The 56,207-nt window shown below is 65.0% G+C and carries 50 protein-coding genes, 1 other RNA gene and 1 riboswitch (2 of these 52 only partly in view); of the genes, 21 read left to right on the top strand and 30 right to left on the bottom strand.

The window, feature by feature from the left end:
* The 6 genes from DT069_RS04465 to DT069_RS04440 all read right to left on the bottom strand — a co-directional run.
* On the bottom strand, positions 1-183 hold the beginning of the coding sequence (locus DT069_RS04465) for a division/cell wall cluster transcriptional repressor MraZ (protein WP_119459082.1). It extends 279 nt beyond the left edge of the window; 183 of the gene's 462 nt are visible here — the first part of the coding sequence; it begins with the start codon at positions 181-183; its stop codon lies off the left edge, out of view.
* Positions 184-548: 365 nt separating this feature from the next.
* Positions 549-981, bottom strand: an RNA gene (gene rnpB / locus DT069_RS04460) — RNase P RNA component class A.
* Between the two features lie 32 nt (positions 982-1,013).
* On the bottom strand, positions 1,014-1,739 hold the full coding sequence (locus DT069_RS04455) for an N-acetylmuramoyl-L-alanine amidase (RefSeq protein WP_119459081.1): 726 nt from the start codon (positions 1,737-1,739) through the stop codon (positions 1,014-1,016).
* Between the two features lie 4 nt (positions 1,740-1,743).
* Complete coding sequence (locus tag DT069_RS04450; RefSeq protein WP_425449996.1) at positions 1,744-2,622, bottom strand: DMT family transporter; 879 nt, start codon at positions 2,620-2,622, stop codon at positions 1,744-1,746.
* Entirely contained in the window at positions 2,619-4,472 is a 1,854-nt protein-coding gene (locus DT069_RS04445; RefSeq protein WP_119459080.1) for an ABC-F family ATP-binding cassette domain-containing protein, read from the bottom strand. Before DT069_RS04445 ends, DT069_RS04450 begins: the two co-directional genes overlap by 4 nt.
* A 22-nt stretch (positions 4,473-4,494) precedes the next feature.
* The gene (locus tag DT069_RS04440; RefSeq protein ID WP_119459079.1) at positions 4,495-5,286 is read right to left on the bottom strand and encodes a TerB family tellurite resistance protein; all 792 of its coding nucleotides are present in this window, start codon (positions 5,284-5,286) and stop codon (positions 4,495-4,497) included.
* A gap of 144 nt (positions 5,287-5,430) precedes the next feature.
* Positions 5,431-5,526: riboswitch (TPP riboswitch) on the top strand.
* Positions 5,527-5,669: 143 nt separating this feature from the next.
* Here DT069_RS04440 and thiD point away from each other — a divergent pair.
* Complete coding sequence (gene thiD, locus DT069_RS04435; protein ID WP_119459078.1) at positions 5,670-6,485, top strand: bifunctional hydroxymethylpyrimidine kinase/phosphomethylpyrimidine kinase; 816 nt, start codon at positions 5,670-5,672, stop codon at positions 6,483-6,485.
* On the opposite strand, the gene DT069_RS04430 is transcribed toward thiD, so the two are convergent.
* On the bottom strand, positions 6,480-7,274 hold the full coding sequence (locus tag DT069_RS04430) for a DUF3750 domain-containing protein (RefSeq protein WP_119459077.1): 795 nt from the start codon (positions 7,272-7,274) through the stop codon (positions 6,480-6,482). The genes thiD and DT069_RS04430 overlap by 6 nt on opposite strands.
* A gap of 281 nt (positions 7,275-7,555) precedes the next feature.
* A complete protein-coding gene (locus DT069_RS04425; RefSeq protein WP_119459076.1) occupies positions 7,556-8,347 on the bottom strand; it encodes an oxygen-binding di-iron domain-containing protein in 792 nt (263 codons plus the stop codon).
* Positions 8,348-8,535: 188 nt separating this feature from the next.
* On the opposite strand from DT069_RS04425, the gene DT069_RS04420 reads away from it, so the two are divergent.
* On the top strand, positions 8,536-9,120 hold the full coding sequence (locus DT069_RS04420; protein WP_425449995.1) for a TetR/AcrR family transcriptional regulator: 585 nt from the start codon (positions 8,536-8,538) through the stop codon (positions 9,118-9,120).
* A gap of 61 nt (positions 9,121-9,181) precedes the next feature.
* Here the strand turns inward: DT069_RS04420 and DT069_RS04415 are convergent, their stop codons facing one another.
* Together DT069_RS04415 and DT069_RS24540 are read right to left on the bottom strand one after the other, a co-directional pair.
* On the bottom strand, positions 9,182-9,853 hold the full coding sequence (locus tag DT069_RS04415; protein ID WP_119459074.1) for a hypothetical protein: 672 nt from the start codon (positions 9,851-9,853) through the stop codon (positions 9,182-9,184).
* Between the two features lie 491 nt (positions 9,854-10,344).
* Positions 10,345-10,512 carry a hypothetical protein gene (locus tag DT069_RS24540; RefSeq protein WP_162912979.1) on the bottom strand — a complete coding sequence of 56 codons (168 nt, stop codon included), beginning with the start codon at positions 10,510-10,512 and terminating at the stop codon, positions 10,345-10,347.
* Positions 10,513-10,714: 202 nt separating this feature from the next.
* Here DT069_RS24540 and DT069_RS04410 point away from each other — a divergent pair, with 202 nt between their 5' ends.
* Entirely contained in the window at positions 10,715-11,602 is an 888-nt protein-coding gene (locus DT069_RS04410) for a LysR family transcriptional regulator (protein WP_119459073.1), read from the top strand.
* 332 nt (positions 11,603-11,934) lie between these two features.
* Here the strand turns inward: DT069_RS04410 and DT069_RS04405 are convergent, their stop codons facing one another.
* On the bottom strand, positions 11,935-12,501 hold the full coding sequence (locus DT069_RS04405) for a bactofilin family protein (RefSeq protein WP_119459072.1): 567 nt from the start codon (positions 12,499-12,501) through the stop codon (positions 11,935-11,937).
* A gap of 369 nt (positions 12,502-12,870) precedes the next feature.
* Positions 12,871-13,608, bottom strand: a complete 738-nt coding sequence (locus DT069_RS04400; protein WP_162912978.1) for a sulfite exporter TauE/SafE family protein — start codon at positions 13,606-13,608, stop codon at positions 12,871-12,873.
* Positions 13,609-13,765: 157 nt separating this feature from the next.
* Between DT069_RS04400 and DT069_RS04395 the strand changes: the two genes are divergently transcribed.
* From DT069_RS04395 to mdoH, 4 genes are all read left to right on the top strand, one after another.
* The gene (locus DT069_RS04395) at positions 13,766-15,169 is read left to right on the top strand and encodes an FAD-binding oxidoreductase (RefSeq protein ID WP_119459070.1); all 1,404 of its coding nucleotides are present in this window, start codon (positions 13,766-13,768) and stop codon (positions 15,167-15,169) included.
* A gap of 243 nt (positions 15,170-15,412) precedes the next feature.
* Positions 15,413-16,975 carry an OpgD/OpgG family glucan biosynthesis protein gene (locus tag DT069_RS04390; protein ID WP_119459069.1) on the top strand — a complete coding sequence of 521 codons (1,563 nt, stop codon included), beginning with the start codon at positions 15,413-15,415 and terminating at the stop codon, positions 16,973-16,975.
* On the top strand, positions 16,963-17,436 hold the full coding sequence (locus tag DT069_RS04385; RefSeq protein ID WP_119459068.1) for a hypothetical protein: 474 nt from the start codon (positions 16,963-16,965) through the stop codon (positions 17,434-17,436). The genes DT069_RS04390 and DT069_RS04385 overlap by 13 nt, the downstream gene beginning before the upstream one ends.
* Before the next feature lie 27 nt (positions 17,437-17,463).
* Positions 17,464-19,578 (top strand): glucans biosynthesis glucosyltransferase MdoH, encoded by a 2,115-nt coding sequence (gene mdoH, locus DT069_RS04380; RefSeq protein WP_119459067.1) that lies wholly within the window; start codon positions 17,464-17,466, stop codon positions 19,576-19,578.
* 62 nt (positions 19,579-19,640) lie between these two features.
* Here mdoH and DT069_RS04375 read toward each other — a convergent pair whose 3' ends face one another.
* Positions 19,641-20,465: a CE1 family esterase gene (locus DT069_RS04375; RefSeq protein ID WP_119459066.1), complete on the bottom strand. Its 825-nt coding sequence runs from the start codon at positions 20,463-20,465 to the stop codon at positions 19,641-19,643.
* Between the two features lie 78 nt (positions 20,466-20,543).
* Positions 20,544-21,971: an FAD-binding oxidoreductase gene (locus DT069_RS04370; protein ID WP_119459065.1), complete on the bottom strand. Its 1,428-nt coding sequence runs from the start codon at positions 21,969-21,971 to the stop codon at positions 20,544-20,546.
* A 187-nt stretch (positions 21,972-22,158) separates the two neighbouring features.
* On the opposite strand from DT069_RS04370, the gene DT069_RS04365 reads away from it, so the two are divergent.
* Complete coding sequence (locus DT069_RS04365) at positions 22,159-22,854, top strand: winged helix-turn-helix transcriptional regulator (protein ID WP_119459064.1); 696 nt, start codon at positions 22,159-22,161, stop codon at positions 22,852-22,854.
* Positions 22,855-22,881: 27 nt separating this feature from the next.
* Here the strand turns inward: DT069_RS04365 and DT069_RS04360 are convergent, their stop codons facing one another.
* The 3 genes from DT069_RS04360 to DT069_RS04350 are packed head-to-tail and all read right to left on the bottom strand — an operon-like array spanning position 22,882 to position 26,130.
* The gene (locus DT069_RS04360) at positions 22,882-25,173 is read right to left on the bottom strand and encodes a xanthine dehydrogenase family protein molybdopterin-binding subunit (RefSeq protein WP_119459063.1); all 2,292 of its coding nucleotides are present in this window, start codon (positions 25,171-25,173) and stop codon (positions 22,882-22,884) included.
* A 16-nt stretch (positions 25,174-25,189) separates the two neighbouring features.
* Complete coding sequence (locus tag DT069_RS04355) at positions 25,190-25,642, bottom strand: (2Fe-2S)-binding protein (protein ID WP_119459062.1); 453 nt, start codon at positions 25,640-25,642, stop codon at positions 25,190-25,192.
* Between the two features lie 50 nt (positions 25,643-25,692).
* Positions 25,693-26,130 carry a hypothetical protein gene (locus DT069_RS04350; RefSeq protein WP_119459061.1) on the bottom strand — a complete coding sequence of 146 codons (438 nt, stop codon included), beginning with the start codon at positions 26,128-26,130 and terminating at the stop codon, positions 25,693-25,695.
* A gap of 222 nt (positions 26,131-26,352) precedes the next feature.
* Between DT069_RS04350 and DT069_RS04345 the strand changes: the two genes are divergently transcribed.
* The 3 genes from DT069_RS04345 (at position 26,353) to DT069_RS04330 (ending at position 29,092) form a co-directional block, all read left to right on the top strand.
* On the top strand, positions 26,353-26,811 hold the full coding sequence (locus tag DT069_RS04345; protein ID WP_119459060.1) for a DoxX family protein: 459 nt from the start codon (positions 26,353-26,355) through the stop codon (positions 26,809-26,811).
* Positions 26,812-26,987: 176 nt separating this feature from the next.
* On the top strand, positions 26,988-27,830 hold the full coding sequence (locus DT069_RS04340; RefSeq protein WP_162912977.1) for a PRC-barrel domain-containing protein: 843 nt from the start codon (positions 26,988-26,990) through the stop codon (positions 27,828-27,830).
* Between the two features lie 371 nt (positions 27,831-28,201).
* Complete coding sequence (locus tag DT069_RS04330) at positions 28,202-29,092, top strand: LysR substrate-binding domain-containing protein (protein WP_119459057.1); 891 nt, start codon at positions 28,202-28,204, stop codon at positions 29,090-29,092.
* A gap of 75 nt (positions 29,093-29,167) precedes the next feature.
* Here the strand turns inward: DT069_RS04330 and DT069_RS04325 are convergent, their stop codons facing one another.
* From DT069_RS04325 to DT069_RS04310, 4 genes are all read right to left on the bottom strand, one after another.
* On the bottom strand, positions 29,168-31,594 hold the full coding sequence (locus tag DT069_RS04325) for a GcvT family protein (protein ID WP_119459056.1): 2,427 nt from the start codon (positions 31,592-31,594) through the stop codon (positions 29,168-29,170).
* A gap of 190 nt (positions 31,595-31,784) precedes the next feature.
* The gene (locus DT069_RS04320) at positions 31,785-32,396 is read right to left on the bottom strand and encodes an ATP-dependent Clp protease proteolytic subunit (RefSeq protein ID WP_119459055.1); all 612 of its coding nucleotides are present in this window, start codon (positions 32,394-32,396) and stop codon (positions 31,785-31,787) included.
* A gap of 34 nt (positions 32,397-32,430) precedes the next feature.
* Complete coding sequence (locus tag DT069_RS04315) at positions 32,431-32,946, bottom strand: SRPBCC family protein (protein ID WP_119459054.1); 516 nt, start codon at positions 32,944-32,946, stop codon at positions 32,431-32,433.
* Entirely contained in the window at positions 32,943-33,257 is a 315-nt protein-coding gene (locus tag DT069_RS04310; RefSeq protein WP_119459053.1) for an ArsR/SmtB family transcription factor, read from the bottom strand. The genes DT069_RS04315 and DT069_RS04310 overlap by 4 nt, the downstream gene beginning before the upstream one ends.
* A 207-nt stretch (positions 33,258-33,464) precedes the next feature.
* Between DT069_RS04310 and DT069_RS04305 the strand changes: the two genes are divergently transcribed.
* Both DT069_RS04305 and DT069_RS04300 read left to right on the top strand, forming a co-directional pair.
* Positions 33,465-35,840, top strand: coding sequence for a Tex family protein (locus tag DT069_RS04305; protein WP_119459052.1), 2,376 nt, complete (start codon positions 33,465-33,467; stop codon positions 35,838-35,840).
* A gap of 414 nt (positions 35,841-36,254) precedes the next feature.
* Positions 36,255-36,620 carry a GFA family protein gene (locus tag DT069_RS04300; RefSeq protein ID WP_425450031.1) on the top strand — a complete coding sequence of 122 codons (366 nt, stop codon included), beginning with the start codon at positions 36,255-36,257 and terminating at the stop codon, positions 36,618-36,620.
* 85 nt (positions 36,621-36,705) lie between these two features.
* Here DT069_RS04300 and DT069_RS04295 read toward each other — a convergent pair whose 3' ends face one another.
* From DT069_RS04295 to DT069_RS04275, 5 genes are all read right to left on the bottom strand, one after another.
* Positions 36,706-38,682, bottom strand: coding sequence for an alpha-amylase family glycosyl hydrolase (locus tag DT069_RS04295; protein WP_119459050.1), 1,977 nt, complete (start codon positions 38,680-38,682; stop codon positions 36,706-36,708).
* A gap of 104 nt (positions 38,683-38,786) precedes the next feature.
* Positions 38,787-40,448: an ABC transporter substrate-binding protein gene (locus tag DT069_RS04290; protein ID WP_119459049.1), complete on the bottom strand. Its 1,662-nt coding sequence runs from the start codon at positions 40,446-40,448 to the stop codon at positions 38,787-38,789.
* Positions 40,449-40,658: 210 nt separating this feature from the next.
* Positions 40,659-41,450 (bottom strand): SDR family NAD(P)-dependent oxidoreductase, encoded by a 792-nt coding sequence (locus tag DT069_RS04285; RefSeq protein ID WP_119459048.1) that lies wholly within the window; start codon positions 41,448-41,450, stop codon positions 40,659-40,661.
* Positions 41,451-41,462: 12 nt separating this feature from the next.
* Entirely contained in the window at positions 41,463-42,269 is an 807-nt protein-coding gene (locus tag DT069_RS04280) for an aminoglycoside phosphotransferase family protein (protein ID WP_119459047.1), read from the bottom strand.
* Between the two features lie 122 nt (positions 42,270-42,391).
* Complete coding sequence (locus DT069_RS04275; RefSeq protein ID WP_119459046.1) at positions 42,392-43,156, bottom strand: SDR family oxidoreductase; 765 nt, start codon at positions 43,154-43,156, stop codon at positions 42,392-42,394.
* 183 nt (positions 43,157-43,339) lie between these two features.
* Between DT069_RS04275 and DT069_RS04270 the strand changes: the two genes are divergently transcribed.
* Positions 43,340-43,714, top strand: coding sequence for a cupin domain-containing protein (locus tag DT069_RS04270; RefSeq protein WP_162912976.1), 375 nt, complete (start codon positions 43,340-43,342; stop codon positions 43,712-43,714).
* Here DT069_RS04270 and DT069_RS04265 read toward each other — a convergent pair.
* Positions 43,693-44,646: a LysR substrate-binding domain-containing protein gene (locus DT069_RS04265; RefSeq protein WP_119459044.1), complete on the bottom strand. Its 954-nt coding sequence runs from the start codon at positions 44,644-44,646 to the stop codon at positions 43,693-43,695. The genes DT069_RS04270 and DT069_RS04265 overlap by 22 nt on opposite strands.
* 173 nt (positions 44,647-44,819) lie before the next feature.
* Here DT069_RS04265 and DT069_RS04260 point away from each other — a divergent pair, with 173 nt between their 5' ends.
* Positions 44,820-46,028 carry an aromatic ring-hydroxylating oxygenase subunit alpha gene (locus DT069_RS04260; RefSeq protein WP_119459043.1) on the top strand — a complete coding sequence of 403 codons (1,209 nt, stop codon included), beginning with the start codon at positions 44,820-44,822 and terminating at the stop codon, positions 46,026-46,028.
* 88 nt (positions 46,029-46,116) lie between these two features.
* Here DT069_RS04260 and DT069_RS04255 read toward each other — a convergent pair whose 3' ends face one another.
* The 3 genes from DT069_RS04255 to DT069_RS04245 all read right to left on the bottom strand — a co-directional run bounded on the left by DT069_RS04255 (position 46,117) and on the right by DT069_RS04245 (position 49,925).
* The gene (locus tag DT069_RS04255; RefSeq protein WP_119459042.1) at positions 46,117-47,541 is read right to left on the bottom strand and encodes a serine/threonine-protein kinase; all 1,425 of its coding nucleotides are present in this window, start codon (positions 47,539-47,541) and stop codon (positions 46,117-46,119) included.
* 32 nt (positions 47,542-47,573) lie between these two features.
* Positions 47,574-48,446 carry a Tll0287-like domain-containing protein gene (locus tag DT069_RS04250; RefSeq protein ID WP_119459041.1) on the bottom strand — a complete coding sequence of 291 codons (873 nt, stop codon included), beginning with the start codon at positions 48,444-48,446 and terminating at the stop codon, positions 47,574-47,576.
* 153 nt (positions 48,447-48,599) lie between these two features.
* Entirely contained in the window at positions 48,600-49,925 is a 1,326-nt protein-coding gene (locus DT069_RS04245; protein WP_119459040.1) for a caspase family protein, read from the bottom strand.
* 268 nt (positions 49,926-50,193) lie between these two features.
* On the opposite strand from DT069_RS04245, the gene tssA reads away from it, so the two are divergent.
* From tssA to tssE, 6 genes are all read left to right on the top strand, one after another.
* Positions 50,194-51,309 carry a type VI secretion system protein TssA gene (gene tssA / locus DT069_RS04240; protein WP_119459039.1) on the top strand — a complete coding sequence of 372 codons (1,116 nt, stop codon included), beginning with the start codon at positions 50,194-50,196 and terminating at the stop codon, positions 51,307-51,309.
* Between the two features lie 290 nt (positions 51,310-51,599).
* Entirely contained in the window at positions 51,600-52,130 is a 531-nt protein-coding gene (tssB, locus tag DT069_RS04235) for a type VI secretion system contractile sheath small subunit (protein WP_119459038.1), read from the top strand.
* Positions 52,130-53,623, top strand: a complete 1,494-nt coding sequence (gene tssC / locus DT069_RS04230) for a type VI secretion system contractile sheath large subunit (RefSeq protein WP_119459037.1) — start codon at positions 52,130-52,132, stop codon at positions 53,621-53,623. The genes tssB and tssC (DT069_RS04230) overlap by 1 nt, the downstream gene beginning before the upstream one ends.
* A gap of 8 nt (positions 53,624-53,631) precedes the next feature.
* Entirely contained in the window at positions 53,632-55,206 is a 1,575-nt protein-coding gene (gene tssC, locus DT069_RS04225) for a type VI secretion system contractile sheath large subunit (protein ID WP_119459036.1), read from the top strand.
* A 19-nt stretch (positions 55,207-55,225) separates the two neighbouring features.
* On the top strand, positions 55,226-56,029 hold the full coding sequence (locus tag DT069_RS04220; protein ID WP_119459035.1) for a type VI secretion system accessory protein TagJ: 804 nt from the start codon (positions 55,226-55,228) through the stop codon (positions 56,027-56,029).
* Between the two features lie 39 nt (positions 56,030-56,068).
* Positions 56,069-56,207, top strand: the 5' end (the start) of a protein-coding gene (gene tssE / locus DT069_RS04215; RefSeq protein WP_119459034.1) for a type VI secretion system baseplate subunit TssE. 359 nt of this gene lie beyond the right edge of the window; the window shows 139 of its 498 coding nt (coding positions 1-139); its start codon is at positions 56,069-56,071; its stop codon lies beyond the right edge, outside the window.

Genomic DNA, 56,207 nt, shown 5'->3' with positions numbered 1-56,207 from the left:
GTTCGCGCTGAGGCCCTCCATCCAGTCCATGCCGGCGCACTGGATCGCCTTGTATTTGAACGAGGGGAACGCGACGACGCCGTGGAAGGTTTGGCCGGTCAAGGCAGCGCGATAGGTCGCGGGGACGGAGACCCGGCCCTTCCGGTCCACCCTATTGATGAATGTATCGATGAACAGAGCCATCGAATTCCCGGCCGCTCCATTGCTCGGCTTCTGTCGCTTTCACCGCCCCGCAGCGGCACCCCCAGGTCGACAATTGGGTCGAGAGATTGCTCTCGCTGAGGCGATTGGGATAGCATGGGCCTAGATGGGCGTCAATGGGATTAACCAGTAATTCTCTGGAGAAAACAAACGATTAACAAATTGCTAACAGAGTTATACTCAGGCAAGCAGAGATTAACGGAGTAGTTGTCCACAGCTGAGGAAAACTCGCGCCAAAGTGCGGCGGGAGTCTGTTCGTGATGTGTTCTTTTCGGGAAATTTCCGAAGGATAACGAAACGCGGAACGGATCGGCTGTGAGATTGGCGTGGAAACAGCCTGTGGAAAAGAGGCCAGACGGCTTGTAAGCCGGGTTCTGTCCCGACCCTCCCATCGGGAGAGTCGGGGATGACCATTCATCTGGGACGCCCGTTGCCGGACGCCTCGCGCGACCTACCCGGGCGGCGGCGCGGAAACACGCCTGACCCTCAGCCCCGAAGAGCATGGGATCGGCCGCCCCTATGCGGTCTTGCTCCCGGTGGGGTTTACCGTGCCGCTCCCGTCGCCGGGCGCGCGGTGCGCTCTTACCGCACCCTTTCACCCTTACCCCGGTAGCCGATCGATGATCGGCGGGCGGGGCGGTTTGCTTTCTGTGGCACTGTCCCTGGGGTCGCCCCCGCCGGGCGTTACCCGGCACCGTGTTTCCGTGGAGCCCGGACTTTCCTCCCCCCGGCCCGGCTTTCGATCAAGTCGGACCGGAAGGCGGCCATCCGGCCGTCTGGCAGCTTGTAGGTAAGGCCCCTGCCTCCCGCCGTCAACCGACCTGTTTGCGGTCGGTGCCGGCCAGGAGAGCCGCCAGCCGACGACGGGTCCCGGCGTCCGGCGTTCCGTCGACGAGGTCCGGGCGGAAATGGCGTTGGAAGGCGCTGACGGCGCAGCGCGTCGCGTCGTCGAGAACGCCCGTCACCACCGCCTCGTAGCCGAAGCGCGCCAGAGCGATCTGCACTCCGGCGATATCGTCGCCGGTTTCGGCGATCGTATCGGCTTGGGGAAGGTCGTCCGGCCAAAGGCCAATTCCGGCCCGTGCGAGCCGCTGCCAATCGAACAGCTCGCCGGGGTCGAGCTTGCGGGCGGGCGCGACATCGGAATGGCCAAGCACATTGCGGGCCGGAATGGGATGGCGGGCGAGGATCGCGCGCGTCAGCCCTTCCAGCGCCGTCATCTGCGGTTCGGGAAATGGGCGGTAGCCGAATTCGTGGCCGGGATTGACCAGCTCGATCCCGATCGACAGCCCGTTGACGTCACGCTCGCCGCGCCAGAAGCTGACGCCGGCATGCCAAGCGCGGGCTTCCTCGGGCACGAGCCGCCAGACGCGGCCGTCCTCCTCGATCGCATAGTGGGCGCTGACCTTGGCCGCCGGATCGCACAGCCGATCAAGGGCGGCCTCCGCGCTGGTCATCCCCGTATAATGCAGGATCAGCATTTCGACGGCCCGGCCCTCCGGTCGCCGGTCGAAATTGGGAGAGAGTCGGTCCCTCATGACGCTACAGCCCGCCCTTGGTCGCCGGCTCCATGGCGCGCGGGCGGCGAATGACGATGATGCCAACGCCGCAGATCGTCGCGATCCCGCCGAGCACCAAGCTCGTCGTAAGCGGGTCGCCGAGGATGAAGACCCCCGACAGGACGCCGATGACAGGAACCACAAGCGTGAACGGCATGACGAGGCTGATCGGATAGTGGCGGACGAGAAAGTACCACGAGCCATGCCCGAAAACCGTTACCAACACCTGAAACGCGACCGCGGCCCAGGCTTGCCAGGGTGCCGTTCGCAGGGTTTCCATCTGGCCGTCCTCCAGCCAGAGCGAGAGCAGCATCATCGGCGGCGCCGAGAGGAGCGCCAGCCAGCCATACATAACCAGGACGCTGGGTTCGGGGCCGAGCTGCTTCATCTGGATACTGGCGACCGCGAAGGCCGCGGCCGCGCCGATCACCAGAAGCAGAGGAACGAGACCGCCCGCGAAGCGCGGCTCGCCAGCAATAATCGCGACGCCGGCGAAGGCGACGGCCATGCCGGTCGTCCGCCGCCAGCCGATCCTGTCCTTGAAGAGGATTGCGGCGAGTAGCGCCGCGAACGGCACCTGCAGCTGAATGGCGATGGCCGCCGTGGCGGCGTCGATCTGGCGCATGCCGATGAACAGCAGGCTGAAATGAATCACGCCCAATGTCAGCGACAAGGCCGCGACCTGGCCGAAGCGGCCGCGCGGCCATTTCAAAAAGGGCAGCAGGACGGCGGCGACGCCGATGAATCGCAGCGCCAGCAGCAGGAACGGCTCTAAATACAGAAGCCCGATCTTGACGGCGACGAAGTTGGCGCCGAAGACCAGGATCACCAACAGCATGATCGCGAAATGCGGCGGGCTCACCCTTTGCTCCGGGCGAGCGCCTGCGAACGTTCCTCGAGTTCGAGCCACCGGTTCTCGGCATTGGCCAACTCGGCATTGGCGGCATTCAGCCGCTGCGTGATCCGCTCGAAGGCCGCCGGATCGCGCGCATAGAGCCCGCTATCGGAGAGGCGCTGCTCGAGTTCGGCGATCTCGGTTTCCAGCGCCTCCAGCCGTGTCGGCAGGCCGTCGAGCTCGCGCTGCTCCTTGTAGCTGAGCCGCGTGGGGCGTTGTTCTTCCGGTTTCGTCTGCGGCGGCTTGCCGGTAGTGGTCGCCTTCTTCGCCGGCCGACTTGCGTCCTCAGTCGGCCGCTGTCGCCGATAGTCGGAGTAGCCGCCGGGATATTCGGCCGCCACGCCGTTCCCCTCGACGGCGATGATGCTGGTGACCAGCCGGTCAAGAAAGTCGCGGTCGTGGCTGACGAGAAGCAGCGTGCCGTCATAATCGTCGAGCACTTCTTGCAGCAGGTCGAGCGTCTCCATGTCGAGATCGTTTGTCGGTTCGTCGAGGATGACGAAGTTACTCGGCGCGGCGAACAGCTTGGCGAGGAGCAGACGCGCGCGCTCACCGCCGGACAGGCTGGCGACCGGCATCAGCGCCTGCCGCTCGTCGAACAGGAAGTCGCGCAGATAGGCGACGACATGGCGCTGACCGCCGCGGACCATGATGCTGTCGCCGCCGCCCGGCACCAGCGTCTGCCAAAGCGTGGCCTGGTCGTCGAGCGCGGCGCGATGCTGGTCCAGATAGAGCGACTGCAGGTTGGTCCCGAACCGCACTGTCCCCTGGTCGGGCGGCAGATCTCCGGTCAGCAGCTTCAGAAGGGTAGTCTTGCCGGCTCCATTCGGCCCGATGATGCCGATCCGGTCGCCGCGCAGGATGCGCGTCGAAAAGCCGCGCAGGATCATTTTCTCCCCACCCGGCTCCCCGTCCGGAGCCGGGAAGCTCTTGCCGAGATCCTGCGCTTCGATCACGAGCTGCCCGCCGGTTTCGGCTGCGCCCAGCGCGAGCTTCGCGCGCCCGGCGGCCTTGACCCGCTCGGCCCGCGTCCGGCGCAAGGTCTGCAGGCGGCGAAGGCGGCCCTCGTTGCGCTTGCGCCGCGCCGTGACGCCGCGCTGCAGCCAGTGGGTTTCGGCGGCGATGCGGCGGTCGAGGCGATGCGCCTCCTCCCCCTCGGCCTCGATGATTGCCGTCGACCAGGCGTCGAACGCGGCGAAGCCGTCGTTCAATTCGCGAATCTGGCCGCGATCGAGCCACAGCACGCGCTGTGACAGGTTTCGCAGCAGCGCCCGATCATGGCTGATCATCAGCAGCCCGCCGGAAAACCGTGCGAGCTCCTCCTCCAGCCATTCGATCGTCGGCAGGTCGAGATGGTTGGTCGGCTCATCGAGGAGCAGCAGGTCCGGATCGCCGACGAGAGCCTGGGCGAGGGTCGCGCGGCGGCCCTCGCCGCCCGACAGGGTGCCGAGCGGCCGCGCGCCCTCGAGGCCGAGTCGGTCGAGGACCGCCTCCACCCGATAATGCGTCTCCGCCGCCTCGCCTGTGGCGGGCAGGCCGCGGGCGACATAGGTTTCGACCGCCTGCTCTTCGCGGAACACCGGGCTCTGCGGCAGGGTGGCGATGCGGGTCCCGGGCTGGACGAAGCGCTCGCCGCCGTCGATCTCTATCTCGCCGGCCAAGGCCTTGAGCAAGGTCGACTTGCCGCTGCCGTTTCGCCCGACGAGGCAGGCGCGGTCGCCGCGCCCGATGGACAGCGTCACACCGTCAAACAGCGGCGCGCCGCCAAAGGTGATGCGGGCCGCGCGCAGCGATGCGAGGGGAGGAGCAGGGGGCATGCTGACTATCTAGGCGGAGCGGCTAACGGATGCCACGCTCTCTGCTGATGTGGTCATAGGCGGCGTTGATCGTCGCCATCTTCTCGTTCGCCAGTTCGATGAACTCCTTCGGCATGCCCTCGGCGACCAGCCGGTCGGGATGCGTCTCGCGGATCAGCCTTCGATAGGCGGTCTTGATCGCCGCATCCTCCATGTCGCGTCGGACGCCCAGGATCTCATAGGGGTCGGCCCCGTTCGGCCCGGTTTGCGAGGCGCGGATGCGCTCGAACTCCTGCTCCGAAAAGCCGAAGATCGTCGCTACCTGCCGCAGGAAGTCGAATTCGCCCGGCTTCACCCCGCCTTCCGCCTTGGCGATGTGGAACAGGCCGTCAAGAAGTTCCTCCAGAACCGGCGAGTGGGCCGGGAACATGCCGGCGATCTGTCGCGCATAAGGTTCGAACCCGTGCGGGTCACGGCGCGCGCGGTCGAACAGCCAGCCGACATTGCGCATCTCGTGCGGCGGTATCCGGAACACCTCCTTGAAGGCGTCGACCTCGGACCGGGTGACGTGCCCGTCCGACTTGGCCATCTTGGCACCGAGCACGATGACCGCGATGGTGAAGGCGATCTGCTTGGTTGCATCGCGGCCATCGTTGGCCTCCTCGTCGGCCCCGGTGCCGGAATCGTCGCGCGCCGGTTTCACTCCGCCTTCCTCGGCGGTTCCGTCGCGCATGCTGTCGACCGCATGCCCGGCCACGGCCCCGAGGAGCGCGCCGATCGGTCCGCCAATGGCGAAGCCGGCCGCTCCGCCCAGGATCTTGCCCCAAATGCTCATCGGTGCAGCGTCAGATCATCGCCGTTGGATTGTCCCCAGAAGGTCTCTCCCCCCAAGAAGCGTCACCATAGTATGCAAGGTCGGCTCGCGCCAGCGGGACGGCGCCCGCCGCATTGACAAGATGTCCGCCGCTCCTATGATCGCGCTCGTGACACGGGGTGCCCGCCGCGCGGGCTGAGATCACACCCGTTGAACCTGATCTGGGTAGTGCCAGCGAAGGGAGCCGTCATCCGATGTCGAATCTCCGCTTTCCCCTGTTCACGCGGCGGCTCCCGCATTCTTCGAGGGAGTCGCATGTTCATCAGCATTGTTGTCCGGCAGATGCTGTCCGCTGTGCGGGCAGTGAAGCCATTCGTCCATAGCATCGAGAGAGTTCGGGTCCGATGACGGCGAACGTTCTTTCGATCGCCGGCTCGGATCCCAGCGGCGGGGCGGGTATCCAGGCGGATCTCAAGACTTTTGCCGCGCTCGGCACCTACGGCATGGCGGCCATCACGGCGCTGACCGCCCAGAACACGCGGGGAGTGAGCGGCGTTCACGCGGTGCCGCCTGCCTTCGTCGCCGAGCAGGTCGACATGCTGTTCGCCGATATTAGGGTCGATGCCGTGAAGGTGGGAATGCTCGGCGGCGCGGCGGTGGTCGCGGCGGTCGCCGATCGGCTGCGCCGGCATCGGCCCGAAAGCGTCGTCGTCGATCCGGTGATGGTGGCGAAGAGCGGCGATCGGCTCCTGGACGAGGCGGCGGTCGAAACGCTGCGCGGACAGCTTCTTCCGCTGGCGACGATCGTGACCCCGAACCTCCCCGAGGCGGGCGTTCTGCTCGACCGGGCTGCGCCGGCGGACCCGGAGGCGATGCGGCGGGCGGCGATCGATCTGCATGCGATCGGCCCACGATATGTCCTGCTCAAGGGAGGGCATCTCGCGGGCATCTGCAGCGACGATCTGCTGTTCGACGGAAGCGCTTTTCTCGATCTGCCGGCGCGGCGCGTTTCGACGAAAAACACGCACGGGACCGGCTGCACGCTCTCCGCGGCGCTCGCCGCTCTGCTGCCGCAGAGTCCCGATGTTCCGCAGGCGGCCCGTGCCGCCAAGTCCTATATCACGGCCGCCATCGCCGCGAGCGATCGGCTAACGGTCGGACAGGGTTATGGCCCGATCCACCATTTTCATGCGGTTTGGCACGGTGGAGCGCGCTTATGACGCGGTGGGTGGCCAGGACAGCGGCTGGGCTACTACCGTCGTTTCGCCGATCAGGCTCAGACGTCCGACGCCGGGAAGCTTGATGGCAAGGTCGAGAGGGTCGATGCCCATTGTCAGGCCCAGGAGATTGATCTCGATTCCCTCCTCGATGCCGACCAGGATACCCAGGAGGCCAAACACCGAAAGCTGGAAGCCCGTGCCGCTAGGCGCAGCCGCCAGCGGGCTGGAGACACCCAGATAGTCCTTGCCGATCGCGGTTGGCGGCAGGTCCAGGCGCAGTTCCGGCATCTGCCGGGCGACATAGGCAACGAACGTGTTGCTGTTCGGGCCGGGCCAGGCACGATAGCTGTCGGCATAAGGATAGGTTGCAGCGGCCTGGGTGATGCGCTCGATCAACGCGTCCACGCCCTCGCCGCGAAGCTCGACGAGAATCTCCGGATCGCTGCCGAACCATTCGGAGTCCGGCGGCCGGTCGTTCGCATAGAGCGCCGGCAGGCCGCGATAGCTGCGCCAGCCATTGACTTCGTAGACGGTGTAGTTCCGGGCATCGGTCGGCTTCACGGCGATCCAGGTATGCACCGCGAAGGCCGCGCGCCAGCCGAAGGCACGAGCGGCGTAGACCTGCAGCACGGCTTCGCGCGCCACTGCCGGATCGGGCGCCAGTCCAACCGGGTTTCGGCTGGCGGTGCGCCAATCGGCACCGACCGACACGTTCCCCGTGGCGATGACGAACAGCGGTCCGAGCAAAAACAAAGTGAGGGCGAGGGGAAAGACAAATAGCCAGCGCATGATTTCTTGCCTATTAGCGAGAGATTGCGGCGGCAATAAGGCCGGCCCCAGGCTCTTGATCCTGAGCCGACCGGCAACTTATTGCGACCTTAACGCAAGAAATCGCTCTTGCTAACCGATCATTTGACGGAATTCGGTGCGGCCCAGAGCTGTCAGAGGTTCCTAGCCCCGATTCGACGAAGTGTAGGCTTCCGAGCTTCAACAGGAAACACGTCTGACAGGGTACTCCCCTCTTCCTCGCTTCTATCGAGCGTGCGCGCCTCTTCGATCCGCCGGATTGCTCATGCGGCCATCATCTGCTCGAGCGCGGCCTGATCCGGGCCTTCGAAGGCCGGTGCGGCGAGCGCGGAGGAGAGATGGCACAGCAGAGTCTCCGTCATGCCGTTGGCCGCGGGCAGGTGGCTGCTCAGGACGACGCTCGGCGCAAGGCTGCTAACCGCGTCCAGCGCGTGATCGAACTTGTCTTCGTCCGCGGTGCGGAGCCACGGCGCGTCGACGGTGGACCAGGCGACGAGACCGTCGCGCAGGTCTCCGGGCGGAATCTCCGCCGCAGTTTCGGCCGGCTCGTTCATCAAGGCGCCGAAGCAGTCCGCGCTGAAGAAGGCCCGCGTCTTCGTGTCGAACAGGCCGGTCGTCTCCGGCGCATCGAAGGCTGGCGGCGTGACCGCGACGAGTCGCCGGTCGCCGATGTCCAGGCTCTGGCCGGGATTGAGCAGATACACGCGGTCGAGCGGGAGTTGATGGAGGCCCATCTTGCCCATGCCCAGGAAGGTCGTGACCACCCGCGCCTTGGGAGCTTCGGCGAGAACCGCTTCGAGATTGCCGAAATGATCGGGATCCATATGCGTCAGCCAGATCCAGCGAAGGTCGTCTAGAGCGACGGCGGATCTCAGGCTTTGCATGAAGCCTTCCCGCAACGACGCCAGCCCGCTGTCGACCAGAACCGGCTGGGCGGCGCGGATCAGAAAGGCGTTGACCGGGAGAACCCCGTATCCCGGGACGGGAATATAGGCGGGCAGGGAGTCGGTATCCACCGCCACCGAACGCGGCTCGAACATCATCGGGCGATCCATCTTGTCCTCATTTTCGATCAAACAGACTGGCAAACAGGCCGGAACCAGGTGCAATTCGGCGACTGCTTGCGCCGAGGGTCGGCCTTTCGCGGTCGCCACTTTCGGTAAACACATACGTTCACTAAAATGCAGCCTAAGCTGCCGCCCCGCCCTTGTCAATATTTCGTTGCACAGATATGATCACTGAAATGAAGGCGAGAAAATACACGCCCACGCGTCGCGCCGAGCAGCAGGAACAGACGCGCGCGCGGATCGTGCGGGCCGCGATGGAGTTGCATGAAGAACTCGGGCCGCGGGATACGACCATCAGCGCCGTCGCGGCGAGAGCGGGCGTGCAGCGGCTCACGGTCTATCGGCATTTTCCAGACGATGGCAGCCTGTTCACGGCCTGCTCCTCGCGCTGGCTCGAACTCAATCCGCCACCCGACCCAGCGCAGTGGCAGGATCTGGCAGAGCCGGCCGCGCGCTGCCGCGCCGCCTTCGCGGCGCTTCACGGCTATTACCGGCGAACGGAGCGAATGTGGAGCCGTGCCTATCGTGATGAGGAGGAAGTCCCGGCACTCAAGGCCGTGATGAGTGGGTTCGAGGCCTATCTCGATGCGGTTAGGGATGACCTATTGGCGACTTGGCCGTCGGCGCCTGCCACGCGCCGTCTGCTGAAGGCGACTCTGGGCCATTGCCTGCGATTTTCGACATGGCGGTCGCTCGATCAGGAAGGGCTGAGCGATGCCGAAATGGCAAGCGTGATGGAACGCTGGCTCGTCGCCCTTTAGCCCTGAATCGAAGAAGGTCCCGGCCACGCCGGGACCCTCCTTGCGATGCCGGAGAATGGGATCAGCGCGACCGGCGGTGCAGGATGCCCATGCCGGCCAGCCCAACAAGCAGCAGCCCGAGGGGCGCGGGAGCCGGCACCGTGCTCGGCTGGCCGGTTTCATAGGTCACGGTCAGGCGCACATTCGCCCGATCATCGGAATAGGAATTGCCAGCATAGGTATAGATATAGGTCTGATCGATGAGGCCTTGCAGGTGCAGGTTGAACCAATCGTCACCCGCCCCGACGGACGCCGCCAAGAGGCCGGTGATGTCGAGCGCATTCGATCCAGGGGCCACGTTGAAAATCTCGTCGCCATAGCTCACGCCGGGCGCATCCCACTGATAGCCGAGCGCGCCGGTACCGGAATAGCCGGTGACCTGGACGCTTTGTTGCCCAGCTTCGTCGCCATCCAGAATATCGAACGAAAGAATGGCGGAGCTGATGGAGGCCCCCGTCAAGCCGCCGATCCCGACCTGAGCATGGGTGCGGGAAAAGTTGCTTGTTTCGAGTCCGAACAGCGCGGCGAATTCGCTCCCGCCGTCCGCATACATGCCGACATAGCCGGTGCCGCTGAAGGTCAGCGAGGTATCCTCCGTGCTATATCCGTCCCAGGTGCCGATGAACGGCAGTTCATAGACCATAACCGCCGCATGGGCGGCGGAGCCGATAGCGAGGCTTGCATAGGCCGTCATCGCGATAGATGCCCAGAATTTTAAGCTCACAATATTCCCCCCGAAGGCCGCTGGACGAAGAAAAACTATTACCGTCGTCTATAAAGCAAAAAATATGCCAAATAAATTTCTCAAATTATATCAACATGGGTGCAGAAAGGCGCAGCCGAAATTGTAAAATTTCTCGACGCCATGAGTCGTCTGCTCATATTCCACTCGCACCTAGGCGCTTTCCACGCGCGTAGATCGTGAACAGCGGCTGGCTATAGATTGTATGGAGCGGTAAAGGCCGCGCCGGACTGCGCAGCAAAGGGCTGACAGAGCGTCAGGGGACGGCGGTCCTATCGGCCGACGAACCATACGGCGCGGCTCGAAGAATCGAGACGCAAAGTCACCTGCCCTGCGCAAGACACAACCTTGCCTTGCCCGAAGGCCCGAACATCAGGATTTGCTGGAAAGGCGCTGGGCAACGCGACCGGTGGCTGGTGCCCCCGGCTGCCCGGACGAGTAATCTAGTGCACGACGCCCCAGATAGCTCCGGCGATCGGAACGACAAAGCCGAGCGCCAGAACGCCCCAATAGATGACGCTCTGGATCACGAACCGTATTCCCGAATCCGCGCCCTCGACAATGTCATCGATATGCCGGGCCTGCCCAGAGCCAACCGTTTGATGCTGCATGACGCTCTCCAGTCGTTTGGGTACTCGATCACCGGGCCCCGCCGAAGGTCACGGAATCCGACGATTATTGCGGGCAGCTGCCGAATCGTGAGTAGCTGCTGCTACTGAATGTGAGAGACTGGAGAAGCGATAACAAACGAATATATCCCGAGTTTTCCATCGGAAACGCCGATATGACGAGGATGCGGCCGATGAGGACATCATGGAAATCTTGTTGATCCGGACGTTTTCGGAGGTGATCGCCACGGGGAGTTTCGTCGCTGCGGCCGAACGTCTCAATGTGACGCAGTCTACGGTCAGCATGCGCATCCGCGCCCTCGAGGAGCAGCTTGGCTGTCTGCTGTTCCTTCGCAGCAAGGCGGGCGCGCGGCTGACCCCGGCCGGAACGCAGTTCCAGCGCTATGCCCGGGGCATCATCCGGATCTGGGAGCAGGCGCGGCTCGAGGTGGCGCTTCCACCGGGCTATCGCGGGCAGTTGCGGCTGGGCGGCCAGTTCACCCTGTGGGACGGCCTGCTCCTGAAATGGCTGCATTGGATGCGAACCGCGGCGCCGGACATCGCCCTGCGGACCGAGGTCGGCCTTTCGCCGGGGCTGATGCGACAGCTTTTGGACGGCGTCCTCGATATCGGCGTGATGTATACGCCGGAAAGCAGCGCCGACCTCGTAGTCGAACGGCTGTTCGACGAGCGTTTCATTCTCGTCTCGACCATCGGCACGTCGACGGCGCCGTTCGAGCCCGGCTATGTCTATGTCGATTGGGGACCGGAATTTCAGGCCGCGCACGCGGCGCAATATCCGGACCTGCCGATGCCGGGCATGTCGACCAGCCTCGGCGCCTTGGCGTTGCGGTATATTCTGGAGAATGGCGGCTCGGGCTATTTCCCCGAGCGCGTCGTCCGCCCGTTTCTCCAGTCCGGCGCGCTCAAACGCGTCGCCAAAGCTCCGGTGTTCGGCCGGGCAGCTTATCTGGTCTATCCGGATGTGCAGGACAATGCGGCGCTATCGATCGCGTTGCAGGGCGTGCGCCACGTCGCTGCGTTGGAAACCGAAGACCAGTCGACGCCGCTCGATCTTCTCTCGACCGAGTAAGGCCATCGAAATTCATCTCATCCGCTAGTTGTTTTGTTGCTCTGCGTTCGATGCCAACGAATGGACCCACTCGTTGGCATCGATCCCCAGATGTTGCGATCCGACCTCTCGCACCCCGCGTTTCAATGGCCGGTCGCGACTGCGATGGTGCGTCCTGGCTCGATTCCTCGATCCACCCCTAGAGCCTGATCCGATCACATCGAACCGATGTGATCGGTGAATCAGTCTCTAGTTTTATGAGCTAGAGGACGATTCACCGATCAGGTTGGGTCAACCTGATCGGATCGTACTCTGGACGCACCTTCGTTTCAGCTCTTTGATCGGCGTCCGGGTCAGCCCTTGGCCGCCGCGGCGACGGCGGGCTTTTCCGCCTGCCACGCCGTTGTGGGCTTCTGGGTGGTGGCAATGGTCGGCTTGTCGGCCGCCGGCTTGTCCGCGGCCCGCTTGTCCGACGCGAGCCGGACGTCGCCGGCGATCTGACCGCCCGAGGCGATGACGATCTCGCCATAGCGGATCGAGCCGGAGACGCGGCCGGTCGCGTGAACCGACAGGCGCCCGCTGACCATCAGGTCCCCCTCGAACCGACCGCGGATGTCGGCGTTCTCCACCTCGGCGCTGCCGCTGAACAGGCCGGTCTCGTCGATCTCAATGACGCGGCTCTTCATCGATGCCTCGACGCGGCCCTCGACCACGAGCGTGTCGCAGGCCGTGATCTCACCCTTGAGGTGGATGTTGCGGCCGACGATCAGCTTGCTGCCTTCCGGTTCCTTGGACTCGGACTCGGTTTGCGGCTTCGATACGGACTCGGTCTGCGACTTCGATGACGCGGTCGGAATATCGATTCCTCTCTGGCCGAATTCCGGCCGCGGGCCGGTCTGGCCGACTCTGAAATCTGCCATTTTCGCTCCTTCGTTGTTCGGGTTCCTGTTCACTGCGGCAGTTGCATTCGGCACTCCGCCCGCCCTTGAGGGTTCCGGCCTCCTGTCGAGGCGGGACGCCCTGTCGGCAGCGGTTGGCTCGGTTCGATTCTCGGTTTTGCTTCGGAACAGCATAATGGATGTGACCTCTCGCTCAGCGACTGACTCGTCCTGTTGACTGACTCGTCCCGTTGCTACTCGTTGCCGCGCGGTAGATCCCCCTGCTCAAGACATGGCCGCTCGCTGGAAAGATCCTGCAGGCCGTAGCGGGTGCCGAGGGTATGTTGGTCATTATCGCGACATCGGTGATAATGTTGTGACAAGTTCTCGCGCCGATGTCCATCATTGGAGCTACACTGCAAGACTCATGACGGCGACAATCGTCAGCACGACGAGCGCGACCGTACGATAGGTGCGATCGTTGGCGCGACCGAACATCCGCGCGCCGATCCAGGCGGCAGCGAGATAGAGCGGAACGAGCAGCAGCGCCTGACGAAGAATATCGGCAGTGACTCCGCCTTTCCACCAGAGCGCGGCGATGGCGAGAATGTCGATCAGCGCGAAATAGACGATGAAGCTCGCGCGGACGCGCGGCGCCTCATCGGGACCGGACAGATAATAGAAGATGATCGGCGGCCCGCCCATGCCTGAGGCGCCGTTCAGCAGGCCGCTGCTCGCCCCTGTCGCGAGCGTGGCGAGCGGCTTGGGGCGGCCGGTGTAGCGCCAGCCGAAGGAGAGCATCGCGACGAAGGCGAGCACCGCGATGGAGATCGCCCATCGCATGATCTCGGCGTCGAGCGAGAGCAGCAGCCAGGCGCCCATCGGAACGGTCACGGCGGCCGCGATCGTCAGCGTCGCGATCCGCCGCCACTCGACGAGCGGCGCGGCGCCCGGCATCAGCGGCGCGGTAAGGATCAGCTCCATCAGCAGGCCTATCGGTACCGCGGCGGCCGGTCCATAGATCGCGCTGAAGGCCGGCGTGATGATCATCGCCGAGCCGAAACCGGCGAAGCCGCGCACGACGCCGGCCAGCGCGACGGCGCCGCCGGCGAAGACGAGGTGCCAGCCGACAAGGTCTTCGATGACCAAGAACGTTCCCCCTGGCTCGGCGCCGGACTGGGGCGAGCTGGCGAGGACTATAGCCTGAGTAGATCAGGATTCCATCATCTTGTCGGGTATCTTGCCGAGGCCCGAGCGAGGGTCTACGCTTTCCGGCCGTGTTGTTTGATCGGAAGACGTCGGTGGCATGATGACTCGGCAAGCCAACCTCCCGCCGACGCCGGTTTCGAGCAGGCTGATCGAAGCGCTCCGCGACCGGCTCGGCGATCGCCTGTCGACTGCGGCGGCGGTGCGCGAGCAGCATGGCCGCGACGAGTCCTACCATGCTCCGCACGCGCCCGATGCCGTCGCCTTCGCCCGTTCGACCGAGGAGGTGCGCAAGATCGTCGAGATCTGCGCCGCCCATGGGGCGCCGGTCATTCCGTTCGGTACTGGGACGTCGCTCGAGGGCCATGTTGCCGCGCTGAGAGGCGGCGTCTGCATCGACCTCAGCCAGATGAACGGGGTCCTGACGGTCAATGAGGGCGACCTCGATGTGACGGTGGAGGCGGGCGTCACCCGCAAGCAGCTCAATGAGCATTTGCGGCATAGCGGCCTGTTCTTCCCGATCGATCCCGGTGCCGACGCGTCGCTCGGCGGCATGGCGGCGACGCGGGCTTCGGGCACCAACGCGGTGCGCTATGGCACGATGCGCGAGAACGTGCTCGGCTTGACCGTGGTGCTGGCCGACGGACGGGTGATCCGCACCGGCGGACGCGCACGGAAATCGGCGGCGGGCTATGACCTGACGCGGCTGTTCGTCGGGTCGGAGGGGACGCTGGGCGTCATAACCGAGCTGACGCTCCGGCTCTACGGCGTTCCGGAGGCGATCTCCGCTGCGGTCGCTTCCTTTCCGACGGTGGAGGATGCGGTGAACACCGTGATCCTGACGATCCAGTCGGGCGTGCCGGTGGCGCGCATCGAGCTGCTCGACGAGATCCAGATGGAGGCGGTCAACCGCTATTCGAAGCTCGACTATCCGGTGCAGCCGACGCTGTTCTTCGAGTTCCATGGGACCGCGCGCGGCGTAGTCGAGCAGGCCGAGACGGTGAAGGGCCTCGCCGCCGAGTTCGGCGTCGGCGACTTCCGCTGGGCGACACGGCCGGAGGATCGCAGCCGCCTATGGCAGGCGCGGCACGACGCCTATTACGCCGCGCTGGCGCTCCGGCCCGGCGCGAAGGGATGGGCGACGGATGTCTGCGTGCCGATTTCCCGGCTAGCCGAGTGCATATCGGAAACCAAGGCGGATATCCGGCGGTCGAACCTGCTGGCGCCCATCGTCGGCCATGTCGGCGACGGAAACTTCCATCTCGTGTTCGTCGTGGATCCCGACGACCTTCGGGAGATGGCCGAGGCGAAGCGACTCAACGATCGCATGGTGATGCGGGCCTTGGCACTCGGCGGCACCTGCACCGGCGAACATGGCATCGGTTACGGCAAGATCGATTTCCTGACGGCGGAGCATGGCGACGCGGTCGGTGTGATGCGCCTGCTTAAGATGGCGCTCGATCCAGACAACCGCATGAATCCGGGTAAGGTCGTCCGCCTGTAACGCCTGTCGGAACTTTACCGGCGGTCGATAATAGGAAAATATGCTCTTTAACGAACATTGCTGGAACACCAAATGTTCCAGGGCGTTAGAAGCCGTGGTCATTCTTGAGGTGTGTCAGATCGTGGCGGTCATGTAGGGGTGCGCGTTTCGGAAGCCAGAGTGTCATGCTTCTGCCGCAAATTTGCTGTTCCGTGGATAACCCCCAAGATGTCCGTACCACAGGCTTAGAGCGAAAGAGCAATCTTGTATCGTAGAGACTTTCTTGCTGCCTCGCTGGCGGTCGCGCCGTGGCTCGTCGCCGGCATGTCTGCGCCCCTGTCACCGGCGCTCGCCGCCGGTCCGCGTATGGCCGAGCCGCAACCTTTCTCCGTCGGCTGGCTGCGTGAACGCGCCCGCACGCTCGGTGCCGCGGCCTATGAGGCGCCCGGCAACACGCTGCCGCCGCCGATCGCCGATCTCAGCTACGACGAGTTCCGCGATATTCGCTACAGGCCCGAGCGGGCCCTGTGGCTGGATGCCGATCTGCCTTTCACCGCGCAGTTTTACCATCTCGGCTCCTACTACAGAACGCCGGTCCGGATTCACGAGGTCGTCGACAACGTTGCCCGCGAGCTCCAGTTCTCGCAGGAGCTGTTCAATTATGGGGACAACGGGTTCGAGGAGCCGCTGCCTGCCGATCTCGGTTTCGCCGGCTTCCGGCTGCATTTCCCGATCAATCGACCGGACTACCGCGACGAGGTCGCGGTGTTTCTGGGCGCAAGCTATTTCCGCGCCGTGGGCCGGTATCAGCAATATGGACTGTCCGCCCGCGGCTTGGCGATCGACACCGGCTTGCCGAAAGGAGAGGAATTTCCGGCGTTTCGCGAATTTTGGCTCGAACGACCGACTCCAGGCGGAACCGAAATGACGGTTCATGCGTTACTCGACAGTCCAAGCGTCGCCGGTGCCTATTCCTTTGTCATACGTCCGGGAGAAACGACAGTGACCGAAGTGTCGGCGGCTCTCTTTCCCCGCCAACCGATCGAACGGCTGGGAGTGGCGCCGATGACGAGCATGTACCTGTTCGGCCCGAACGACCGTGTCGGGGTGGATGACTTCCGGCCACAGGTTCATGATTCAGACGGGCTGTCGATCTGGCGCGGGTCCGGCGAGTGGGTCTGGCGACCCCTGGTCAATCCGCAGCGCCTGCAGCTCAGTGTCTTCGGCGATCAGAACCCGCGCGGCTTCGGCCTATTGCAGCGGGAGCGGGACTTCGAAGGTTATCAAGACCTGGAGTCGCATTACGAACGGCGGCCGAGTGTCTGGGTCGAGCCGGCCAATGACTGGGGAAGGGGCGCCGTTCTTCTGATCGAGCTTCCGACCGATGAGGAGATCCACGACAACATCGTCGCCTTCTGGGTGCCGGAGGAGCAGATCCTCCCGGGCACGGAGTGGAACCTGGATTACCGGCTGCACTGGGCTCGCATCGCGCCGCAACGGACGAATCTGGCGGAAGTCGTCGCCACGCGGGTCGGGAGCGGTGCGACCCCGGGCGCCGACGACGAGGAAGGCCTCCGCAAGTTCGTGATCGAGTTTGTCGGCGGACCGCTCGCATCGCTCGATGCGAAGGCGGTGGTGGAGCCGGTCGTCACCGCTTCGAAAGGCGAGCTTCTGAAGCCGGTGGCGCATCGGAACCCCATGACCGGTGGTTGGCGCCTGTTCTTCGATTTCCGCCCGGAGGGGGAGGGTCCGGCGGAGTTGCGCAGTTTCCTCAAGCTGGGAGAGTCCGTGTTGACGGAAAGCTGGAGTTATCAATGGACGGCGTGATCGTGGAACGGCGGGTGGATTCCGACGCCGTCCAACGGTTGCGAACATATTTCCTGGGCTTTGGATTCGACGAATCGGTGGCGCTCGAACGGTTGATCGAGCGGGCTCTGGCGGCGCTCGATCCGGCCGAGCGGGCCGAGGACGTCGTGGCGCAGATTCGGCGGCGGGTCGAAGTATGGTTCATCGACAGCCTCGGCTTGGCCATGGCTGCATCGGTCGATGCGGAGGCGATCGGCCGCGTGGCTTTTCTGCTGTCCGATGCGGCACAGCGGTGGCCCCAATATTTCCTTGATGCCGAAGCACCGCCGGTCGAGATGATCGACGCCCTGCGTTTGGCCGCCCCGCTCCCAATTCCGCACCCGGCAGTGACGATGCCGGAGCAGAATTTGAGCCCGGTCTGGTCGCTGGGTCCGGTGCGCCAACTTCTGCGCAGGCCGGCGAGCAAGGCGCCGCAGGCCTGAACACCAGGAATTGCCTGAGAGTCGAGAATGGTACCCACCTCGTCTAACGGTTCCGAGGGCGGCTGGCAGGGTTCGGCCGCATCGGCCTGGACTCGTCGTTTGCTGGTTTTCGGCGCAACCGGCCTGTCCATCGTCGCGGCTACGCGCGCCATGCATGCCGTACTTAGCAGCGGCGGCCTGACCGAATTGGATGTTGTCCTGCTCGCGCTGTTCACGATCAGCTTCGCGTGGATCGCGATCTCGTTCTGGAGCGTCACCGCCGGGTTTTTCGCTCTGATGGCCGGCCGGCAGACCGCGGGGCTGGTCATGCCGGCCGGGGTCATCCCCGGAACGGAAGCCGCAGAGGAAAAGGGGCCCCCGCTCGCGACCCGCACCGCCATCCTGATGCCGGTCTACAATGAGGACCCGGCCCGGGTCACGGCGCATCTCCAGGCGATGTACGAATCGCTCGCCGAGACCGGGCATCTCGACAGCTTCGATTTCTTCATTCTGAGCGACTCGACCGACCCGGCCGTCTGGGTCGCGGAGGAGATGAATTGGCTCTCCTTCTGCCGCCGGGTCGGAGGGCAGGGGCGAATCTTCTATCGCAAGCGTCGACGCAACACCGCCCGCAAGGCTGGCAACATCGCCGATTTCTGTTGTCGCTGGGGCTGTCGCTACGACCATATGGTCGTGCTCGACGCCGATAGCATCATGGCCGGCGAGACGCTGGTCGCGATGGCCCGCCTGATGGAGGCCAATCCGCGCGCCGGAATTATCCAGGCGCCGCCGGTGACGGTCAACCGCAACACGCTGTTCGCCCGCTTCCAGCAGTTCGCCAATCGCCTCTACGGTCCGGTATCGACCGCCGGCTTCGCTTTCTGGAGCCTCGGCGACGGCAATTACTGGGGCCACAACGCGATCATTCGCACCCGGGCCTTCATCGAAAGCTGCGGCCTGCCGACGCTGTCGGGCCGCCCGCCCTTCGGCGGCCACATCCTCAGCCACGATTTCGTCGAGGCGGCTCTGATCCGTCGGGCCGGCTGGACAGTCTGGCTGGTGCCGGAGCTGGGCGGCAGCTACGAGGAATGCCCACCGACCGTGATCGACTATGCCAAGCGGGACCGGCGCTGGTGCCAGGGCAACCTGCAGCATTTGCGCGTGCTGCCGGCGCAACGGCTGCGCTTGCTCAGCCGGCTGCATCTGGTGATGGGGGTGATGTCCTATCTCGCTTCGCCACTCTGGCTGGCGATGATCGTGATCGGGCTGCTCGCCGCCTGGCAGGAGACGCTGACGGAACCGACTTACTTCGCGTCCTACGAGACCCTGTTCCCGATTTGGCCGCTCATCGACCAAGGGCTGGCCAAAAGCCTGTTCGCGATCGTCATCGGCATGCTGTTGGCGCCGAAGCTCTACAGCCTCGTCCTGCTGTTGCGTTATCGCGGCGCCGCCCGCCGCTTCGGCGGATTCGGCCGCGCGACCCTCGGCGTGGTGCTGGAGACGGTGTTCTCCGCGCTGCTGGCGCCGATCATGATGCTGTTCCACAGCGGCTTCGTCGCCAGCATCCTGGTCGGACGCGATACGGGCTGGGGGGGGCAGTGTCGGGACGACGGCGGCATCGGCTGGGGCGAGGCGCTGCGGCGCCATGGCGTCCACAGCCTGATCGGCCTCGCTCTGGCAGTGGTCTCGTACTGGATCGAGCCGGCGCTGCTTCCCTGGATGATGCCGGTCGTCATCGGGCTGGTGCTTGCGGTTCCGCTGACCATCCTTTCCGCGCGCCAGAGCCTTGGCCGGTGGACGCGGCGCCGCGGCCTGTTCCTGATCCCGGAAGAGACGGAAACGATGCCGGTGCTGCGCCGCGCCGCGGAACTGGCCGATAGCATCGAGGGCGCGACCGTCTCGTCGGACGGTGCCGTCGCGGCGGTCGTCGAGGATCCGCTCGTCAACGCCCTCCATATCGCCCTGCTGCCCGGAGACGCGACGCCGACCGCGGCCGAGGAGGCTGCCTTGGCCTCGGCTCGGCTCAAGCTCGCGCAGTCCGAAGGTGACGGTCCCGACCCCGCGCTGCTGACGGTGCCGGAGCAGATGGCGGTCCTATTCGACCCGCCGACGCTGCGCGCGCTGCAGCAAGACCGTCTGCAGGACCGGGCCAAAGCGGCATAGGCATCATGCCGATGCTTTAGGGGCGGGTGTCACATCCGCCCTATTCCGTCAGGGTGTCGCCATCATTCGAGTTCGGCGAAGAAGGTCATCGCGGCCCGCTCGGCCCCCTCCGGCCACCCATGGGGATAGTCCCGGCTTGCTTGCGTGTCATCCTGGCCGTAGAGGCACCAGATAACCGGGTTTCGATTCTCGCGCGTCCCGAACCGTTCACAGGCAAACGGTGCCGCATAACGCTCTATCGGCTCTCCGGACAGATCGTTCTGGACGAGCAGGGCCTCGAGGGCGGCCCGGCCCTCCGAGATCGGCACCAGCCGGTCCTCCGGGTTGTGAAGCAGCAAGGCCGCGGTTTGGCCCGAGCAGTTCACCTCGCTGATTCCCCCGGCCACGGTCGCGATGCCTCGCAGAAGGTTCCCGCGCGCGCAGGCCAGGCTGTTCACGAAGGAGGCACCCAGAGAATGGCCGACCGCGAAGATCTCGTCCATCGCGATGCAGTACCGGCCGGCGAACCGATCGACGACCCTGTCGAAGAGGGCAAGGTCTTCCGGCAGGCGCCACACGAACGTTCCGTCCTCCTGCCGCAAGGCCTGCGGATAGACGAAGATCGTGCCGTCCTCGTCCACGGCCTCGAGGCCATAATATCGGCGCGCTCGGGTGGCCGGGTTTGTTCGTCCGTGGAAGGCCAGGACGAGTCGATAGGCGCGCTCAGGGTCGTATCCGTCCGGAACGAAGGCAATCAGCACGCGGCTCACGCCGCCAACGTCGATGCTTTGCGGTGGCGCGTCTGGCGGCGGGCGCCCGCAGCCCGCCGACCGCCCGGGCGTTTCCGCATTGGCGGACGCGCCGGCGAGGGCAGTCAGCAGGGCGATGACGGCGGAGGTCCGGCGCATGCCAGACAAACGCCGTGCCGGGCGCGCGGTTCACTCGGCTCCGATCCGGCGCGGACGGCGCGCCGGATCGGGGGTCGTCTACGCTGCCGCTTTGCCCGGGATATTCTGGTTGAGGCGGAACAGGTTCTCCGGGTCGTATCGGCGCTTGATGTCCGCCAAGCGGTCGTAGTTTCCGCCATAGGCCGCCGCGACCCGCTCCTCGTCCTCGGTGATGAAGTTGACATAGACCCCGCCAGTGGCGTGTGGTGCGGCGGCGTTGAAGAACTCACGAGCCCACGCGATGCACCGCTGGTCCTCGGCCGGATCGTCCCACCGGGTATGGACGTTCATCACGAAATCGGCATCCCGGTGGGGATAGGCCATAGCATCCGCCGCCACCCGTTTGGTTGCCCCGCCGATCTGGCCGATGAAGATCTCGCATTGCGGGGTCGGCAATTGCCCGGCATATCGAACGGTCAGGTCGATGGCCTCGTCGTCGAGTTCCGTGAAGTTATGGGACTTCCAGTAGTTGCGCGCACCCGGCGTCAGCAGGGGATCGAACGCCGACTGCCAAGCGGTGTAAGGCATAATGTCGACATGGGTTCCGACCGGCTGGCCAAGCGCCATCAGCGGCTCGATCGCCTTCTGGCCTTCGGCAGGGTCGCCGGCATGGCAGAGGGCGAAGACCACGACCTCCTTGCCATGCACCTCCGGCGGCAGGAACGGCAGAGGCGGCGCCTTGCGCAGCACGACCCAGCAGGACAGGTCGTCCGGGCTGTTGGCGGCGAAATCGCGATAACGGCGCAGCAGGTCGCCGGCCCCCTCGAACGGATGCACGATCAGGCCTGCGAGCACATCCGGCCCGACCGCGTGCAGCCGGAATTCGAACGACGTGACGATGCCGAAATTGCCTCCGCCGCCGCGGATGGCCCAGAACAGCTCAGGGTGCTCCTGCTCGCTGGCATGCATCAGCTCGCCGGCGGCGGTCACCACATCGGCCGCAACCAGATTGTCGATGGTCATGCCGTATCTGCGCGAGAGCCAGCCGAAACCGCCGCCCAGGGTCAGCCCGGCGACTCCCGTGGTCGAATTGATACCGAGGGGCGTGGCGAGACCAAAGGCCTGGGCTTCCTTGTCGAACTCGCCGAGCGTCACGCCCGGCTCGACGCGCGCGGTGCGGTTCGTCGGGTCGACCCGCACCGATTTCATTGGCGTGAGGTCGATCATCAGTCCGCCGTCGCACACGGAACTGCCGGCAATGTTATGGCCGGCCCCACGGACCGATGTGAGCAGCCGGTGCTTGCGAGCAAAGCGCACGCATGCCAGCACATCGGCCGCACCGGCGCACTGGACGATGAGGCCGGGGCGCCGGTCGATCATGGCGTTCCAGACCTGCCGCACCTCCTCATATTCCGGGGATTGGGGCCTGACCACAGTCCCACGGAGCTGTGACCCCAACCGATCGATGGCTTCGTCGTCCATCGGTCGGCTCTGTCCGTCCAGGGTTCGCAACGTCAACTCCGTCATGGTGCTTTGTCTCCTGTAAGCGTATTTCTCCTGTCGGCTCGACAGTCGTCGTGCCTGGACTGAGCATGCGCCTCCATTGCGACTCGCCTCAAGTTCACGACCTGTACTAGGCTTGCGGCGATGCCCAAGTCGCCCGACAGGGGGGCGCTATCTGTTTACAGGGCATCCAATAATCAGGAGGCAGGGAATGGAGACGCAAAGCTACGGCCAGTTCTGTCCGGTCGCCATGGCGGCGGAAGTTCTTTGCAACCGATGGACGATGATTGTGGTGCGCGAGCTGGTCGCCGGCAGTACTCGGTTCAACGAGCTGCGCAGAGGTGTGCCGCGCATGTCGCCGGCTTTACTCTCCAAGCGGCTGAAAGAACTGGAGGAAGCCGGCGTGATCAGCCGTGTCCGGGCGGGCGAGCCCGGCGTCCACGAATATCGCCTGACCGAGGCGGGCCGCGACCTGCGCCGGGTGGTGGAGGCGGTGGGCGTCTGGGGCCAGCGCTGGGTTCAGTCGCAGCCTAGCCTGCGCAATCTCGACCCCAGCCTGCTGATGTGGGACATGCGGCGAAATCTAAACCCGGCGCCCATGCCTGATCGGCGCTGCGTGATACATTTTCTGTACCCGGAACTTCAGCCAGCCAAACGTCATTGGTGGCTGGTCGTGGAGCCGGGCGAAGAAGTCGATCTGTGCTCGGTGGATCCTGGCCTGGATGTCGATCTTTACGTCGTGACCGACCTGCGCACCATGACCGCGATCTGGATGGGCTTGGCGGACCCCGACGAAGCCGCGGCGGAGCGTATGCAGATCACCGGGCATGACGGACTCGCCCGCTCCATGCGGACATGGCTTGGCCTCAGTCCGTTCGCCGCGGAGAAGAAACGGGTCGCCGGGTGAACGCGGACGCCGCGTGCCCGCCGTGGCTCAGCTCCTGAGCTGATTGCGGATCGGCAGGTTGCGGATGCGCTTTCCCGTGGCGGCGAAGATCGCGTTCGTCAGCGCTGGCGCGAAGGGCGGAACGCCGGGCTCGCCGACGCCGCCGGGCGGGATGTCGAAATTCTGCTCCGCCAAATGGATATGGATCTCGCGCGGCGCCTCGTCGATGCGGGCGACCTCGTAATCGTCGAAGTTCCCTTGTTCGACCCGGCCGTCCTTGAAGGAAATCTCGCTCTTCAAGGCCAGACTCAGGCCATAGATGCAGGCCCCCTCCATCTGCGAGCGGATGCGGTCCGGGTTCACGTAAGCGCCGCAATCGACGGCGACGTCGACGCGCGGTATCGACAGGGCCCCGTCCTCCTCGACCCGCGCCTCGACGACCGTGGCGACATAGGTGACGAAGCTTCGATGCGCGGCGATGCCGAGGCCATGCCCCGGCGGCAGCTCGCGCCCCCAGCCTGCTTTCTCGGCCGCTACCTCGACCACCCGACGCAGACGTCCCGTGTCGATCGGGTACACCTCCAGCGACTCGCCGTAGTTCCAGAGCGAGTCCACGGACCGAAGGTCAGCTATCCGTGCCGGGCCGATCAGCTCCAGCAGGTAATCCTTCTGATCCTTGCCGGCCGCCGCGGCGAGCTCTCCGGCGAAGGACTGGATCGCGAAGGCATGCGGGATGTTCGAGACGGACCGGAACCAGCCGATACGTGTGTGCGCCGCCGCCTCGCCGTTCTCGCAGCGGATGTTCGGAATCGCGAAGGGCAGATCGACGAAGCCCATGCCGAGTTCGAACGGCGCCTCATGCTTCGGGTCGGGAACGAAGATCGACCCGATGGTCGGTGCCACGCTCCGATGCCGCCACGCGACGGGCTTGCCGTCCGAATCCAGCCCGGCCTCGATCCGCTCGACCGAGACCGTGTGATAATAGCTGTGACGGATGTCGTCCTCGCGCGTCCAGGTCACCTTAACGGGCGCACCGCCCATCGCCTTCGACAGAAGCGCCGCCTCGGCGACGAAATCGGGCTTCGACTTGCGCCCGAAGCCGCCGCCGAGCAGCGTCTGGTTGACCGTCACGTCCTCGATGGGGAGGCCAAGCCTTTCCGACACCTCGACCCGCGTCGCCTGTGGCGCCTGCACGCAGGCCCAGACGTCGCATTTCCCGTCGACGATCCGCGCCGTGGCCGCCGGCGGCTCCATCGGCGCCTGGGCGAGATGAGGCATGTAATATTCGGCTTCGATCGTCGTTGCGGCCTCACCGAACGCCGCGTCGACATCGCCATCGTCGCGCACGATCAGAGCAGGCTTGCGCGCCGTTGTCTCGAGTTCCTTTCTGTAGGCGCGCGAGTCGTATGACCCGTTCGAACCGTTGTCCCAGGTGACCTTGAGCGCGTCACGGCCCTGGATGGCCGCCCATGTGTTGCGGGCGATGACGGCGACGCCGCCCAGCGGTTGGAACTTCGACGGCGCCTCCACGCCCCCTTCAAGCTCGATGATCTTCTCGACGCCGGGGACCTTCATCGCCTCCGCGCTGTCGAGTGACGCGACCTTGCCGCCAAAGACGGGCGGCCGGATGATCACGGCATACTTCATGCCCTCCAGCCGCGTGTCGATCCCGTATAGGGCGCGGCCGGTCGTGATGTCGAAGCCGTCGATGATCGGCATGTCCTTGCCGATATAGCGGAACTGCGAGGGGTCCTTCAGGCGGATCTTGTCTTTCTCCGGGACCTCTAAGGCGCTTGCGTCGGCCGCAAGCTCACCATAGCCGAGCTTGCGGCCGGACGGCTTATGGGTCACCTCGTGGTTCTTCGCCTCGACCTCGTCGGCGGCAACGCTCCAGCGCGCGGCCGCGGCGGCTTCGAGCATCATCCGCGCCGCAGCGCCGGCCTCCCGCATCGGCTGCATGAAGTGCCGCGTGCTGCGCGACCCGTCGGTGTCCTGATTGCCGTATTTGGGCTCGTCGCCGGGCGCCTGGACGACGCGCACCCGCGACCAGTCCGCCTCGAGCTCGTCGGCGACGATCATCGGCAGGCCCGTGCGCACGCCTTGCCCCATCTCCGCGCGATGGCTGACGATGGTCACGCCGCCATCCGGGTCGATCGAAAGGAAGACATGCGGATTATTGACCGTGCCGTGCGGCATCGCCGCGGCGCCATAGACCGGCGTTTCCTGAGCGGACAGAGTGCGAATTGGCAGGATCTGTGCGGCGAGAACAAGACTTCCGGCCGAACCGAAGCCCTTGAGCAGGCCGCGGCGGCTGATGTTCGTGATGCTCCACTCAGTCATGTCAGGCTTCCTTGACTCATGCCTCTTGGGCGGCTTGCTTGATGGCCGTCCGAATGCGCGTATAGGTGCCGCAACGGCAGATATTGCCCCACATCGTGGCGTCGATGTCTTCGTCTGTCGGTTCCGGCGTCTGGTTCAGCAGGGCGACCGCCTGCATGATCTGGCCGGTCTGGCAGTAGCCGCATTGCGCGACCCCGAGGGTCCGCCATGCCTTCTGAACCGGATGATTCCCGTCAGGGTGAAGGCCCTCGATCGTCGTCACGGTCAGGCCTTCCGCAGCGCTTACCGGAGTCACGCAGGAGCGGACGGCTTCGCCGTCGAGGTGGATCGTACAGGCGCCGCAGGCGGCGATGCCGCAGCCGAACTTCGTACCGGTCAGACCCAGCTCGTCCCTGAGATACCAGAGCAGGGGCATCGAAGGATCGCCATCGAACTGCTGATCCTGACCGTTTACCTGCAATTTGACCATTGAGCTCTCCGAGAATTTGCCGGCCCCGCCTGCCTCATGCACAACCGATCTCAACCGGCATTGGGCGGGGGCATGATGACATAGAGAATGTTTTTGATCACGAGATCCGAGCCGGGGTTCTCGACCTCGCCGCTGTCGTCCCACTCGAAGACGATGACCCTCCCGGCCAGGTGCTGCAGCGACATCGGATTGCCGGCCTGCACAGGACGCCGGTGCGTACCCTGCATCTCCTCCTCGCTCGAGGAGATGATTTCGATGTTCCCGTCAGAAAGGGGGATGCCGATCCCGCAATTGCCGGCCGGACACCAGATGACCTCCGGACAGGGCAGCGAGTAGGTGCCCTGGGCACAGATCCGCTCCGCCGTGTCTTGAGTGCCTTGGTCCTGTGCTCTGGCGCTTCCAAAGCCGATCGTCCCAAAGCCGATCGTCCCAGAGCCGATCGTCAGGGCGATCGCGCAGGCGGTTCCGACCGTGACCCTCTTCATCATTCTACCTTTGTCTCACCAGGAAGCGGCGTCAGTCGTTCGTAAGTCATTAATGAGGTTGTTGGAGAATGGTTCCGCAGGAGTCGAGGCAAGAGTTAACCGCGGTCTTCGTGCCTCGCCCGCAGCGCTTGTGCCGGTGGCCGAGTCACCGCATAAGATGCTGCCGGCCGCCTCGTCAGCGAGGCGGTGAACACCCCGGTTGAAAGCTTTCAGCGGAGAAAGAGAATGTCTGCAATAGATCCGGTTCAAGGGCATGGAAGCCGGCTTATCATTCCGGCGCTCGGCAATGTCTACTCCGGCTTGGCCGGCCTGTCCGAAGCCGTCTTGCGTGCGCTCGCCGGCCTCGCGCTCGCCACGCATGGCTATGGCAAGATCATGGATCCGTTCGGCAATATCGGCATGGTCGAAAGCCTCGGTTTCGTGCCCGGCGAGATCTGGTCTCCGCTTCTGGCCGCGACGGAGTTCTTCGGCGGCCTGTTCCTGGCCGCCGGCTTCCTCACCCGTCCGGCCGCATTGGCCACGACGATCGTGCTTCTCGTAACCGTCTGGGTCCACTGGGCCGTGCAGGGGCAGGGCTATCCCGGCGCGGAGAAGTCGATTCTTTGGGCGGCCATCTGCTTCTTCTTCGTGATCCACGGCGCCCGGCGCTTCTCGATCGATCGAATCATCGGCCGCGCGTTCTGATCGGGCGACGGCTCGCGCAGAGCGGAACCGCGACCGTCACCTATGATCCCAAGGCCACGCTGCGGATGACGCATTAGGGCCCGAGCCTTCGGAGACTGCCGCTTCCAGGTGGGAACCTTCCCATTGGCGCCTCGTTTCCTAAGCGAAGCGAGGCAACGGCGGGCATGAGGCACGGAATGAGCATCCACCGGTTCACCGACGTGGTCGTCTCCGCAACGGACCGCGCCCGGCGTGTGGCTGAGGACCCGAAGCCAAGAGCGGCTGAAAAGATGCTCGTCGTCGTTTCGGCGCTCGCTTTCGGCGTTTCGGGGCCTGCCGTCGCGCAACAGGGAGACGAATTTCTTGGGCCAGATGTGTTCGAAGAGCAGTTGGAGACGCCCGAGATCGAAGACCGTGGCGAGGTCACCGATATCGAGAGCTGGGGATATGATGCGCTGTATGACTCCGGCTGGCGCGCGGGTGAACTGATCGAGACTTCGGTGCAGGGCGGCGACGGCACCGTAATCGGGGATGTGGAGGACCTTCTCGTCGAAACCGAGGGGGCACTCGCGGGAATCATCGTCGAGACCGGCGGCGTTCTCGATATCGGCGATACGCATCTCCTCGTCCCGTGGTCCGACGCGGAGGTTGCCGCAGACATGGCGACGGTGTCGATTCCCGTGAACGAGGAGAATGTCGACGACTTCGATCTGATCGACGGCGACGAGTCCGTGGACGAAGCAATCGAGAGGACGGGCGGCTGGCAGGCCGCGTCACTGATCGGCGGCGATGTCGCCGCGACCGGCCTCTCCCACTACGGCACGGTCGAGGATCTGATCTTCAGCCGGAAGGGAAAGCTGATGGCCGTGGTCGTGGATCCGGACGATGTCGTCGACGAGGGCGGACCCTATGCCTTCCCTTATCTCGAAGACGCCTACGATCCGGTGTACAACGCCTATACCGTTCCTTACACGCCGGAGCAGGCCGCCCGCCTGCAGCCGTTCGACTACGGTGCGATGGATACAGCCTCGTCCGAATGAAGGCGAGGCGCGATCTGTCCCTGGGCCGGTGGCTGCGCGGACCGCTAGTCACGCTGAGGGTGTCGCGGTTGTGCGCCACGGCCATCGGCGAAGCCGAGATCCCGCTTAAGGTAATCCGGAAGGCTGTCCGGGTCGATTCTGGGAACGGCCCTGAGAGCGACCCTGGAAACCACCGGGAGCCGCAGCGCGAGCCAGTGCGGCAGCCAGCAAAAGAGCCGGAGCCGCGGCGGCGCGGCAGGCTGCGATGCGAGGCAGTGCGAGGGCTGGGCCATGGTGGTGTTGCCTGATTTGCTGATGGGCACACCATCCATTTGAGCCAACCAGGCCCTGCTTTCCAACGAAAGCTCGATGGGGTAGCATAAGCCCCACTTATGACAGCTTACCTGCCGCCACTCGCCGCAATCCGCTGTTTCGAGGCCGCCGCCCGCCACCAGAGCTTCACGCGTGCGGCGCACGAGCTCGGCATGACGCAGGCGGCCATGAGCTACCAGATCAAGCTTCTCGAAGAGCGGCTCGCCGGGCCGCTCTTCCTACGCGGTTCGCGCGGGGTTGTGCTGACGGAGGCGGGGCGGCGCCTCGCCCCGGCGGTCACCGAGGCCTTTTCCACCCTCCGCGCTGCCTTCGAGGATTTGGGCGAAACGGCCGAAGGGGTGCTCTCCGTCAGCGCCGTGAACACCTTCGCCTCGAACTGGCTGGTGCCACGCCTCGGCGCCTTCCAGCTTGCCCATCCGGGCATCGCCGTCCGGCTCGACGTGTCGGGGCACCTCGTTGACTTCGCCCGCCAGGAGATGGACATCGGCATTCGCTGCGGTGACGGTTGCTGGTCGGGTCTCGCGGCCCATCGGCTGATGGCGGTCGACTACACGCCCATGCTGAGTCCGGGCCTCCTCGACAGGATGGGGCCGCTCGACGCCCCGGCCGATCTCTTGAAACTGCCGCTGATAGACCCGGCGGACCCATGGTGGATGGACTGGTTCACTGCTGCGGGCCTCCCGGCGCCGGACCTTTCGCGCCGCACCGAGATGCGGGTCGGCACGCAGCATCTTGCGGGAAACGTCGCGCTCGCCGGCCATGGCGTGGCCATCCTGACACCTGCATTCTTCGCCGAGGAGGTCGCCGCAGGCCGCCTTGTGCAGCCCTTCCCCCTGGTCCACAGATCCGGGGCGAGCTATTGGCTCGTCTATCCCGAGGCGCGGCGGCGTTCGGGAAAAATCCGGGCCTTCCGCGATTGGCTCCTCCAAGAGCTCGCAAGCGAGGCGTAACGGTCACGGGGGGGAGGGGGCGCTTCTCGTCCCTTGGTCTGATCGCCCCCTGTCCGCCGAGCTAATCCGAGGCGATCAGCCACGCATCCGCTTGCCCTGGGGATCGAACAGCGGCTGCAGCGAGATTGCGGCCGGCTTCCGCTCACCGAGGATCTCGATCTCGAAGCCGCTGGCCTCGGCGGCGAGTTCGGCCGGGATGTAGGCCAGCGCGACCGACTTGCCGATATGGTGCGCGTAGCCGCCCGACGTGACCCAGCCGACGACCTTGCCGTCGTGCCAGACCGGCTCGTCGCCGATCACGTCCACGTCGGTCTCGTCGACGGCGAAGGTGACGAGGCGGTGGCGGGGGCCTTCCTCCTTCTCCCGCAAGGCGGCGTCGCGGCCGATGAAGTCGTTCTTCTCCAGTGCGACGAAGCGGTCGAGGCCGGCCTCGAAGGGGCCGTAGATCGGCCGGAATTCGCGCGCCCAGGTTCCGAAGCTCTTCTCGAGGCGCAGCGCGCCGAGGGCGCGAGAGCCGAACTGCCGGAGGCCGAGATCCTTGCCGGCCTCGAGCAGCAGCTCATAGAGGGCGAGCTGATAGTCGGCCTTAACCCAGATCTCGTAACCGAGGTCGCCGGTGAAGGTGAGGCGGCCGACCTTGACCGGAATCATGCCGAGATCCAGCTCACGGAACGACATGAAGGGAAACGCGGCGTTCGACAGGTCTTCCGGCGTCAAGCGCTGAAGGAGCTCGCGCGACTTCGGGCCGGCGACGGAGAAGCCGAGAATCTCGCTCCGCAGCGAGCGCACGGCGACGCCCTGCTCAGGGAGATGCGCCTCGAACCAGCGCATGTGATAATCCTCGGCCGGGCCCGAGCCGAACAGGTAGAACCGCTCCGGGCCAGCCTTCGCCACGGTGAAGTCGCCGATCAGCTTGCCGTCCGGGTTCAGCATCGGGGTCAGAACGACGCGGCCCTGGCGGGGCATGCGGTTGGCCAGCAGGTGCGACAGCCAGCCCTCGGCATCCGACCCGGTGACTTCGTATTTGGCGAAGCTCGAGGTCTCGATCAGGCCGACGGCGTTACGGACCGCATGGCATTCCTCGTCGACCGGACCATGCGCATTCGAGCGCTTGAAGGTCACCTCCTCTGTCGGCTCCATGCCCTCGGGCGCGAACCACAGCGGATATTCGAGGCCATAGCCGACGCCGAAGACGGCACCCTTCGCCTTCAGCCGGTCATAGACCGGCGTCGTGCGCAGCGGCCGTGCGGCGGGAAGCTCCTCGTTCGGGAAGCGGATGCGGAAGCGGCGCGAATAGTTCTCGCGGACCTTGGCGTTCGTGTAGGCGAGCGTCGCCCAATCACCGTAGCGCGCGACGTCCATACCCCAGACGTCGGCGCCCGGGTCGCCGTTCACCATCCAGTTCGACAGGACGAGGCCGACGCCGCCGCCCTGGCTGAACCCGGCCATGACGCCGCAGGCGACCCAGTAGTTCTTCAGGCCGCGGACCGGGCCGATCACGGGGTTGCCGTCGGGCGCGAAGGTGAAGGGGCCGTTGATCACCTGCTTGATCCCGGCCTGCTCAAGTACCGGATAGTGCCTGAAGCCGACCTCCAGCGACGGCGCGATGCGGTCGAGATCGGGCGGCAGCAGCTCATGGCTGAAGTTCCAGGGGGTTTGCCGCTCCGACCAGGGGACGCCGGCGCGCTCATAGGTGCCCATGAGGATGCCCTTGCCCTCCTGGCGCATATAGATCTCGCCCTCGAAGTCGATGGCGTGGAGCATCTGCTTGCCTTCGGCCTCATTGAAGGCCACGACTTCGGGAATCTCCTCAGTGATAAGGTATTGATGCTCCATGGCGAGGATCGGCAGCTCCAGCCCGACCATGCGGCCGACCTCGCGCGCCCAAAGGCCGCCGGCATTGACGACATGCTCGGCATGCAGATTGCCCTTCTCGGTGATGACATCCCAGCTGCCGTCGGGCCGCGGCTTCAAGTCCGTCACCGGCGTGAAGCGATAGATTTCGGCACCCTGCACCCGTGCCGCCTTGGCGTAGGCGTGGGTGACGCCGGAGGGGTCGACATGGCCCTCTATGGGGTCGTAGAGCGCGCCCAAGAACTGCGACTTGTCGAGGATGGGGAAGAGCTTGTGGGCCTCGTCAATCGAGATCAGCTCGGTCTTCATGCCGAGATAGCGGCTACGCGCCTGGACGAGGCGCAGCCAATCCATGCGTTCCTGCGTTCCCGCCAGCATGACGCCGCCGGTGATATGGACCCCGCAGGACTGGCCGGAGATCTCCTCGATCTCCTTGTAGAGGTCGATCGTGTATTGCTGCAGCTTCGCGACGTTCGGGTCGCCGTTGATCGTGTGCATTCCGCCGGCGGCATGCCAAGTGGAGCCCGAGGTGAGCTCGTCTCGCTCTAGCAGGACCACGTCCTTCCAGCCCGCCTTCGTCAGATGATAGAGGACGCTGGCGCCGACGACTCCGCCGCCGATCACGGCGACCTGAACATGCGATTTCATCTCTCGATTTTCCTGCGTTGAGGCCCGATTCCGACACTCGGTTTCCGGACATAGCCTGCATACCCGGCTGGCTGACTTTACTCAAGGAGCGACCAAAATTGTCGCGCCAAACCCGCCGGCGGTTTTCTCGCCGGTGTTCGGTTCGACTTCGCTACAGGAAAACTGCGCGAGCCCAAGCTCGCGGTGGTCGTCAGATCGCCTCGCCAGCTCCGCGCGCCTCGCAGATCTGGTCGACGATGCCCCAGGCCTTCGCCTCTTCGGCGGTCATGAAATGGTCGCGGTCTAGCGTGCGCTCGACCTCCTCGTAGGAGCGGCCGCAATGCTTGGCATAGAGCTCGTTCAGCCGGCGCTTCGTCTTCACGACGTCCTCGGCATGGCGCTCGATGTCCGAGGCCTGTCCCTGGAAACCGCCTAATGGCTGGTGCAGCATGATGCTTGCGTTCGGCAGCGCGATGCGCCGGCCCGCTGCGCCGGCCATCAGCAGGAACGAGCCCATGGAGCGGGCCGTGCCCATGCATACTGTCGACACCGGGCTTCTGATGTACTGCATGGTGTCGTAGATCGCGAGGCCGCTGGTCACCACCCCGCCCGGCGAGTTGATGTAGAGAGCGATCTCCTTCCGGGGGTTATCCGACTCCAGCGAGAGAAGCTGGGCGCAGACCAAAGCCGAGACGCCGTCGTCGATCGGCCCGTTCAAGAAGATGATCCGCTCGCGCAACAGGCGCGAAAAGATGTCGAAGGCCCGCTCGCCTCGGCTCGACTGCTCAATCACCATCGGGACGAGGTTCGTCGGACCGCTCATTGCCATTCCTCCACCACCATCAGGACCAATTTCATCAGGCCGCCCGTCGCAAAGAGTTTGCGACAAGGATCGTTCGTCGCGGCTTTCTTCGCAGGTCGTGCGGCCGCATGCTTGAAACCGTGCGTGCGAGTTGCACCACCGGCCGACGCAGGCTAAGCGGGAAGCCGCTATGAATCACGCGCAGACGCGTGCCGCCCGTTGCGGTCTTGGTGAGAACGAAGGTCACGACGGTGTCGAGGGTGCGACCGCCGGCATCGCGTTCGGCCTCGCCGCCGCGCCAGCTATAGCGGAGCAGGCGATTGGGCTCGACCGCCAGCACTTCGCATTTGATGGCGCCGTCACCCGATTCGGACTTTGCCTGGAAGGTGAAGCGGCGACCGACCTCCGGGCGGATGTCGTTGGGCATGAGCCAGGCGGCGAGCAGATCCGGGACCGTCAGTGCCGGCCAGACCTTCTCGGGCGGCTCGGCCAGATCGCATTCAGTAATGATGGAGTCCGTGGCGTTCTCGGAGCCGTTGGCGGATTCGTCCGGCCTGTCGTCGTAATTCATTGATCCATTTCCTTGAGCAGGTTCTTCAGCTTCTCGATACGTTCCGGCCAGAATGCGCGGTAGCGGTCGACCCAATCGACCAGAGGGACGAGGCCGGCGGGATCGACCCGATAGTAGGCGCGCCGGCCCTCGCGGCGTTCGAGGACCAGACCCGCTCCCCGTAGCACGGCCAGATGCTGTGAGATCGCCGGCTGCGAAACCGGAAAGCCGGCTTTCAGCTCCGAAACGCTCATCTCGCGCCCGGCAAGCCGCTCGAAGACGGCGCGTCGCGTTGGATCAGCCAGAGCACGGAAGACGTTGGTTTCGATCATGACGAATATATAAGTGCATACTTATGGGAGACGCAAGCGCCCATCGTCCGTTCAAGTGCCTGGACCGATGTCGGCATATCTGCGGAGCGGGCGTTCGGCAGATCCCCGTCATGACGCCTTCACAAACGCCGACGCTCTTGCCTATTCTCGCTTCCCTTGCGACGAGCCCAGTCTGCCCTCTTGGTCCCAATCACCTGACGAGTCCCTATGACCCCCATCAGCCAACGCATTGCCGACGAGCTCGGCGCCCGCACCCCTCAGGTCGACGCTGCCGTGGCGCTGCTCGACGGCGGCGCCACCGTCCCGTTCATCGCGCGCTACCGCAAGGAGGCGACCGGCGGCCTCGACGATGCGCAGCTTCGCACGCTGGAGGAGCGCCTGCGGTATCTGCGCGAGCTTGAGGAGCGGCGGGCCGCGATCCTTGCCAGCATCCAGGAGCAGGGGAAGCTCGACGCGGCGCTCGAAGCGGCGATAAAGGAGGCCGATACCAAGGCACGGCTCGAGGACCTCTATTTACCTTTCAAGCCGAAGCGCCGCACCAAGGCGCAGATCGCCAAGGAAGCCGGCCTCGAGCCGCTGGCGGACGCGCTGCTCGCCGACCCCACGCGCAACCCGGAGGAGACGGCGGCCGCCTATCTCGACACCGAGCGCGGCGTGCCCGACACCACCGCCGCGCTCGACGGCGCGCGGCAGATCCTGACGGAGCGCTTCGCCGAGGATGCCGATCTGGTCGGCGCCCTGCGCGAGCATGTGTGGGAGAACGCTAAGCTCGTCTCCAAGGTCGCCGAGGGCAAGGCGGAGGCCGGCGCTAAGTTCGCCGATTACTTCGACTATGCCGAGCCGATCAAGGCGATTCCGTCGCATCGCGCGCTGGCGCTGTTTCGCGGTTCGCGCGAGGAGGTGCTGTGGCTGTCGTTCGATCTCGGCGACGGCGAGGACCGGACGCGCCTCAACGCTTGCGAGCTACGCATCGCGCAGCGCTTCGACATCGCGGACCAGGGCCGCGCGGCGGACAAATGGCTCGTCGAGACGGTGCGCTGGGCCTGGCGCGTGCGCATCGCACTGCATATCGAGACCGATCTGCGGCTGAGGCTTTGGCAAATCGCCGAGGAGGAGGGGATCAACGTCTTCGCCGCCAATCTGCGCGACCTTCTGCTCGCTGCGCCGGCCGGTGCCCGGTCGACCATGGGGCTCGATCCCGGATTTCGGACCGGCGTCAAGGTCGCGGTCGTCGACGGCACGGGCAAGATAGTGGCGACCGAGACGATCTATCCGCACGAGCCGCGGAAGCGCTGGGACGAGTCGATCGCGACGCTGGCAGAGCTCGCGCGGCGGCATGCGGTCGCGCTGATCGCCATCGGTAACGGTACGGCCTCGCGCGAGACCGACAAGCTGGCGGCCGAGCTGATTCGCCGGCACCCGGAGCTGACGCTGACCAAGGCGATGGTGTCGGAGGCGGGGGCCTCGGTCTATTCCGCCTCGGCCTATGCCTCGCAGGAGCTGCCGGAGCTCGACGTGTCCCTGCGCGGCGCCGTATCGATTGCGCGCCGGCTGCAGGATCCGCTTGCCGAGCTCGTCAAGATCGATCCCAAATCGATTGGCGTCGGCCAGTACCAGCATGATGTGAGCGAGGTGAAGCTGTCGCGCTCGCTGGATGCAGTGGTCGAGGACTGCGTGAACGCCGTGGGCGTCGACGCCAACACGGCGTCGGCGCGGCTACTCGCGCGGGTGTCCGGCCTCGGCGAGGCGCTCGCCCAGGCCGTTGTCGCCCATCGCGACCGGCACGGACCGTTCCGCACGCGCGAGGCATTGCGCGAGGTGCCGCGGCTCGGGCCCAAGGCGTTCGAACTCGCGGCCGGCTTCCTGCGCATCGCGGACGGCGACGACCCACTCGACGCCTCCGCGGTGCATCCGGAGGCCTATCCGGTTGTGCGCCGCATCGCGGCCGCGACGCAGGGCGATATCCGCGCGCTGATCGGCAATGCGCCGGTGCTGCGCAAGCTCACGCCCGATGACTTCACCGACGCGACCTTCGGCCTGCCGACCGTGGTCGATATCCTGCGCGAACTCGAGAAGCCTGGCCGCGATCCGCGGCCGCAGTTCAAGACGGCGAGCTTCCGCGAGGGCGTCGAGACGCTCGAGCAGCTCAAACCCGGCATGCGGCTCGAGGGGGTGGTCACCAATGTGGCAAACTTCGGCGCCTTCGTGGATATCGGCGTCCATCAGGACGGGCTCGTGCATGTCTCGGCGCTGGCGGATCGCTTCATCAAGGATCCGCGCACGGTCGTCAAGCCCGGCGATGTCGTCAAGGTGCGCGTGCTGGAGGTCGACCTAAAGCGCCGGCGCATCTCTCTTAGCATGCGGAGCGATGATTCCGCGACCCGGCTCGCGACTCAGCCGGGCGTCGGCAAGGCGGAGCGCCGGTCCGGAATCAAGGCGTCCGGAACCAAGGCGTCTGGAGCGAAGGCGCTCGAAACCAAGGCTGCGAAGCGCGGTCCGGCGAGCCGTCCACCCGCCACAGGCGGCGCGCTCGCCGAGGCCTTCGCTCGCGCCCGCCAGGCGCGGTCGGAAGACGGTCGCTGATCACCGCCTAACCCAGCGCCGCCGTGCCGAAACTGATCCAGAGGAGGACTGCCCCGATCAGCAGCCCGAGGCCGACTCCTTCGGCGAGTTGTTTGAAGATCCTGTCCATTGTTTCCCCTCCCGGTCGCTTGTTGTCCCGGGAGTATGTTCATGATTTGTTCTATTGATCAAGTGGAGTTTTCGAATAGGGGCCGCAGCCATGTTTTGGCCCGTAGGGCCGTCGACGGCGCAACACCGGCTCGGAGCCGTGGCCCGCGAAGTCCTGACCTGCCTTGGAGAAAAGTCGAAGTGCACTGTCGGATCGCTCTTCGCCCAATCGTCTTTTAGTCAGATTCGCCGAATCGCTAAATTGACGCAGGCATAAGAAGGCTGGCCCGGCGCGGCCGCAGACCCTGTTTGCCGCCGGTTCTCAATATGGAAAGGAGAGAACACATGCTCTACAAAGGTAGTTGTCACTGCGGCAGAGTTGCATTCGAGGTTGAAGGTGAGCTTACCGCGGCGGTGGCATGCAACTGCTCTATCTGCTCCCGCAGAGGCTCGCTTCTATGGGCTGTACCCCGCGACAATCTACGCTTGCTCACGTCGGAAGAAGGCGTTGATACGTACACTTTCAACAGGCACGTTATCAGTCATCGGTTCTGCCGGACATGTGGCGTTCACCCGTATGCCGAGGACGTAGACGCAGACGGCAACCGATCGGCCTATATCAACATTCGCTGCCTCGAAGGCCTTGAACTTACGTCCGTTCCAACAATCGACTTCGACGGTCGTTCCTTGTAAATGTTGTTCACCCGGCTAGGCGTCACCGCCGATACGGCTTTTGAACTACGCCTATTCATGGTTGCCCGACCCTGGTCCCAGGGCCTTAACCCGGAGGCATGCTCTGCAGGACGCGGGCGCCGAAGGCGGGTAGGGGCAGGATCGGCGCGTCGGGGCTCACCGTGAGCGTTTCGCCGCTCAGCAGGTCGATGACTTGGCCGCTGCCGAGCGTGGCCGTGATCTCGTCGGTGCGTGACAGCGAGGCGCGTACGGGCGTTTCGCCATAGTTGAGCAGGACGAGCAGGCTCTCGTCCGGAGACGGCCCCGGTCGCAGATAGGCGAGTACCGTCTCGCCATGCGACGTCTCGACGAGCTGCAGGTCGCGCGTGCGCAGGGCCGGCTCGGCCTGGCGCAGGCTGATGAGCCGCGTATAGTAAGGGCGCAGACCGTGCGGATCCTCCCAGGTGATGGGCGGACCCTCGGCATAGGGCTCGAACGCCGCGCCGACTTCGTCGCCGGTGTAGATACCGGGAATGCCCGGCAGGGTCAGGAGCATGGCGGCGGCGACCCGGGTGCGCCCGATGCCATAGCGGGTGATGAAGCGCGCGCCGGTGTCGTTGTTGTTCATGAAGCGGAAGATCAACGTATCCGGCGGGCGACCGGCGCCGTCGTTGGTCAGCGCGGCGCGGAGATGGGCAGCGGTGTGGGCGCGATCCTCGAAGGCGCGGAACCAAGCCCATTTGCCGAGGTCGTTGGTCCAGTCATAGGCGGCGTCAAAGCCGTTCGCGACATAGTAGGGGTCGCGGGCCGAGGCCTCGGCGAGAAGCAGCAGGTCCGGATCGATGCGCTTCAGCTCCGCGCGCCAGCGCGGCCAGAACTCGGGCGCGCGCTCGTGGACGCCCCAGCTCACATCGACGCGGAAGCCGTCGATGCCGAGATCGCGGACCCAATGGGCGAACGCCTCGATGACATAGCGCTGCACCTCCGAGTTGTCGTAGTTCAGGTTCTTCAGGTTCTCCCAGTTGAAGTAAGTGGTGACCTCGCCGGTCTCGTCGCGGTCGAAGAAGTCGAAATAAGGCGACGCCTCGCCGCGGCTTGCGACGTCGACATAATATGCGTGCTCGTCGGAGAAATGGTTCGGGATGAAGTCCATGACGACCCGCAGGCCGCGCGCATGGGCCGCATTGACCAGCGCGCGAAGATCCGCCTCGGTGCCGAAGCGCTCGCGCACCTCGAACGGATCGGTCACGGCATAGCCGAAATCGTCCTCGGGCGCATCGGTAATCGGGGAAAGCCAGAGCACGGTCGCGCCGAGCGCCGCGATCTCGTCGAGGCGCGCGGTGACGTCGTCGAAGCCACGCGGGCCGAAGAAGAACGGCACCACGCCATAGATCACCGCCTCGTCGACCCAGGCGGGGTGCTCGCGCGCGAGGTTGACGGCCCGCGCTTCGCCATCGCGGACGCGGAACACCGCGGTGCTCTCGTCGGCGCGGCCGAGGGCATCGACCGCACGCAGCGTGACGTAGTAGGCGCCGTCGACGGTCTGGGGCTCGAGGGCCAGCTGCTTGCCCGTCGTCGGCGCCGCGTCGAGCGGCGTTTCGCTGCCGGCCGCATAGAGCGGCGCCGGATTGTCGGGGCGGGCGCGCCATTCATAGCGGACGATCGGCACGGCGCGCGCCGGGGCGGGCTCGCTGCGGCCGGCGTCGAGGATCAGGCCCCTCTTGGTGCCGGCGCTGGTGACGACGGTGCGGATCCAGGCTTTTGGCCGATCGCGCAGCTGCACCGTCCAGTGCTGGGCGGCAGAGGCGTCGTTGCTTTGGCAGACGGCGCGCACCTCGTTCGCGCCTTCCTGCAATTCGACAACGGCGGAGAAATGCGTGCCGTCGCGCCATGCGGGGACCGTGCCTCCCGGTGCCGTCACGACGATGTCGTTGCAGGCGCCGGTCAGGGTGCCTTCGATGCGTTTCTCGAACGTCCAGGCATCGCCGCCGGTACTTTCGAGCGACAGTGTTGTGTCGGGAGTGGCGCAGGCGCCGACAAACAGCGCGGCGAGTGGACCAAGCGAACGCAACAGTCGGGTCATGCGAGGCTCATGACCTGCATGACTTGATTTGTCAACGTCGATGGGTTCGAGCCCCACCCCAACCCTCCCCCAGCCGAGCTGGAGGAGGGTTGGGGTGGGGGCTGTTAAGTCTCGATCGCCAGATCCTGGCCGAAGATGTAGTTCGACGGGTGCATCTGGAAGCCTTTCACGCGCTTGTCGTAGAAGGTGAAGATGGAGCGCCAGATCGGCTGCACGATCGGCCCGTCCTCCTGCATGATCTCCTCAAGCCTGGCGATCACCTCGCGGCGCTTGTCGACGTCGAGAATGCCTTCCGCTTCGGTCAGCAGGCGGTCGAACTCCGCGTTCGAATAGCCGGACTCGTTCCACGGTACGCCCGACCGGTAGCCGAGGCCGAGGGTCATGACGCCGAGCGGCCGATGATACCAGATCGTGTAGCCGAACGGGACCTTGGTCCAGACGTCCCAATATTGCGCGCCGGGCATCGTGTTGATCTTGACCCGGATCCCGGCATCCTCCCACTGCTCGACCATCGCCTGGACGGAGATCGGCTGCCATTGCGGGTCGTTCGGGCAGGCGAGCTCAAGATCGACGCCGTCGGGATAGCCCGCCTCGGCGAGCAGGCGCTTCGCCGCCTCGACGTCGCGGCTCATGAATGGCAGCTTGGCATATTCCGGGTGGATCGGGCAGACATGATGGTGCTCGCCCGGCAGGCCGAGCGAGCGCAGCGAGACTTCGAGGACCTTCTCGGGGTCGATCGCCAGTCGCAGCGCCTTGCGCACCCGCGGATCGTCGAATGGCTTCTCGCTCACCTTGCCGCGGACCACTGCGGTCTCGGCCGTCCCCGCCTGATACATCTCGACGAAGTCCAGGGACTTAAGCCCATCCAGCGTGTTCGTGTCGGCGGCGTAAAGACCGTGGATCTGCTTCGATGCCAAAGCGGCGAAAGACGCGGCGGGATCGTCGCCCAGATCGATGAACTCCAGCCCGTCGAGATGAGGGCCGCCGCCCCAATAGCCGGGCCGCGCCTTCAGGACGGACTTCTGGCCGACGCTGTGTTCGACAAGCTCGAAGGGACCCGTGCCATTCGATCCCGGCCCGAACTCGCCGTTCTCTTCGGGGTCGATCATCGGGAACGGATAGTGGAAGAGATGCTCCGGCACGGCGAGCTGGGCAACCTTCGCGTTCAGACGGACCGTGTGATCGTCGATTTTCTCGATGGCGTTGGCGTCCCAAAGCTCGGTCGTCGCGACGCCGTCCTTCTCCACCTCGTTTAGCATGTAGCCCTTCATCAGCCCCAGCATCGAGGAGCCGGTGGCGGCGTCGAGCACGTGGTTGAGGTTCCAGATCACGTCGTCGGCCGTGAAATCGCGGCCGTTATGCCATTTGATGCCCTTGCGCAGATGCAGCGTCCAGGTCCGCAGGTCGTCGCTCGCATCCCACCGCTCGAGCAGATGGGGGCGCGTGATGTTGTCATAGCCGGTCCTGGTCAGGTACTCGCAGACCTGGCGGCAGACATTGCTCTTCTCGGCCCAGTCGAAGGTGTGCGGCGTCGCCACCTCTTTGACCCGCATCGCGATTCGAAGAGTGCCGCCCTTCGGCAGGGCGGCCTGCGCCCGGGCCGAGGGGACCGCAGCCTCGCCGAGCAGCTTGCCGACGAAGCCGTAGGCGGCTGTCGCCGAGAGGCCGAGGAGCGTCGATGTCCGAAGAAACTCCCGGCGGTCGATCTTCCCCTCGACCAGCTTTTCCTTGAGTACTGGAATGTAGCGATGGCTGTCCCTCGGCATTTTGCGGCTCCCCGTGATTGTTTTGGCCGAACTTGGCTGCTGACCGGCTGCATTGTCCGGTCAGATTTTTATTTGTTCGAAGGATAAGCACAGCAGCGCCGCTTCGCGCTGTAAACAGTAGAAAAACTGTTCCTATGGATGAGGCCTGGTTATGGAAGTGGTTATGCTTGGAACAGTGCGCCGCTACGGGAAGGAGGATGCCTCACCCATTCATAGAGCGTGACCGCCGGCGACCTGAATTACCTGGCCGGTAATCCACCCAGCCGCGTCGCTCATCAGGAATGCGACCGCCTGCGCGACATCGTCCGGCGCCCCGAGCCTGCGGAGCGGGATCGAGGGCATGACCTTCTCCGCCAGAAGGTCGTCGATGTAACCGGTTTGGACCGGGCCCGGTGCGACGGCATTCACGGTGATGCCGAGAGGGCCCAACTCGATCGCCGCCGCCCGCGTCATCGCTTCCAGCGCAGCCTTGCTCGTGCCGTAGAAAATCTGTCCGGGAAAGGCGCGTGCCGCGTCGGTGCTGATATTCACGATGCGGCCGGCAGGTTGGGCGCGATTCGAGTATCGCCGGGCGAATTCGGACATGAGCATGGTCGGGGCGCCAAGATTGACATCGTAGTGACGGCGATAACCTCCCCAGTCTGCCTCCAGCAGATTGTCGGGAAGCTCGCAATGAGCCGCGTTGTTGACGAGCCCATAGAGCGGGCCGAGTTCGGCCTCGGCCAGAGCGAGGAGGCGAGCAGGGGCTTCGGAGACAGAGAGATCGCCATCGATGGCGACTGCGCGCCTTCCAAGACCCCGAATCTCGGCTATTACCGCTTCGGCGGCTTCAACGCCAAGGGCGGAATGCTCCGCCCCTACGGGTTTCGCCGTGCCTGCCAGATAGTGGACCGCAATGTCAGCCCCATGCTCGGCGGCAGCGATTGCAATCCGTCGACCGATTCCGGAGTTGGCTCCCGTGACGAGAACGGACTTGCCGGCAAGGGCGAAATTCGGAGGCATTGGTTCATACGCTCACTTGTATCCGGCGCCCGCAAGTTCCGCGGCCGCGATCTCGGCGACCGCCAGATCCAGCTCGGGCTTCACGCCGTCGCCAAGGTACCAGACTGCCGAGAGGCCGGCCCAGGCCAGGATCCATTTCAGCAGCCGCACACGCTCCAGTCCCGCCGCTTCGGCAACCACGGCCGCCTGCCGCGCTAAGCGGCCGGTCGCGGTCGCGACCTCTAGATCGGGATTGCAGAAGATGTTCGCGAAGTCGAAGCCGCGCTCGCCCACTAGGCGCTTCGGGTCGATGGCGAGCCAGCCGCGAGGCCCGGCGTCCAGGACGTTTTCATGGTGGAGGTCGCCATGCAAGACGGTGACGTCCTGCGGCTCGGCCAGAAGTTCGCGCGCCGTCGCGGCGGCTTTGCTCAGAAGACCCCCATGCTGTGCGGCGGCGGGCCAGAGTTCCGCAAACCAGCGCGACAAGGGGATAAGCTCCGGCGGCGGGCGGCCCCTCGGTGCATGCAGCTTGGCCGCCACCGCGCAGATGATGCGGCTCGCCTCGTCATCGCGACCGTTCCGGGCCATCTCGGCAAGCGAGGACTCGCCCATCGCGCGCTCCATCAGCAGGGCATCGCCCTCGTGGGCCAGGACACGCGCCGCGCCTTCTCCGCGCCACCAGGCCATCAAGAGCCCGCCCCATCGCTCCTCCGCCTCCATGGCGATCTTCAGCATGGCGGGCAGGCCATCGCGGCGCACGGGCAAAAGCTTGCTGCTGTGGGTGACGATCGGCTCGCCGTCCGGCGTGAGGCGCCAACGGGCGAGATAGTCGTCGAACATTGCTTCTCCATTGTGCGGCAAGGCAGTTATCGGGCCGATGACGATTGCCATGCTCGCGGTTGTTGCGCAAGTCGCCGGGTCTTGCGGGATTCCTGCATTGCTTCGAAGTCGTTGGGACGAGCTCAGGTCCTGTTGATCGAAACCCCGCCGTCGACGAGGAGCGCGCTGCCGGTCGTGAAGGTCGAGGCGTGCGACGCGAGGTATAGCGCCGACCTCGCGAGCTCGTCCGGGGTTGCGATACGCTTGAGGGCGTGCAGGCCCGCAACGAAGCTTCGCGCCTCCGCCGTGTCGTTCATGGCGCGGTATGCCGGCGTGTCGACGGCGCCGGGCAGGATCGCATTCGCGCGGATGCCTTTCGGACCGAGCTCGGCGGCGAGCGACTGCGTGAGGCCGATCAACCCCGCCTTGCTCGCCGCATAGGCGGCCAGACCCGGCATGCCGACCGTGTAACCGACGAATGTCGAAGTGAAGATCAGGGAACCGCCGCCTCGGTCGAGCAACGCGGGGATCTGATGTTTCGCTCCAAGGAAGGCGCTCGTCAGGTTCGTCTCGATCGTGTCCCTCCAGCCGGAGAGCGAGACATCAGGCGTCGCTCCCATCTCGCCGAGCACGCCGGCGTTGTTGAAGGCCACATCGAGGCCGCCGAAACGACCTATGGCCGTTTCGACCAGGGCTTCGGAGAATGCTTCGTCCCTGACGTCGCCGGCAAGTGCGACGGCCTCGCCGCCAGCCGCCGTGATCTCCGCGACGAGCGCGTCGAGCTCGGCTTGACGTCGCGCGGCGACGACGACTTTGGCGCCCTCCCGGGCGAACAGCTTCGATGTTGCGTATCCGATGCCGGAGCTTGCCCCGGTGACGATGGCGACCTTGGCGGCCAGTGCAGTCATCTCCCACTCCACTTCTTTAGGAAAGTCTTGTCGGAGGAAGATGACGATCCGGGTTCCGGGGCTCACTCCGGTTGTTGCTCTCCAATCTCGTTCGTTGCCGCCTTTTGCGATAAGGTACGCAACATTGGACCCCGAAAGACGCGAAGGTCTTGGTCACGGTTGAGGAATGACAGGATGAGCGAGATGTTTCAGAAGCCCGCGGGCTCGTCGGACAGGGTCGGGCCGATTGCGCCGCCGGTCGCCGGGTCGGTGTATCTCGATGCGGACGAGGCGGCTTGGCAGTCTTCCGGCGTGGAGGGATTCTGGATAAGGCCGCTGTTCGAGAATCCGCTGTCGGGCGAGAAGACTTGGCTGATGAAGGTTGACCCTGGCGCTTTTGCGCCGTCGCACGCGCATGAGGAGCTGGAGCAGGTCTATGTGCTTCAGGGGTCGTTCTACGATCAGGACCGGGTGATCGGCGCCGGCGATTTCGTCTGCCGTGCTCCCGGAGAGCCGCATACCAGCGGCAGCGAGGAGGGCGCCGTGGTCCTGCTGGTCTATTCGCCGGCAGATCGCTGAGCTTCGGCATCCGGCTTCGCATGGCTGTTCGCGAGCAGCCAGTCATGGAAGGCGCGGGCGTCCCGCGACGGCTCCACACCCTCAGGGACCACTAGATAGAATCCGAGATCGGACCGCACCGCGGCCTCGATCGGGCGCACCAGAGCGCCCCGTTCCAGCAGGTCGTCGAGGAAGTAGCGCCATCCTAGGCCCACGCCCTGACCGTCGATCGCGGCCTGAATCAGGATGGGGTAGTTGTTGAAATAGGCGCGTCGGTGGTTTCCCTTGGGGTCCCGGCCGAGTGGGAGACCCATCTCCTTGAACCAGGCCTCCCAGTTCAGCCATAAGGGGTCGACATCGTCCAACCCCAGGAGCGTGAGGTTCAGCAGGTCCTCCGGCGACCGTAGGCCCGGATGCTTCGCGAGGAAACCCGGGCTGCAGACGGGGAAGATCTCCGCTTCGAACAGATAGGTCGCGGCTAGGCCCGGCCAGTCTCCCGACCCGTATCGGACGGCGATGTCGATGCCGTCGGAGAGGAGGTCGAGAGGCTTGTCCGATGCGATCAGCCGAAGCTCAATATCGGGGAACGCGGCGCGAAACCGCGTCAGGCGGGGCATCAACCAGAATGCCGCGAACCCGATCGTCGCGCCGATCGTCAGGTGGGACTCTCCCGCCGAGCGCCGCAGGCCCGCCATCGTGCCGGCGATATGCTCCAAGCCCATCGACACCGCCTGGTGGAGCTTGCGCCCCTCCGTCGTCAACTGGACGGCGCGATGGCGGCGGTGGAAGACGGGAAAGCGGAGATGTTCCTCCAAGGCCCGGATCTGCCGGCTGATCGCCGCCTGCGTGACGTTCAGCTCGGCCGCGGCGAGCGTGAAATTGGCCAGACGGCCGGCCGCCTCGAACGCTAGAAGGCAACTCACGGGCGGTAGTTTCGAGCGCAGTCTTTCCATAAGGGCGCCTCATCGATATCGACCGGCAGATCCTACCTAGTGTGACGTCAACACTATGCTGCCATAACCCAGTCTCATCATCGCATGAAAAATAGGTCGGTTCACAGCGGTGTTCTCCCGTGCGTAGATGGCGAGGTGTCGGGCGGTGTGCCCCCTATCGCAGGAATGCAGAGATGTCGACAGCATTGCCCTTGACCGAAAGTCAGCTCGCCAGCGTCCGGCGGCCGATCGCCGAGGCCTCGGGCCTGCCGAACGACGCCTATGTGAGCGACGCCTATCTGCGCTTCGAGCGAGACTATGTCCTGGGCCGGACTTGGACCTGCGTCGGCCTCGGCAAGGACGTGCCGAATCTGGGCGACGCCGTTCCCGTCAACCTCCTGGGCCTTCCGCTGCTGCTGCTGCGCGACCATGAAGGGCGCATCAAGGTCTTTCACAATGTCTGCAGCCATCGCGGCATGGAGCTCGTTTCCCACTCCTGCCGCGTGGAGACCGTGCTGCGCTGCCCCTACCACTCCTGGGCCTATGATCTCGACGGGCGGCTGCGCGCGACGCCGCATATCGGTGGGCCGGGGCGCAATAGCTGCGAGGGATTCGATCGCGCGCGGTACGGGCTGAAGCCGGTCCGGACGGCCGTTTGGCTCGACATGGTGTTCGTGACTCTGTCGGACGACGCGCCGCCCTTCGAGGCCTATGCGGCGCCGTTGGCCGCACGCTGGAAGGATTTCGACACGGGCCTGATCCGGCATGGCGGCCCGGACTCCTCGCTTCGCTTCGAGGTGAACTGTAACTGGAAGCTGGCGGTCGAGAACTATTGCGAGGCCTATCACCTGCCCTGGGTGCATCCCGGGTTGAACAGCTATTCGCGGCTCGAGGACCACTACAATATCGAGGCCGAGGGGCAGTATGCGGGGCAGGGAAGCCTCGTCTACACGCCCGTCCTCGTCGAAGGCGGCCCGCCTTTCCCGCGCTTTCCGGACCTGCCGGAGAAATGGACCACCGGCGCCGAATATGTCGCGCTCTTCCCGAACGTTCTGCTGGGAATCCATGCGGACCACTTATTCGCCATGCGCCTCGAGCCGGTCGCGGCCGACCGGACCGTGGAGCATCTCGACCTCTATTATGTCGGCGACGAGCCGCTCGGCGAGGATTATGCGGCGATGCGCGCCGCGAATGCCGGCGCCTGGCGCGCCGTGTTCGAGGAGGATATCGGCGTTGTCGAGGGGATGCAGCGGGGCCGCGCCTCGCCCGCCTTCGGCGGCGGCACCTTCTCCCCTGTCATGGACGGCCCGACCCATTGCTTCCACCGCTGGGTCGCCGCGAAGTTGAGCGAGGGGGTGGGGGAGACAGGGCGGCGCTCGTCCGCCGGACTCATGGCCGATTAAGAATCCTCCTCCCGCTACCCCCGCAAGGGGAGGGGAGAGTTCTTGGGCGAAATTTCACAAGCTTATTTCAATGCCCTGCGGCGGCGGGTCAGCCTCTCGGCCGGGTCCGCAGGAACGTGGCGCGGTCCTCGTCGCGGGTGATGTGCGTCGCGAGGCGGTTGTAGAGGTCCTCGATCGATGCCGCCTGAGCGGCCGCCTTCTTGACCAGAACCTTGGCGATGGGGCCGACATGGAAGGTCAGGGCGGTCTGCGCCGCTTCGATCACCTCCGGGCTCAGCCGCGAGTTGCTCGAGCCGCCGAAGCTGCCTGTGCCTGGCGTCATCCCCGTCGTCACCCCGGGGCCGCCGGCGGTCGCGAAGCCGGTGCTGCCGCCGCGCGAGCGCAAGCCCGAGGATCCGCCCTGCTCGCGCCACGCCTTCTTCATGAATTGGCTTCTGTCGAGATCGTTGGGAATCTTGCGCGACAGGGTTTCGTAGAGCTCGACGACGTTGCTCGTCTTCTCGGCCGCGTTCTTCACCAGCACCTTCGCCACCGGGCCGACATGATAGGCGAGATCCTTCTCGACCTCTTGCAGGAACTTTGCGTCCCAGCCGCCCGCCGGGCCGCCTATGCCGACGATCGTCTGCGCCTGGGGCATCAGGACGGTCTGATCCGGATAGGTTTGATTCTGCTTCTGCGCCGCGCCGGTGAAGGCGGCGTTGAGCGCGTCGGCGAAGTCCTGCGCTGACTGGAACCGGTCCTCCGGCCGTTTGGCCAGCGCTCGGCGCAGGACGATGTTCAGCGCCGGCGGGAGCGTGGCATTGGCCTCGGCGATGTCGCGCGGCTCATGGTTCAGCAGCTTGTACATCACCTCCGTCGCATTCCTGCCGGGGAACGGCTTCTCGCCGGCCAGCAGTTCGTAGAGGATCACGCCCGCCGAAAACAGGTCGGCGCGATGGTCGACGGTCTCGCCCTTAAACTGCTCCGGCGACATGTAGCTGGGCGTGCCGACGATCGAGCCGTGCTGCGTCAGGTTCGTCGAGTCCAGCCTCGCGACGCCGAAATCGGCGACCTTGACGCGGCCGCCGTCCAGCAGGATCACGTTCGCCGGCTTGATGTCCCGGTGGACGATTCCCAGGCCATGGGCATAGCCGAGCGCGTTCAAGACCTGCAGGAGGATGAGCAGAACCTCCTTGGGTTCGAACCGGACGTTCTGGCGCAGGAAGTCCTGCAGTTCCCGGCCCTGGACGTACTCCATGGCGATGAAGGCGGTGCCGTCGCCTTCCGAGTAGTCGTAGACCGCGACGATGTTCGGATGCGTGCAGCGCCCGGCGGCCTGCGCTTCCCGCCGGAAGCGGCTCATATACTCCTCGGCGCCGTCGCCATCGAGCAGGTCAGTCCGGACGACCTTGATCGCGATCACGCGGTCGATGACAGGGTCGTGGGCCTTGTAGACCACGCCCATCGCGCCGCGGCCGAGCACGCCGTCGAGGCGATACCGACCGAGCGTCCGAGGGAGTTCGAGTTCGCTCATCGAAGGGTCGTCCCGATCACGCCGTCAGCCCGTCAATCGCTCAGCATCTGCATCGCATTCTCCAGGCTTCGCCGCATCCGGTTGAAGGAGGCCGACAGGGATGCGATCTCGTCCTTGCCGCGCCGCTCATATTCTTCGACGCTCATATTGCCCATGCTGACCGCGCTCGCCATCTCGGAGATCTTCACGACCGGCTTGATGACGACATAGTGCAGCAGGACGTTCAGGATGATCATGACGACTGCGAACACCGCAGTGAGCACGGCCATGAACACCATGAACGTCTTGTCGGCCTTTTCGAGGGGCACCGACATCGGGACGGACACGACCTGCGCGCCGATGATCTCGTTCATCTGCCAGCCGAAGCCGTTCGCCTCCCCATAAAGCTCGATCATCGTCGACGGCGCGGCCGCAGCCGTGCTGTGGCAGGCGAGGCAGGCATCGTCCTTGATCTGCAGGGGGCGCGACAGGACGAGGGCACGGCCCGTCGCCGTCGCGCGCTCTATGATCAGTTCCTTCCGTTGCGGATTGTTGCGGAACTCGTTGATGATGTCGGCTTCCCAGTCCGAGGCGCGGTCGGCGGGATTCGTCGGATTCAGCGCCGCTTCCTTGTAGACGTAATTCGGGAACTCTCCCTGCAACGCCCGGAAATTGGTCTGTGCCGCGAAGGAGGGTACCGAGTGCGGCAAGAAGCGGGTCTCAAGCTGCGCGGCGATCAGCGGCTTGATCTCCTGGGCCGTGTAGTTCCGGATCGCATGCGCGCTCTCCATCATGATTCGCGCTTTCTGAATTACCTCGTGGCGCGCGTTCTCCTGAACGATGCGGTAAGACAGCACGCCCGCGAGGGCAAGACCGATCATGAACGCGACGATCATGACCAGGTTGAATTTGGCTCTCAGCCCCATATCGTCCCCCTGACCTCTGAGAGTGGATGTATTTCGTTTTGATTATTTAGAGTGCGCGATGACATCCCTTGAAACAAGGCGCCGCCGCGTCCGTCCCCACCGGCGGCAGACGTCAATAATGCCTAGTTTTTGGTTAACGTTCTATTAGGCACTCTACGAGTCACGCAGGATTCGATAGAGCTGGGCCACGGTGAGCCAGCCTGTGGGCTCGGCGCCGGCCGCTTCCTGATAGGCGCGGATCGCCTGGCGCGTCCCCGGGCCGAAGACGCCGTCCACCGTCCGCTTGTAATAGCCTTTGCGCGCCAGCCAAGCCTGGATGCGCTCCTTGTCCTTGGCGCCCAGAGCGTCTTCGATCGCCTGAAGCTCGGCGAAGCGGCCGGCGGGCTGCGTCGCGGGCTGTGTCGCAGTCGGCTCCGCCGGCGCTTCGGCCGCCGCATCGGTTGCAGCCGCCACCGTCGTTTCAGGAGTGGCATCTCCGCTATCGGTCGGCGCCTCAATCGTCTGGTCCTGCGGCTCTACGGCCGGCTCCTGCCCGGGCAGGGCGAAAGCCTCGGAATCCACAGCGCTGGAGGCGACGGCTTCCGCTGCGGCCTTGACGGGATCGGTAATCGCCGTCGAGTCCTGTGATTCGGGTTCGGGCTCGGTCTGGACAACCGTCGATTCGGCAGGGGACAGTTCCGGCGCCCGAAGATAGACCTCATCGACATCCGTCACGGATATCCACGGACGCTGATCTCCGGCCGTCGTCGTCGAAACGCGCGCCTGCAATTCCGCCAACAGCCGGTTCACTTCGACGACCGGCCGCGAGAGGCCGGTCACGAGCGCGTCGGCGAACCGGCTTCCGTCCCCGTTGGCGTCATCGATGACGCGGCCCGGCTCCGCGGCGAGGACAATGATCGTTTCCGGCCTTTCGGACGCAATCTCCACCAGGCCGGGAGCCAACGTCTCGGACCCCTCGGCGAAGCGGTTCCGGTGCGCGGCGTCCAGGAAGAGCAGGTTCAGCGCGGCGCCCGACTTTTGCATCACGTTAATCACCGCATCGGCAACGATTCCTTCGGTCAGGACAGCAAAATCGCTCGCTAGGTTAGCCGACGCCGGCAGGAGGAAGTTCCGGCCCTGAAACTGAACGGAACGGCCGGAATAGTAGAACAGGGCGACGGTGCCCGGCTTCAGCCGCTGGCTGAAGGTCTGCAGATGGGCGCTCATCTCTCCGTTGCTGCCATTGAAGAGTTCGATGACCTCGAACTCCAGGCCGCGCAGGGCATCCGCCACCGCCGCCGCATCGGCGACCGCTTCGGGCAGCGTGTCGAGCGACTCGTAGGCGCCGTTGCCGATGACAAGCGCAACCCGTTCGTCTCCGGCCAGATCGTCTCCGGCAACAGCCGCCCGCCCGCCCGATGCGAGGAGCAGAAGTCCGGTGGCCAGGGCTGAGAACGCTATCGCCCGGCCTAGACAGGGCAAGGCGCGGAGAAGGCGCATGGCGGAATGCGGACGTGAGAAATTATGTTCGAGTATCACTGTCTTACGGTGCGTGATCTGAAGATGACCGCGGCTTTCGCCGCTCCCCTCCAACCACTCTACCACCGATCCGCCGCCGATGCGTGGACGTTTTCCCGCTTTTTTGGCTTGCGCGCGGCATTTCTTAAATTTTAGTTAAGTATTTTAGGATGACTTAACCGGTCAGCGGGATTCGCTCCGCCAGCGAATACTTAATGGCCGCTACGCGGGGAGGGGATAAGCGCCACTCATGTCGTCGCCTGACATTCTCGATTTCGAGCGCCTGCTGGCGCCGATCCCCGGCGATCGTCCGGCCGGCGCCGATCTTCGGCAGGACACCTCCCCGAATCCGATTTATTACCGGATCAAGGATGCGCGCTCGGCCGCGCGGGCCGCGGAGCGCAGCCTCGAGGCGCTCGACGACGAGTCCGATATGGAGAGAGAGGCCGCGGCCCCTCTCAAGGATTGGCGCACGGTCCTCGACCTGGCGCCGAAGGTCCTGGCGGAGCAGACGAAGGACCTGGAGGTCACCGCTTGGCTGATCGAAGGGCTGGTGCGCCTCCATGGCTTCGCCGGCCTGCGCGACGGTTTCCGACTGGCGCGCGGGCTGGTCGAGGCGTTCTGGGACGACCTGTATCCGGCGGAGGACGAGGAAGGGGTACTCACGAAGGTGGCGCCGCTCGCCGGGCTGAATGGCGAAGGGGCCGAGGGGGCTCTGATCCAGCCGATCCGAAAGATCCCGATTACCGACGGCGCTGATCCCGGACCCTTCGGCCTGTGGCATTACGAGCAGGCCTCCAAGCTGCTCGAGGTCTCCGAGGAGAAGCGGGAGCAGCGTATCGCGGCCGGCGCCGTGACGCTCTCCCAGTTCGAGGCCAGCGCGAAAGCGACTCTGTCCGACTTCTATCGCAGGATCATTCCGGATCTCGAGCTTTGCCAAAGCGAGTTCGACCAACTGAACGCCGCATTGGCGGAGCGATGTGGCTCGGATGCACCGCCCTCGTCACAGATCAGCACGACGTTGACCGCCGTTCAGGACATCCTGCGGGCCTTCGGCAGGGATGCCGTCGCAGTCGAGACTGCACCGGCGCCGGCTGATGGCGCGGCGCCGAGCCAGGCGGTACCCGGCGCCCTGGCGCCGGCCGGCCTGCAGACGCGTGACGACGCGTTCCGGACCTTGCTGAAGGTCGCCGAATTTTTCCGGCAGACCGAGCCTCATTCGCCGATCTCCTACACGCTGGAGGAGGTCGTTCGGCGCGGCCGGATGCCGCTGCCGGAGCTGTTGGGCGAGCTCATCTCCGATTCGGAGGCGCGCCGCACCTTCTTTCTCACGGCAGGGATCAAGCCGCCGCAGGAGGAAGGGTGAATTTCTTAACGCGTCATTAACCTTAACGGTACGAGAATAAGACGATGCGGCGGGAAACACGTAATCGGGGCCCTGCTCGTGCCGACTGCCCAAAATAACGACAGATCTCGATACCGTTGAGCGCCGAACGCGAGCGCGACCGGCAGGATTGCATTTCTTGACGCATTCCGAGATTATGGGTTCATAAACGATCTTCAGGGGCGGCAACTGCTTTATTGCCTGAAGATCCATCCAATACTGCAATTCTTACAATCGCTTCCGTCGCATCGACGGTGCTGCTGGAGGGGGGTATGGCAAGCATTCACGACAAGCTCGAGCGAGTCCGCAAGCCGCGGGTTCACATCAGCTACCAAGTGGAAACAGAAGGGGCGGTGGTCGAGCGGGAGCTGCCCTTCGTGGTCGGCGTTCTGGGCGATTTCTCGGGCGATCCGACCGAACCGCTGAAGCCGCTCAAGGATCGCAAGTTCATCCAGATCGACCGCGACAACTTCAACGACGTGATGGCGCGGATGGCGCCCGGGCTGAACATGAAGGTCGAGAACACGCTGCAGGGCGACGGCAGCGAAATGGCCGTGAACCTGAAGTTCAACTCGATTGACGATTTCGAGCCGGCGCAGGTGGTCGGCCAAGTTCCGGCGCTGAAGAAGCTGCTCGACACCCGCAACCAGCTCCGCGACCTGATGACGAAGATCGACCGGTCCGAGGACCTGGAAGCCGTTCTCGAGCGGGTCCTGCAGAACAGCGAGGAGCTGAAGCAGTTCCAGACGGCGCTCGGCGTCGAGGAGCCGTCCGGCGATGACAGCGGCAAGGGGGACAAGTAATGAGTGCCGAGACATCGGCCAAGACCGAAGCGGCCGCCGCGACCACGGAGGCAGAGGTTAATCTGCTCGATCAGGCGATCGGCGCCACGAAGCAGACCGAGCCGGAGCGCGCCCAGGAACTGCTGCGCACGCTCACCGAGGAAGCGCTGAAGGGAACCGTCACCTACAGCAAGAATCTGACGGTCACGCTGAACAAGGCGGTCGCCTCGATCGATGCCGCCATGTCGAAGCAGCTCGCCGCGATCATGCACCACCCCTCCTTCACGAAGCTGGAGGGGTCCTGGCGCGGCCTGCATCATCTGGTCATGAACACGGAGACGGGCTCGACCCTGAAGATCCGGGCCATGAACCTGTCGAAGCGGGACCTCTACAAGGACCTGTCGAAGGCGGTCGAGTTCGATCAGAGCCAGATTTTCAAGAAGCTCTATGAGAACGAGTTCGGAACGCCGGGCGGCGAGCCTTACGGCGCCGTGATCGGCGACTATGAATTCACCAACCACCCGGAAGACATCGAGCTGCTGGGGAATATGTCCAACGTCGCCGCGGCGGCGTTCGCGCCCTTCCTCTCCGCCGCGAGCGCGAACCTGTTCGGGTTCGAGTCCTACACCGAACTCTCGAAGCCGCGGGACCTGGAGAAGATTTTCGACTCCCTCGAATACACCAAGTGGCGCAGCTTCCGCGAAAGCGAAGACTCCCGTTTCGTCACGCTCGCCATGCCGCGGGTGCTGGCGCGCCTTCCCTACGGCGCGGCGACGAAGCCGGTCGAGGAATTCGGCTATGAGGAGGCGCCGTCCGACGCGCGCGGCGCGGCCAAGTCGATGGAGCACAACGAATATTGCTGGATGAATGCCGCCTATGTGCTCGGCACACGCCTGACCGATGCCTTCGCGAAAAATGGCTGGTGCACCGCCATTCGGGGTGCCGAAGGCGGCGGCAAGGTCGAGAACCTGCCCAGCCATGTCTTCACCAGCGACGACGGCGATCCCGATCAGAAATGCCCGACCGAGATCGGCATTACCGACCGCCGCGAGGCGGAGCTGAGCAAGCTCGGCTTCCTGCCGCTGTGCCATTATAAGAACACTGACTATGCCGTGTTCTTCGGGGCCCAGACGACGCAGAAGCCGAAGAAGTACGATCGGCCGGAAGCGACGGCCAATGCCGCGATCTCGGCCCGGCTCCCCTACATCATGGCGACGTCGCGCTTCGCCCACTTCCTGAAGGTGATGGCCCGCGACAAGATCGGCTCGTTCATGGAGGCGTCGGACTGCGAGGACTGGCTGAACCGGTGGATCCTCAACTACGTCAACGCCAACGAGGCGGCCGGTCCGGAGATGAAGGCCAAATATCCGCTGCGCGAGGCAAAGGTTTCGGTGAAGGAGATCCCGGGCAAGCCCGGTTCCTATAACGCCGTCGCCTGGATGCGGCCCTGGCTTCAGATGGAGGAGCTGACCACCTCGCTGCGGATGGTCGCGAGAATTCCGCAGATGGGCTGATGCCCTGTATGGTCGATGATCCCGTGGAGGCGGCGGACGAATCCTCCGAGCAGGTTGAAGCGTCTGCCGTTGCCACGTCGTTTGAGCGAGCAGCGGACGCGCCGCTGCGCGATCGTCTGCTCGGCCTCGTGAAGGCGGAGGAGGGCGCCGCCCTCGACGAGTTTCTCGCCGGGCCGGCATGGTACCGCGCGCTGCAGCTCTGGTTCGGGGCGCTTGCACGGCCTTACGACCGTGCCGCGATCCTTCGGGCAATCGATCGCGATATCGCTTGGCTCGATCGGCTTTTGACCGATCAGGTCAATGCGATTCTGCGTCATGTGCGGCTGCAGCGGCTCGAAGCGTCATGGCGCGGCATCCGTTATCTCGTCGATCTGAGCGACGAGGTCGACGGCATCAAGCTCCGTGTCCTCAACATCGCCTGGCCGGAGGTCTGCCGTGATCTGGAGCGGGCCATCGAGTTCGATCAGAGTCAGCTTTTCGCCAAGATCTACAGCGAGGAGTTCGGCATGCCGGGCGGCGAGCCGTTCGGCGTACTGATCGGCGACTATGAGGTGCAGCATCTGCGCGGGGCCGAGCATGCGACCGACGACGTGGCGGCCCTCAAGGCGCTCTCCAGCGTCGCGGCGGCCGCTTTCGCGCCGTTCGTCGTCGGCTGCACGCCCCGGATGTTCAGTCTCGAGAGCTTCTCCGATCTGGGGCTGCCGATCGACCTCCAGGCGATCTTCCGGCAGGGCGAATACCAGCGTTGGAAGAGCCTTCAGGAAACGGAGGACGCACGTTTTATCGGCCTGACCTTGCCGCGCGTGCTGATGCGACGACGGCATCGGGATGACGGTTCGCGGATCGATGGATTCCGCTTTCAGGGGCGCGGGACAAAGGCCGAGGGTCATGGCTATCGAGATCACGGTTATCTCTGGGGCAATGCGGTTTATGCCTTTGCCGCCGTTCTGATCCGCGCCTTCGCGACTTCGGGCTGGTTCGCGGATATCCGCGGCGCCCGGCGGGACGTGCTCGGCGGCGGCATCGTCGTCGGCCTTCCGGTCGATTCTTTCGAGACGGACAAACCCGGCGTCGCCGTCAAATTCGCGACCGACGTGATTCTGTCGGAGCGCCGCGAGAAGGAATTGAGCGATCTCGGATTCATCCCGCTGAGCAAGGCGGCGAACACCGAATATTCGGTGTTCTACAGCAACCAGTCCGCGCAGGTCGCAAAGCACTACGACAACCCTGCGGCGGCGGCGAACGCGCGGCTGTCGACGATGCTGCAATACATCATGTGCGTCTCGCGCTTTGCCCATTACATCAAGGTGATCGGCCGAGACCGGATCGGCTCCTTCGCGACGCCGGAGGTCTGCGAGGACTTCCTGCAGCGCTGGCTCCACGGCTACACCACGGGAAACGACGATGCCGGGCCGGAGACGAAGGCGCGCTATCCGCTCCGCGAGGCCAGCGTCCGGGTGCGCGAGCTGCCGAGCCGGCCGGGAATCTATCACTGCACGGTGCATCTGCGGCCGCATTTCCAACTCGACCAGGTGTTGTCGGCGTTCAAACTCGTCACGGAACTGGCCCCGCAACGGGCCTAGCAGCGAAGGTGTTTCCAGCATGACTCTCGGGGCAAAAGAGCATTTCGAGGCCGGCCGCCTGCAGGAGGCGATCGAGGCGATGAACGCCGAGGTCAAGTCGCATCCGACGGATGCGAATCGCCGCGGCTTTCTCGCGGAGCTCCTCTGCTTCGCCGGCCGGTTCGAGCGTGCCGACCTGCAGCTCGATGTCCTGACCGATCAGGATCCGAAGGCGGCGATCGGCATCGCGCTATTCCGCCAGCTAGTCCGGGCCGAGCTGGCGCGCCGCCAGTTCTATTCCGAAGGCCGGCTTCCGGAGTTCCTGGGGCAGCCCTCGCCGCTGCTCCAGCTTCATCTGCAGGCCTCCATCCGACTGCGGGAGAACGATGCCGGCGACGCGGCGAAGCTGCTGGCGCAGGCGGAGGATCAACGTCCCGCGGTGGGCGGTATCTGCGACGGCCGCGCGTTCGAAGACATGCGTGACCTGGACGACTTGACCGCGCCCTTCTTCGAGGTCCTGACGAGCACGGGAAAGTATTACTGGATTCCAATGGACCGGGTCGTCTCGCTGGAGTTCCGGCCGCCCGAGCGGCCGCGCGACCTGATCTGGCGGCGCGCTCAAATGACCGTGGCCGAGGGGCCGGACGGCGAAGTGTTTCTGCCGGCCATCTATGCCGGCACCGACGACCAGGAGGACCGTGCTTTGCTCGGCCGCGTGACCGATTGGGCGGGCGGCGAGGGCGCGCCGGTTCGCGGCATCGGGCAACGCGGCTTTCTGATCGGGAACGAGAGCAAGACGATCATGGAGATCTCCACCATCGAGTTCGGTGAGGCCGCCGCGTGATCCGCGATCGTTCGGGCAGGGGAACGGTGATTTCGGGCCATGGCCAGAATCGATCTTGATCAGCCGATCCTGCCGTCGGTCCTGGACAGGCTGCTCGACGCCAATCCGGATGAGCGGCGCGACCCGACGAAATCGCGCGGCCAGTATCTGGCGGAGCTGCGATATGCGGTTCGCCGTG

Origin of the sequence: Virgifigura deserti, assembly GCA_003576685.1 — a bacterium.
Lineage (GTDB): Bacteria > Pseudomonadota > Alphaproteobacteria > Dongiales > Dongiaceae > Virgifigura > Virgifigura deserti.
This window is presented reverse-complemented; position numbering and strand designations above follow the sequence as displayed.

Coding starts and splice junctions, on each gene's coding strand:
- DT069_RS04430 (WP_119459077.1), bottom strand. CDS start 7,274: ATGCGCTGGCTATTTGTCTTTCCCCTCGCCCTCACTTTGTTTTTGCTC.
- DT069_RS04295 (WP_119459050.1), bottom strand. CDS start 38,682: ATGACCCGACTGTTGCGTTCGCTTGGTCCACTCGCCGCGCTGTTTGTC.
- DT069_RS04405 (WP_119459072.1), bottom strand. CDS start 12,501: ATGGCAGATTTCAGAGTCGGCCAGACCGGCCCGCGGCCGGAATTCGGC.
- DT069_RS04410 (WP_119459073.1), top strand. CDS start 10,715: ATGGAAATCTTGTTGATCCGGACGTTTTCGGAGGTGATCGCCACGGGG.
- tssC (WP_119459036.1), top strand. CDS start 53,632: ATGGTCGATGATCCCGTGGAGGCGGCGGACGAATCCTCCGAGCAGGTT.
- DT069_RS04365 (WP_119459064.1), top strand. CDS start 22,159: ATGGAGACGCAAAGCTACGGCCAGTTCTGTCCGGTCGCCATGGCGGCG.
- DT069_RS04270 (WP_162912976.1), top strand. CDS start 43,340: ATGTTTCAGAAGCCCGCGGGCTCGTCGGACAGGGTCGGGCCGATTGCG.
- DT069_RS04250 (WP_119459041.1), bottom strand. CDS start 48,446: ATGGGGCTGAGAGCCAAATTCAACCTGGTCATGATCGTCGCGTTCATG.
- DT069_RS04325 (WP_119459056.1), bottom strand. CDS start 31,594: ATGAAATCGCATGTTCAGGTCGCCGTGATCGGCGGCGGAGTCGTCGGC.
- tssB (WP_119459038.1), top strand. CDS start 51,600: ATGGCAAGCATTCACGACAAGCTCGAGCGAGTCCGCAAGCCGCGGGTT.
- DT069_RS04310 (WP_119459053.1), bottom strand. CDS start 33,257: ATGATCGAAACCAACGTCTTCCGTGCTCTGGCTGATCCAACGCGACGC.
- tssA (WP_119459039.1), top strand. CDS start 50,194: ATGTCGTCGCCTGACATTCTCGATTTCGAGCGCCTGCTGGCGCCGATC.
- DT069_RS04320 (WP_119459055.1), bottom strand. CDS start 32,396: ATGAGCGGTCCGACGAACCTCGTCCCGATGGTGATTGAGCAGTCGAGC.
- mdoH (WP_119459067.1), top strand. CDS start 17,464: ATGGTACCCACCTCGTCTAACGGTTCCGAGGGCGGCTGGCAGGGTTCG.
- DT069_RS04265 (WP_119459044.1), bottom strand. CDS start 44,646: ATGGAAAGACTGCGCTCGAAACTACCGCCCGTGAGTTGCCTTCTAGCG.
- DT069_RS04275 (WP_119459046.1), bottom strand. CDS start 43,156: ATGACTGCACTGGCCGCCAAGGTCGCCATCGTCACCGGGGCAAGCTCC.
- DT069_RS04345 (WP_119459060.1), top strand. CDS start 26,353: ATGTCTGCAATAGATCCGGTTCAAGGGCATGGAAGCCGGCTTATCATT.
- DT069_RS04285 (WP_119459048.1), bottom strand. CDS start 41,450: ATGCCTCCGAATTTCGCCCTTGCCGGCAAGTCCGTTCTCGTCACGGGA.
- DT069_RS04330 (WP_119459057.1), top strand. CDS start 28,202: ATGACAGCTTACCTGCCGCCACTCGCCGCAATCCGCTGTTTCGAGGCC.
- DT069_RS04255 (WP_119459042.1), bottom strand. CDS start 47,541: ATGAGCGAACTCGAACTCCCTCGGACGCTCGGTCGGTATCGCCTCGAC.
- DT069_RS04370 (WP_119459065.1), bottom strand. CDS start 21,971: ATGACGGAGTTGACGTTGCGAACCCTGGACGGACAGAGCCGACCGATG.
- DT069_RS04355 (WP_119459062.1), bottom strand. CDS start 25,642: ATGGTCAAATTGCAGGTAAACGGTCAGGATCAGCAGTTCGATGGCGAT.
- DT069_RS04300 (WP_425450031.1), top strand. CDS start 36,255: ATGGAAAGGAGAGAACACATGCTCTACAAAGGTAGTTGTCACTGCGGC.
- DT069_RS04425 (WP_119459076.1), bottom strand. CDS start 8,347: ATGGATCGCCCGATGATGTTCGAGCCGCGTTCGGTGGCGGTGGATACC.
- DT069_RS04280 (WP_119459047.1), bottom strand. CDS start 42,269: ATGTTCGACGACTATCTCGCCCGTTGGCGCCTCACGCCGGACGGCGAG.
- DT069_RS04395 (WP_119459070.1), top strand. CDS start 13,766: ATGATGACTCGGCAAGCCAACCTCCCGCCGACGCCGGTTTCGAGCAGG.
- DT069_RS04220 (WP_119459035.1), top strand. CDS start 55,226: ATGACTCTCGGGGCAAAAGAGCATTTCGAGGCCGGCCGCCTGCAGGAG.
- DT069_RS04420 (WP_425449995.1), top strand. CDS start 8,536: ATGAAGGCGAGAAAATACACGCCCACGCGTCGCGCCGAGCAGCAGGAA.
- DT069_RS04375 (WP_119459066.1), bottom strand. CDS start 20,465: ATGCGCCGGACCTCCGCCGTCATCGCCCTGCTGACTGCCCTCGCCGGC.
- DT069_RS04340 (WP_162912977.1), top strand. CDS start 26,988: ATGAGCATCCACCGGTTCACCGACGTGGTCGTCTCCGCAACGGACCGC.
- DT069_RS04290 (WP_119459049.1), bottom strand. CDS start 40,448: ATGCCGAGGGACAGCCATCGCTACATTCCAGTACTCAAGGAAAAGCTG.
- DT069_RS04360 (WP_119459063.1), bottom strand. CDS start 25,173: ATGACTGAGTGGAGCATCACGAACATCAGCCGCCGCGGCCTGCTCAAG.
- DT069_RS04440 (WP_119459079.1), bottom strand. CDS start 5,286: ATGAGCATTTGGGGCAAGATCCTGGGCGGAGCGGCCGGCTTCGCCATT.
- thiD (WP_119459078.1), top strand. CDS start 5,670: ATGACGGCGAACGTTCTTTCGATCGCCGGCTCGGATCCCAGCGGCGGG.
- DT069_RS04415 (WP_119459074.1), bottom strand. CDS start 9,853: ATGACGGCCTATGCAAGCCTCGCTATCGGCTCCGCCGCCCATGCGGCG.
- DT069_RS04245 (WP_119459040.1), bottom strand. CDS start 49,925: ATGCGCCTTCTCCGCGCCTTGCCCTGTCTAGGCCGGGCGATAGCGTTC.
- DT069_RS04445 (WP_119459080.1), bottom strand. CDS start 4,472: ATGCCCCCTGCTCCTCCCCTCGCATCGCTGCGCGCGGCCCGCATCACC.
- DT069_RS24540 (WP_162912979.1), bottom strand. CDS start 10,512: ATGCAGCATCAAACGGTTGGCTCTGGGCAGGCCCGGCATATCGATGAC.
- DT069_RS04315 (WP_119459054.1), bottom strand. CDS start 32,946: ATGAATTACGACGACAGGCCGGACGAATCCGCCAACGGCTCCGAGAAC.
- DT069_RS04350 (WP_119459061.1), bottom strand. CDS start 26,130: ATGATGAAGAGGGTCACGGTCGGAACCGCCTGCGCGATCGCCCTGACG.
- tssC (WP_119459037.1), top strand. CDS start 52,130: ATGAGTGCCGAGACATCGGCCAAGACCGAAGCGGCCGCCGCGACCACG.
- DT069_RS04260 (WP_119459043.1), top strand. CDS start 44,820: ATGTCGACAGCATTGCCCTTGACCGAAAGTCAGCTCGCCAGCGTCCGG.
- DT069_RS04305 (WP_119459052.1), top strand. CDS start 33,465: ATGACCCCCATCAGCCAACGCATTGCCGACGAGCTCGGCGCCCGCACC.
- DT069_RS04385 (WP_119459068.1), top strand. CDS start 16,963: ATGGACGGCGTGATCGTGGAACGGCGGGTGGATTCCGACGCCGTCCAA.
- DT069_RS04455 (WP_119459081.1), bottom strand. CDS start 1,739: ATGAGGGACCGACTCTCTCCCAATTTCGACCGGCGACCGGAGGGCCGG.